This window comes from Agromyces sp. Y575, from assembly GCF_059445445.1.
This window is the reverse complement of sequence record NZ_JCAIUI010000002.1, coordinates 512,281-569,951: the sequence shown is the minus strand read 5'-3', so window position 1 is coordinate 569,951 and position 57,671 is coordinate 512,281. Positions and strand designations below refer to the sequence as shown.

38 protein-coding genes (1 of these 38 running past the window's edge) are annotated in these 57,671 nt (G+C 68.9%); 16 read left to right on the top strand and 22 right to left on the bottom strand.

The window, feature by feature from the left end:
- Positions 1-241: the 5' end (the start) of an NYN domain-containing protein gene (locus AC1C2U_RS08710; RefSeq protein WP_495361344.1), read on the bottom strand. It extends 893 nt beyond the left edge of the window; only the first 241 of its 1,134 coding nucleotides appear in the window; it begins with the start codon at positions 239-241; its stop codon lies beyond the left edge, outside the window.
- 174 nt (positions 242-415) lie between these two features.
- Here AC1C2U_RS08710 and AC1C2U_RS08705 point away from each other — a divergent pair, with 174 nt between their 5' ends.
- Complete coding sequence (locus tag AC1C2U_RS08705; RefSeq protein WP_495361343.1) at positions 416-901, top strand: DUF1707 SHOCT-like domain-containing protein; 486 nt, start codon at positions 416-418, stop codon at positions 899-901.
- A gap of 223 nt (positions 902-1,124) precedes the next feature.
- Here the strand turns inward: AC1C2U_RS08705 and AC1C2U_RS08700 are convergent, their stop codons facing one another.
- Positions 1,125-2,108 carry a serine hydrolase domain-containing protein gene (locus AC1C2U_RS08700; RefSeq protein WP_495361342.1) on the bottom strand — a complete coding sequence of 328 codons (984 nt, stop codon included), beginning with the start codon at positions 2,106-2,108 and terminating at the stop codon, positions 1,125-1,127.
- 140 nt (positions 2,109-2,248) lie between these two features.
- Entirely contained in the window at positions 2,249-3,175 is a 927-nt protein-coding gene (locus AC1C2U_RS08695) for a 2-hydroxyacid dehydrogenase (protein ID WP_495361341.1), read from the bottom strand.
- 124 nt (positions 3,176-3,299) lie between these two features.
- On the opposite strand from AC1C2U_RS08695, the gene AC1C2U_RS08690 reads away from it, so the two are divergent.
- Positions 3,300-3,875 carry a hypothetical protein gene (locus AC1C2U_RS08690; RefSeq protein ID WP_495361340.1) on the top strand — a complete coding sequence of 192 codons (576 nt, stop codon included), beginning with the start codon at positions 3,300-3,302 and terminating at the stop codon, positions 3,873-3,875.
- 161 nt (positions 3,876-4,036) lie between these two features.
- Positions 4,037-4,522, top strand: a complete 486-nt coding sequence (locus AC1C2U_RS08685; RefSeq protein ID WP_495361339.1) for a pyridoxamine 5'-phosphate oxidase family protein — start codon at positions 4,037-4,039, stop codon at positions 4,520-4,522.
- Positions 4,523-4,595: 73 nt separating this feature from the next.
- On the opposite strand, the gene AC1C2U_RS08680 is transcribed toward AC1C2U_RS08685, so the two are convergent.
- The 8 genes from AC1C2U_RS08680 to AC1C2U_RS08645 all read right to left on the bottom strand — a co-directional run bounded on the left by AC1C2U_RS08680 (position 4,596) and on the right by AC1C2U_RS08645 (position 14,882).
- Positions 4,596-6,068 (bottom strand): rhamnulokinase, encoded by a 1,473-nt coding sequence (locus AC1C2U_RS08680; RefSeq protein ID WP_495361338.1) that lies wholly within the window; start codon positions 6,066-6,068, stop codon positions 4,596-4,598.
- A gap of 130 nt (positions 6,069-6,198) precedes the next feature.
- A complete protein-coding gene (locus AC1C2U_RS08675; protein WP_495361337.1) occupies positions 6,199-8,253 on the bottom strand; it encodes a bifunctional aldolase/short-chain dehydrogenase in 2,055 nt (684 codons plus the stop codon).
- Positions 8,254-8,370: 117 nt separating this feature from the next.
- The gene (gene rhaI, locus AC1C2U_RS08670) at positions 8,371-9,537 is read right to left on the bottom strand and encodes an L-rhamnose isomerase (protein ID WP_495361336.1); all 1,167 of its coding nucleotides are present in this window, start codon (positions 9,535-9,537) and stop codon (positions 8,371-8,373) included.
- Positions 9,538-9,610: 73 nt separating this feature from the next.
- A complete protein-coding gene (locus AC1C2U_RS08665) occupies positions 9,611-9,976 on the bottom strand; it encodes an L-rhamnose mutarotase (protein ID WP_495361335.1) in 366 nt (121 codons plus the stop codon).
- Positions 9,977-10,161: 185 nt separating this feature from the next.
- Positions 10,162-11,199 (bottom strand): rhamnose ABC transporter substrate-binding protein, encoded by a 1,038-nt coding sequence (rhaS, locus tag AC1C2U_RS08660; RefSeq protein WP_495361334.1) that lies wholly within the window; start codon positions 11,197-11,199, stop codon positions 10,162-10,164.
- Positions 11,200-11,263: 64 nt separating this feature from the next.
- Positions 11,264-12,334: an ABC transporter permease gene (locus AC1C2U_RS08655; RefSeq protein WP_495361333.1), complete on the bottom strand. Its 1,071-nt coding sequence runs from the start codon at positions 12,332-12,334 to the stop codon at positions 11,264-11,266.
- Positions 12,334-13,359, bottom strand: coding sequence for an ABC transporter permease (locus AC1C2U_RS08650; protein ID WP_495361332.1), 1,026 nt, complete (start codon positions 13,357-13,359; stop codon positions 12,334-12,336). Before AC1C2U_RS08650 ends, AC1C2U_RS08655 begins: the two co-directional genes overlap by 1 nt.
- Entirely contained in the window at positions 13,356-14,882 is a 1,527-nt protein-coding gene (locus AC1C2U_RS08645; protein ID WP_495361331.1) for a sugar ABC transporter ATP-binding protein, read from the bottom strand. The genes AC1C2U_RS08650 and AC1C2U_RS08645 overlap by 4 nt, the downstream gene beginning before the upstream one ends.
- 338 nt (positions 14,883-15,220) lie before the next feature.
- On the opposite strand from AC1C2U_RS08645, the gene AC1C2U_RS08640 reads away from it, so the two are divergent.
- The 6 genes from AC1C2U_RS08640 to gdhA all read left to right on the top strand — a co-directional run bounded on the left by AC1C2U_RS08640 (position 15,221) and on the right by gdhA (position 38,693).
- Complete coding sequence (locus tag AC1C2U_RS08640) at positions 15,221-15,970, top strand: glycoside hydrolase family 78 protein (RefSeq protein ID WP_495361330.1); 750 nt, start codon at positions 15,221-15,223, stop codon at positions 15,968-15,970.
- A 72-nt stretch (positions 15,971-16,042) separates the two neighbouring features.
- Positions 16,043-22,129 (top strand): family 78 glycoside hydrolase catalytic domain, encoded by a 6,087-nt coding sequence (locus AC1C2U_RS08635; protein WP_495361329.1) that lies wholly within the window; start codon positions 16,043-16,045, stop codon positions 22,127-22,129.
- A 77-nt stretch (positions 22,130-22,206) separates the two neighbouring features.
- A complete protein-coding gene (locus AC1C2U_RS08630) occupies positions 22,207-28,824 on the top strand; it encodes a family 78 glycoside hydrolase catalytic domain (protein WP_495361328.1) in 6,618 nt (2,205 codons plus the stop codon).
- A gap of 32 nt (positions 28,825-28,856) precedes the next feature.
- Positions 28,857-36,065, top strand: coding sequence for a family 78 glycoside hydrolase catalytic domain (locus tag AC1C2U_RS08625; protein WP_495361327.1), 7,209 nt, complete (start codon positions 28,857-28,859; stop codon positions 36,063-36,065).
- 122 nt (positions 36,066-36,187) lie between these two features.
- Positions 36,188-37,198: a LacI family DNA-binding transcriptional regulator gene (locus AC1C2U_RS08620; protein WP_495361326.1), complete on the top strand. Its 1,011-nt coding sequence runs from the start codon at positions 36,188-36,190 to the stop codon at positions 37,196-37,198.
- Positions 37,199-37,334: 136 nt separating this feature from the next.
- Positions 37,335-38,693 carry an NADP-specific glutamate dehydrogenase gene (gene gdhA / locus AC1C2U_RS08615; protein WP_495361324.1) on the top strand — a complete coding sequence of 453 codons (1,359 nt, stop codon included), beginning with the start codon at positions 37,335-37,337 and terminating at the stop codon, positions 38,691-38,693.
- Positions 38,694-38,713: 20 nt separating this feature from the next.
- Here the strand turns inward: gdhA and AC1C2U_RS08610 are convergent, their stop codons facing one another.
- The 5 genes from AC1C2U_RS08610 to AC1C2U_RS08590 all read right to left on the bottom strand — a co-directional run bounded on the left by AC1C2U_RS08610 (position 38,714) and on the right by AC1C2U_RS08590 (position 45,166).
- Complete coding sequence (locus tag AC1C2U_RS08610; protein WP_495361323.1) at positions 38,714-39,490, bottom strand: hypothetical protein; 777 nt, start codon at positions 39,488-39,490, stop codon at positions 38,714-38,716.
- 103 nt (positions 39,491-39,593) lie between these two features.
- Positions 39,594-40,151: an RNA polymerase sigma factor gene (locus AC1C2U_RS08605; protein WP_495361322.1), complete on the bottom strand. Its 558-nt coding sequence runs from the start codon at positions 40,149-40,151 to the stop codon at positions 39,594-39,596.
- Positions 40,152-40,456: 305 nt separating this feature from the next.
- Positions 40,457-42,889 carry a M14 family metallopeptidase gene (locus AC1C2U_RS08600; RefSeq protein ID WP_495361321.1) on the bottom strand — a complete coding sequence of 811 codons (2,433 nt, stop codon included), beginning with the start codon at positions 42,887-42,889 and terminating at the stop codon, positions 40,457-40,459.
- A 295-nt stretch (positions 42,890-43,184) separates the two neighbouring features.
- Entirely contained in the window at positions 43,185-44,663 is a 1,479-nt protein-coding gene (locus tag AC1C2U_RS08595; protein ID WP_495361320.1) for an MFS transporter, read from the bottom strand.
- Positions 44,664-44,668: 5 nt separating this feature from the next.
- Positions 44,669-45,166, bottom strand: a complete 498-nt coding sequence (locus AC1C2U_RS08590; RefSeq protein ID WP_495351725.1) for a MarR family winged helix-turn-helix transcriptional regulator — start codon at positions 45,164-45,166, stop codon at positions 44,669-44,671.
- 274 nt (positions 45,167-45,440) lie between these two features.
- Here AC1C2U_RS08590 and AC1C2U_RS08585 point away from each other — a divergent pair, with 274 nt between their 5' ends.
- On the top strand, positions 45,441-46,289 hold the full coding sequence (locus AC1C2U_RS08585; protein WP_495361319.1) for an alpha/beta hydrolase: 849 nt from the start codon (positions 45,441-45,443) through the stop codon (positions 46,287-46,289).
- A 230-nt stretch (positions 46,290-46,519) separates the two neighbouring features.
- On the opposite strand, the gene AC1C2U_RS08580 is transcribed toward AC1C2U_RS08585, so the two are convergent.
- The gene (locus AC1C2U_RS08580) at positions 46,520-47,164 is read right to left on the bottom strand and encodes a histidine phosphatase family protein (RefSeq protein ID WP_495361318.1); all 645 of its coding nucleotides are present in this window, start codon (positions 47,162-47,164) and stop codon (positions 46,520-46,522) included.
- A 56-nt stretch (positions 47,165-47,220) separates the two neighbouring features.
- On the opposite strand from AC1C2U_RS08580, the gene AC1C2U_RS08575 reads away from it, so the two are divergent.
- The 4 genes from AC1C2U_RS08575 (at position 47,221) to AC1C2U_RS08560 (ending at position 50,147) form a co-directional block, all read left to right on the top strand.
- The gene (locus AC1C2U_RS08575) at positions 47,221-47,901 is read left to right on the top strand and encodes a TetR/AcrR family transcriptional regulator (protein WP_495361317.1); all 681 of its coding nucleotides are present in this window, start codon (positions 47,221-47,223) and stop codon (positions 47,899-47,901) included.
- Entirely contained in the window at positions 47,898-48,551 is a 654-nt protein-coding gene (locus AC1C2U_RS08570; protein ID WP_495361316.1) for a hypothetical protein, read from the top strand. The genes AC1C2U_RS08575 and AC1C2U_RS08570 overlap by 4 nt, the downstream gene beginning before the upstream one ends.
- A 10-nt stretch (positions 48,552-48,561) precedes the next feature.
- Positions 48,562-49,611 (top strand): lipoate-protein ligase LplAB, encoded by a 1,050-nt coding sequence (gene lplAB / locus AC1C2U_RS08565; RefSeq protein WP_495361315.1) that lies wholly within the window; start codon positions 48,562-48,564, stop codon positions 49,609-49,611.
- 206 nt (positions 49,612-49,817) lie between these two features.
- The gene (locus AC1C2U_RS08560) at positions 49,818-50,147 is read left to right on the top strand and encodes a hypothetical protein (protein WP_495361314.1); all 330 of its coding nucleotides are present in this window, start codon (positions 49,818-49,820) and stop codon (positions 50,145-50,147) included.
- Positions 50,148-50,329: 182 nt separating this feature from the next.
- Here the strand turns inward: AC1C2U_RS08560 and AC1C2U_RS08555 are convergent, their stop codons facing one another.
- Positions 50,330-51,517: an MFS transporter gene (locus tag AC1C2U_RS08555; RefSeq protein WP_495361313.1), complete on the bottom strand. Its 1,188-nt coding sequence runs from the start codon at positions 51,515-51,517 to the stop codon at positions 50,330-50,332.
- Between the two features lie 55 nt (positions 51,518-51,572).
- On the opposite strand from AC1C2U_RS08555, the gene AC1C2U_RS08550 reads away from it, so the two are divergent.
- Both AC1C2U_RS08550 and AC1C2U_RS08545 read left to right on the top strand, forming a co-directional pair.
- Positions 51,573-51,977: a MerR family DNA-binding transcriptional regulator gene (locus tag AC1C2U_RS08550; protein WP_495361312.1), complete on the top strand. Its 405-nt coding sequence runs from the start codon at positions 51,573-51,575 to the stop codon at positions 51,975-51,977.
- A gap of 56 nt (positions 51,978-52,033) precedes the next feature.
- A complete protein-coding gene (locus AC1C2U_RS08545; RefSeq protein ID WP_495361311.1) occupies positions 52,034-52,963 on the top strand; it encodes a DNA-methyltransferase in 930 nt (309 codons plus the stop codon).
- A gap of 202 nt (positions 52,964-53,165) precedes the next feature.
- On the opposite strand, the gene AC1C2U_RS08540 is transcribed toward AC1C2U_RS08545, so the two are convergent.
- Genes AC1C2U_RS08540 through AC1C2U_RS08525 form a run of 4 tightly spaced genes read right to left on the bottom strand, consistent with a single transcriptional unit; the run spans position 53,166 to position 57,474 of the window.
- On the bottom strand, positions 53,166-54,191 hold the full coding sequence (locus AC1C2U_RS08540) for a LacI family DNA-binding transcriptional regulator (protein WP_495361310.1): 1,026 nt from the start codon (positions 54,189-54,191) through the stop codon (positions 53,166-53,168).
- A 42-nt stretch (positions 54,192-54,233) separates the two neighbouring features.
- A complete protein-coding gene (locus tag AC1C2U_RS08535; protein ID WP_495361309.1) occupies positions 54,234-55,688 on the bottom strand; it encodes a GH1 family beta-glucosidase in 1,455 nt (484 codons plus the stop codon).
- A complete protein-coding gene (locus tag AC1C2U_RS08530) occupies positions 55,685-56,545 on the bottom strand; it encodes a carbohydrate ABC transporter permease (protein ID WP_495361308.1) in 861 nt (286 codons plus the stop codon). The genes AC1C2U_RS08535 and AC1C2U_RS08530 overlap by 4 nt, the downstream gene beginning before the upstream one ends.
- Positions 56,542-57,474: a carbohydrate ABC transporter permease gene (locus tag AC1C2U_RS08525; protein WP_495361965.1), complete on the bottom strand. Its 933-nt coding sequence runs from the start codon at positions 57,472-57,474 to the stop codon at positions 56,542-56,544. Before AC1C2U_RS08525 ends, AC1C2U_RS08530 begins: the two co-directional genes overlap by 4 nt.
- Between the last annotated feature and the right edge of the window lie 197 nt (positions 57,475-57,671).

Below are 57,671 nucleotides of genomic sequence, written 5' to 3'. Positions count from 1 at the left end.
AGTCGGCATAGGCGCGCGCGATGGCGATCGTGCCGAAGGTGGCGGCGAAGTCGAGCACGGCGTCGATGTCGACGGTGGCTTCGGCGAGCTTCTTGGCCGTTTGCGTTCCCGCGGCGGGCGCCTTGCCGCGAGAGGTGTCTTTGCGATACGCGCTGTCGCCGTGCAGCTGGTCGTAGCGCGAGATCACGATGTTGTCGAAGTCGAAGTACAGGGCTACGCGTGGTTCTGCCGAAGTGGCCATGCCTCGACCCTATGCCTCACACGTGTGCAGAGCCCGAGTACGTGGGTGGACGCCTGCGCGGTGGGAGAGCCTGAGTCCGTTCCCTCTCGCCGCACATGCTCGTTCCGACGGCGCCGAGGCAGACACCCGCGCCCGGGGTAGAGAGCGCGGTGCCGCATACGCCACAGTTGGGGGATGACCGACTACGCGCACCCCGACCGTCCCGATCTGCGGCTGAGCAACGCCGAGCGTGACGCCGCCGTGGCACGACTCGCCGAGGCGCACGCCGAGGGCCGCTTTTCGCCGGCAGAGTATGAGGAACGCTCCGCGGCCGCGCGCGCCGCAGTGACGCGTGGTGACCTCGCCGCGCTCTTCACCGACCTGCCGGCCGAATTGCGTGCCACGACGCCGCTCGCCCCGCCGCCCGCCGCTGACTTCACCACGCCCGTCACGGGGGCACCGGCCTTCACGCCCGAACCGCCCGAGCGCAAGGGGCCGCAACCGCTCGGTGGCGCGATCGGCGCGACCGTCATGGCGCTCGTTCCGTTCCTCGCGCTCGGCCTGTTCTTCCTCACCGGTCACTTCGGAAGCTACGCCTGGTCGTGGATCTGGTTCGCCCTGGTCCCGGTCGCCGGCATCGTCATCTACGGTCCGGGATCCGAGTACCGTCGGCGCAACTGACCCGGGGCTGCGGCACCGGGCTGCGGCACCGGGCTGCGGCACCGCAGTCTGCTGCGCCCGGCCGTCATCGCGCGCAACACCCGGGAATAGGGGCATCCGCTTCGGGTCGTCGGTGTCGAGAGTTCGGTTGTTGCCGTTTGGTGGGCGAGGACTGCACTCTCGGATGGGGGTGCGGGTGAGTACCGCACTCTTGTGAAGGTGACGAGCGATGGAGGGCGGCCGCTCAGGCTGCTGCCGCGACCGCGTTGTGCAGCTCGTCGCCGTCGAGGCCGAGCCGGCCGAACCCGCCGGCGATGTTCGTGAGCAGCACGAAGCACACGTCGCGCGAGGGGGTGATCCAGAACTCGCACCCGGCCCAGCCGCCGTGGCCGTAGCTGTCGCGCGCGAGCAGGCCGGGCGCGTTGTTGCGCAGGTTCCACGCGAAACCCCAGTCCTGGCCGCGCTCGGCCCGGTAGGGCTCGAGCTTCGTCATGCCCGTCGTCAGGGGCCGCAGCATCGCCTCGACGGTGACGGGTGCGACGAGCGCGCCGTCGTTGCGCAGCAGGGCGCTGCCGACGGCGAGCAGGTCGGCGGCACGCCCGAACAGTCCGGCTCCGGGGTGGTCGAGGCCGGCGAAGCGCTCGTAGTCGAGACCCTGAGCGGATGCCTCGATGATCTCGTGCTGCGACGAGCCGGCGTCGAGGGTGAAGCCGTCGGTGCCCGCCCGTGCCGCGACCGCGGTGACGGCGTCGAACCACGACGCGCCGCCCGCGTGCTCGATGAGGGCCGCGACCCCCTCGAAGCCGATGGTCGAATAGCGCGTGGCGGTGCCGGCGGTGAAGTCGCGCCCGGGCGTGAGCAGCAACGAGCGCAGGCCGGGCGTGTCCATCGGCGGTTCGACGATGCCCGAACTGTGGCTGACGAGGTGTCGAAGCCGCACGACGTCGTCGCGGTCGACCCCGAACTCGGGCACGGCGTTGCTGAGGGGAGTGTCGGGCGTGAGCCGCCCTTGCTCGATGAGCCGCAGGGCGGCGAGGCCGACGAGCGGCTTGGTCACCGAGAAGAGCGGGTAGTGGTCGTCGAAGGATGTCGCGCGCCCCCGTTCGGTGCCGAACGCGTCGATCGCGACGACGCCGGCGCTCGTGGCAATACCGAGCACCCCCGTCGGCAGTGCCCCGTCGGCGATGCCCCGTCGTACCCAGTCGAAGGCGTGGTCGAAGGTGGGCATGGGGTCCTCTCTCGGGGCGGGTGGTGTTGCTCCCTGAGCCTGTCGAAGGGGCGGGGCGGGTGGTGTGATGATCGCTTCGACGAGCGAAGGGAGCGGGGGCGTTGCTCCCTGAGCCTGTCGAAGGGGGCGGGGGCGGGCGGTCAGCTGCGATACACGACGTTCAGGGGAGCCTCGCCGCGAAGCATCCGCTCGATCTGCTCACGCAGGAGCCGAGCCATGCGCGGCAGCATCGCGGTCGACGCGCCGCCCACGTGCGGGCTGACGAGCACGTTCGGCAGCGCGAAGAGCGGATGCCCCGCCGGCAGCGGTTCGGGCTCGGTGACGTCGAGGGCGAAGCGGAGCCGGCCGCGTTCGGCCTCGGCGAGGATCGCCCCGGTGTCGGCGACCTTGCCGCGCGCGATGTTCACGACGAGCGCGCCGTCGGGCAGCGCCGCGAGGAAGGCTGCGTCGACGAGGCCGGTCGTGGAGTCTGTGAGGGGCACGCCGATGATGACGATCTCGGCGTTCGGCAGCAGGTTCGACAGCTCGTCGATGCCGTGGAGGAAGCCCTGCTCGTCGGAGCGGGCGCGACTCGCGACCCGCGTGATCGAGACCTCGAACGGTGCGAGCCGTGCCTCGATCGCGCGACCGACTCCGCCGTAGCCGATGAGCAGCACCCGGCGATCGGCGAGGCTCGCGTGACGAGCGGGCGCCCACCGCCCTTCGGCGGCAGCGCGCACGAAGTCGGGGATGCCGCGCTGCGACGCGAGCACGAGGGCGAGCGTCAGCTCGGCGGTCGAGGTCTCGTGCACGCTCGCGGCGTTCGCGAAGACGTGCCCGGGCGGCAGCGCTGCCGGCACATCGTCATAGCCGATCGACTGCGACTGCACGAGCCGGGTCGTGACGCCGTCGAGCGCGCCGAGGCGTGCGGCGGCACCCATGTACGGCGGTACGACGAGGTCGATGCGGTCAGCCGGTGCGGGCCCCGACATATCCCACAGCACGACCTCGGTGCCGACGGGCGGAGCGCCGAGGGCCTCGCGCAACGTGGAGCCGGGAACGGAGACGAGCAGCGGAGCGTCGGTCATGGATCAATCATTTCAGAGCGGAGCGCGTGCCGCTCGCGGCGTACGAGGCGTACGCGGCGTACGCGCGCACCATCGTGTCGATGCCGAAGTGCCGCCGGTGGGTCCGCCTGCTAGCTTTGCCCTCATGGTGAACGAAGAATCCTCGGGAACCGACGGCGAGCAGGGCGGACGATCGCGCACCGGCCGGGATCGTCACCGGGCATGGCGGCGGCGTCAGCCGCGCGAGATGCTCGCCGATGAACTGAAGGAGCGGGTCTACGCCACGTTCACCGGTCTCGCGATCGTCCTCGTGCTGCGCGGTCACGATCCGACGCCGCAGTCCGCGACGTTCTCCCTCGCCGTCGGCGTGCTCGGCATCACCGTCGCCGGCCTCGTCGCCGACATCATCGCGCACAGCGCGGCGCACGGGGTATTCCCGAACGGCGAGGAGCTCCGACGGATGTTCCGCGTCGCGGGTGGCGCCCTCGCCTCGGCCTTCGTGCCGATCGTCTTGCTGCTGCTCAGTTGGCCCGGATGGATACACCTCGAGGCGGCCTTGACGACATCGACGATCGTCTACCTCGGCACGCTGGCCCTCGTCGGCCTCGCCGCGGTGCACCGCACGATGCTTACGTGGTGGGCGCAGCTGCTGGCACTGATGGCGCTCGTGGCGCTGGGTGCGATCGTCGTCGGTCTGGAGCTCGTGGCGCACGAGGCGTGACACGGCGCGAGCTCGTACCGTCGCGGCGCGAACGCCTGCGCATGCGCGCGCAGCCCGTCGAGCGCTGCGAGACGCGCGGTCGAGCAGTGGTCACGTCGCGTGGCGTACGGTCGAACCGAACAAAGCTAGACCTAGACAATGCGAAGCGAGAGGAGACTGACATGGTCGACATCACGAACGCCGACGTCTGGAAGGCGATCGAGAGCGTGAACTTCATGGTCGTCGGCATGGTGTCGGCGAAGGGCGAGGCGCGCACCGCGGGCGTCATGCACGTCGTCGCTGACGGCGTGCTCTGGTTCACGACGAACGAGCGCGAGTTCAAGGCGCGCCACATCGCGGCCAACCCCGGTGTCTCGGTGACGGTGCCCATCCCGAAGCGCATCCCGTTCGTGCCGTGGGTGAAGATCCCGGCCGCTTCGATTACATTCGCGGGAGTCGCCGAGATCATCCCCGCCGACGAGATGCCGGGCGACGCGAAACAGGTGCTCCTCCACGGCCTCGATCTGAGCGACGGTGAACGCGGCGCAATCATCGCGATCGGTGTCCGCCCGATCGGCGACTTCGTCACCTACGGCGTGGGCGTCTCGCTGCAAGGCATGCGCGACACCGAGCTCGCACGCGGCCGAACAGCTTCGGCGCGAAGGTGAGCATCATCACGACGAGTCCGGCCGACAGCGCGAGCCACGACCAGATCCAGCCCACCGAGCGGCCCTTGGCGTTCTAGATCGAGGGTGTATAGCGTCGCGGCGCGAACGCCGCAGCGACGAGTGCACGGAGCGCTTCGAGATCGCCGCTCGCGAAGCCCTGCGCCCGCGCCTGCACGAGCACATTGCCGATCGCCGTCGCCTCGACGGGGCCGGCGAACACCGGCAGTCCGGCGCGGTCGGCGGTGCGCTGGCAGAGCAGCTCGTTGAGCGCCCCACCGCCCACCACGTGGATCGTCTCGACGTCGACGCCCGAAAGGATCGAGGCGTCGCGCACGGCCAGGGCGAACGCCTCGGCGAGGCTCTCGACGATCGAACGGGCGAACTCCGCTCGCGACGCCGGTGCGGCGACGCCCTGCTCGCCGCACCACTCGGCGATGCGGCCGGGCAGGTCGCCGGGTGCCAGGAATCGGGGGTCGTCGACGTCGAACACGGCAACGGGCGCGGTGACGGATGCCGCGGCCGCCAGTAGCTCGGGCAGGTCGATTCGTTCGCCGTCCCGCTCCCACCAACGCACCGACTCCGACAGCAGCCAGAGGCCCATGACGTTGTGCAGGAATCGCACCCGGCCGTCGACACCGCCCTCGTTCGTGAAGTTCGCGTCGCGCGCGGCATCCGTCAGCACCGGGCGTTCGACCTCGACGCCGACGAGCCCCCACGTGCCGCACGAGATGTACGCGGCCGACTCGGGCCGCATCGGCACGGCGACGACGGCCGAGGCCGTGTCGTGCGAACCGACGGCGATGACCTCGAGCGGATGCCGCGAGCCGATTCCGAGCTCGGCGGCGACGGAGGCGCGCAGCGGGCCGAAAGATTCGCCTGGGCTGATGAGGGGGGCGAAGACGGATGCCGGGAGCCCGAGCCGCTCGATGAGTTCGTCGTCCCACTCGCCCGATTCGACGCCGACGAGTCCCGTGGTCGAGGCGTTCGTTCGTTCGGACAGGCGCGCGCCGGTGAGCTGGAACCCGACCAGGTCGGGCACGAGGAGGAGTGAATCGGCGAAGCCGAGCCAGCTCTTGGAGGCACCGTCGTTGCTGTCGCGTTCTGCGAGCTGCTCGGCGGCGAGCTGGTACAGCGTGTTGAACGGCAGGAACTGCAGTCCGTTGCGACGGTAGAGCTCGTCGAACGGCGCGATGGCGTGTACCGCTTCGACCCCGGCGGCGGCGCGTTCGTCGCGGTAGTGGAACGGCTCGCCGAGCATGCGGTTGCCGCGCAGCAGCGCGTAGTCGACGGCCCACGAGTCGACGCCGATCGACGCGACCTCGGGCTCCTCGCGGAGCGCCTGCGCGAGTCCGGTGGTGATGCTGCGGTAGAGCCCCGCGAAATCCCAGTGCAGGCCGGAGGCGAGCCGCACGGGCTCGTTCGCGAATCGTGCGACCTGGCGGATCTCGAGTGACCCGGCGCCGCGCCCGTCGACGTGGCCGAGTACGACGCGCCCGCTCGTCGCCCCGAGGTCGACTGCCGCGACGGTGCCGTGGGCCCCGCTCACCTCGAGCTCCGTTCGCCGAGTAGAGCCCGACGACCCTTCGACCGGCTCAGGGAGCGGAGAGCGCGCATCGAGACGCCGTGCGAGATCTCGATGCGCTCGCCGGCGCTCGCTACTCGATCAGCGTGTGCGCTCACCGCAGGAACGCCGCCGCGACGCCCGCGTCGACGGGGATGTGCAGGCCTGTCGTGTGCGAGAGCTCGGGCCCGGTGAGCACGATGACCGCGTTGGCGACGTGCTCGGGGAGCACCTCGCGCTTGAGGATCGTGCGCTGGGCGTAGAACTTGCCGAGATCCTGCTCTTCGATGCCGTAGGTCTTGGCGCGGTTCGCGCCCCAACCCGAGGCGAAGATGCCCGAGCCGCGCACGACGCCGTCGGGGTTGATGCCGTTGACCTTGATGCCGTACTCGCCGAGCTCGACCGCGAGCAGGCGCACCTGGTGGGCCTGGTCGGCCTTCGTCGCCGAGTAGGCGATGTTGTTCGGCCCCGCGAAGACCGAGTTCTTCGACGAGATGTAGATGATGTCGCCGCCGAGGCCCTGGTCGATGAGCACGCGCGCGGCGGCCTTCGACACGAGGAACGAGCCCTTCGCCATGACGTCGTGCTGCAGGTCCCAGTCGGCTTCGGTGGTCTCGAGCAGGGGCTTCGAGAGCGACAGGCCGGCGTTGTTGACGATGAGGTCGAGGCCGCCGAAGGCGAGCAGGGCGTCGTCGATCGCGCGCTGCACGGCTTCGCCGTCGGTCACGTTCGCGGCGACGCCGATCGCGACATCCGTGGTGCCGAGTTCTGCGGCGGCGGCCTGCGCCTTGTCGAGGTCGAGGTCGGCGATGACGACGCAGGCACCCTCGGCAGCGAGGCGGGTGGCGATGGCCTTGCCGATGCCGGATGCCGCGCCGGTGACGAGCGCGATGCGGCCGGCGTGCGGCTTCGGCTTCGGCATGCGCTGGAGCTTGGCCTCTTCGAGCGCCCAGTACTCGATCGCGAACTTCTCGGCGTCGCTGATGGGGGAGTAGGTCGAGAGCGCCTCGGCGCCGCGCATGACGTTGATCGCGTTGACGTAGAACTCGCCGGCGACGCGGGCCGTCTGCTTGTTCGCGCCGTAGCTGAACATGCCGACGCCCGGGATCAGCACGATGAGCGGGTCGGCGCCGCGGATCGCGGGCGACGCCGGTTCGCTCGCTGAGCCCGTCGAAGCGTACGCGTCGTAGTACGCCTGGTAGTCGGCGCGATACTCCTCGTGCAGCTCCTGCAGGCGCGCGACGGATGCCTCGATACTCGCGTCTGCCGGCAGGTCGAGCACCATCGGCTTGACCTTGGTGCGCAGGAAGTGATCGGGGCAGCTCGTGCCGAGTGCGGCGAGCCGCGGGTGCTCGGCGCGCGCGAGGAAGTCGAGCACCTCGGGTGCGTCGGTGAAGTGGCCGACCATGGGCTTGTCGTGCGAGGCGAGGCCGCGGATCGTCGCCGCGAGGGCGGCGGCCTTCGCACGGCGTCCGGATGCCTCCAGCGGCGCGTAGCCCTCGAGCTCGGTGCCGAACGGGTCGGCCTTGCCGTGCTCGGCGATGTAGGCCGCGGCGGTGTCGATGATCCAGAGCGAGTTGCGCTCGGCTTCGTCGGAGGTGTCGCCCCACGCCGTGATGCCGTGGCCGCCGAGGATGCAGCCGATCGCCTGCGGGTTCGCGGCCTTGATCGCGGCGATGTCGAGGCCGAGCTGGAAGCCCGGGCGGCGCCACGGCACCCAGACGACCTTGTCGCCGAAGATCTTCTGCGTGAGCTCCTCGCCATCGGCGGCCGTCGCGATCGCGATGCCCGAGTCGGGGTGCAGATGGTCGACGTGCGCAGCATCGACGAGGCCGTGCATGGCCGTGTCGATCGACGGTGCAGCGCCGCCCTTGCCATGGAGCGTGTAGTCGAACGCGGCGACCATCTCGTCTTCGCGATCGACGCCGGGGTACACGTCGACGAGGGCGCGCAGGCGGTCGAGCCGCAGCACCGCGAGCCCCTGCTCGGTGAGCGTGCCGAGGTCGCCGCCCGAGCCCTTCACCCACATGAGCTCGACGGGCTCGCCCGTGACCGGGTCGGTCTCGGTGCCCTTGGCCGACGTGTTGCCGCCGGCGTAGTTCGTGTTCTTCGGATCGGCGCCGAGGCGGTTCGACCGTGCGATGAGGTCGGCTGCTGCCTGGTTCGTCATGAGGAGGTTCCTTCGGTGGTGCGGAGGGTGGCGGTGGTCTGGGTGCCGGATCGGAGTGGTCCGGTCGCGTCTGGAGTGAACCCGCGGGCGATCCAGCCCGCGTCTCGCGGGAGTCCCTCAGGCGCCCCAGCCGGCCTGCACGCCGCCGACGCGGTCGGCGGCGATCTTCGCAAGATAGCCGGATGCCGCGAACGCCGCCATCGGGTCGGCGGGCAGACCCCGCGACTCGCGCCACTCGGCCAGGGCCGGTCGTACGTCGGTGTAGAACGCGTCCATGAAGATGCGGTTGGCCTCGAGCACATCGCCCGACAGCTGCGCCGCCCGGAGTGCCTCGGTGTCGACGAGGAGGGCGCGGGCGGTCATCTCCTGCACGTTCAGCACGGAGCGGATCTGACCGGGCACCTTGTCTTCGATGTTGTGGCACTGGTCGAGCATGAACGCCACGTCGGGGTTGTTCAGGCCGCCGCCGCGGATGACCTCGAAGAGGATGCGGAACAGCTGGTACGGGTCGGCCGCGCCGACGATGAGGTCGTCGTCGGCGTAGAAGCGCGAGTTGAAGTCGAAGGAGCCGAGCTTGCCGAGGCGAAGCAGCTGCATGACGATGAACTCGATGTTGGTGCCCGGCGCGTGGTGTCCGGTGTCGAGGCAGACCATCGCCTTGTCGCCGAGTGCGGCGACCTGCACGTAGCTCGTGCCCCAGTCGGGAACGTCGGTGTGGTAGAACGCCGGCTCGAAGAACTTGTACTCGAGCACGAAGCGCTGCTCGTCGCCGAGGCGCGCGTAGATCTCGCTGAGCGACTCGTGCAGGCGGTCCTGACGGCCGCGCAGGTCGGCCTGGCCCGGGTAGTTCGAGCCCTCGGCGAGCCAGATCTTCAGGTCGCGCGAGCCCGTCGCGTGCATGATGTCGATGCACTCGAGGTGGTGGTCGATGGCCTTGCGGCGCACGGCGGCGTCTTCGTGGGTGAGCGCGCCGAACTTGTAGTCGTCGTCTTGGAAGGTGTTCGAGTTGACGGTGCCGAGGCTGACTCCGTGGTCTTCGGCGTACGTGCGCAGCACGCCGTAGTCGTCGACCTTGTCCCACGGGATGTGCAGCGCCACGGTCGGGGCGAGCGCGGTGAACTTGTGCACCTGCGCGGCATCCGCGATCTTCTCGAACGGGTCGCGAGGGGTGCCGGGCGTCGCGAACACCTTGAAGCGGGTGCCCGAGTTTCCGAACGCCCACGAGGGCAGCTCGATGGCCTGCCGGCCGAGCTGGCCGAGGATGTCGCTAGAGAGGATGCTCACGAGTGGCTCTTTCCGGTGTGTCTGTTGGTCGGTCTGGTGCGCGGGGCCGATGGCAGCGCGCTGGTGTGGTCGTTCACTGCTCGTCGCCGAGCGCGGCGAGTTGGTCTTCGAGGTGGAACACCTCGGGGAGTCTGGGGGCGGCCTGGTCGGGGCGTCCGCCGAGGGAGATGAAGAATTCGGCCATGTCGGCCTCCCAGGCCGCGGTGCGCGGGTCGAGTTCGAGGGACGCCTGCGATGCCGCGTCGTCGTCGGTCTCGTAATACCCGATGAGGAGGCCGTCGGGGCGGAGGAAGAGGGAGTAGTTGCGACGACCGGATGCCTCGATCGCGTGTAGCATCTCGGGCCAGACGGTCGCGTGGCGGGTGCGGTATTCGTCGAGGCGCGCGGGGTCGACCTGCAATTGGAAGCAGACCCGTTCGCTGGCGTGCGTCGCGCTCATCCTCGAGCTCCGTCCCGTTCCGAATATTTCTGAATCGTTTCAATACTACGGTCTGCGCGCCGAGTCCGCAACTGGACCGGCATCAGGAATGCGCTTTCTGCGTCGAGTTCACGTGTGCGGCCGTGCTGGCGAAAAGGGTGAGGCCCGGCCGAATGGATCCGGCCGGGCCCCGCCCCCGCGATCGACTAGAAGTCGAAGTCGCCGATGTTCTCCGCGTCGAACACGTACGGGTCACCGAGCAGCACGACGCCGTCAGCTCCGACCGTGTACTCGCCGAGCTTGCCGGCGTCGAAGGTGTCGCCCTCGGCTCCGGTGATGTCGCCCTCGATGAGCGCCTTCGCTGCGAACGCCGAGAGGTAGCCGAGGTCGGCCGGGTTCCACAGGGCGAACGCCGTGACGGTGCCGTCTTCGACGTACTCGCGCATCTGGTTCGGGGTGCCGAGGCCGGTCAGTGCGACCTTGCCCTTGTACTCCGAGGTCTGCAGGTAGCGCGCGGCCGCGGCGATTCCGACGGTCGTCGGCGAGACGATGCCCTTGAGGTTCGGGTGGGTCTGCAGCAGCGCCGCCGTCTTGTCGAACGAGGTCTGGTCGTCGTCGTCACCGTAGACGACCTCGACGACCGCGATGTCGGGGTGGCTCGCGGCGAGCTCTTCCTTCATGAGCTCGATCCAGGCGTTCTGGTTCGTGGCGTTGGCCGATGCCGACAGCACGGCGATCTCGCCCGCATCGCCGATCTGCTCGGCGATGAGGTCGACCTGCACCTTGGCGATGCCCTCGGAGTCGGCCTGGTTCACGAACAGGTCGCGGCAGTCGGCGTTGGTGTCGGAGTCGAACGTGACGACCTTGACACCGGCGTCACGCGCCTCGTTCAATGCGTCGCAGATCGCCTTCGGGTCGTTCGCCGAGACGGCGATCGCGCCGACGCCCTGCTGGGTGAGCGTGTTGATGTAGCTGACCTGGCCGTCGGGCGTCGCCTCGGCGGGTCCGACCTCGGCGAACGTGCCGCCGAACTCCTCGATCGCCTCTTCGCCACCGGCGTTCGAGGTGTCGAAGTACGGGTTGCCGAGGTTCTTCGGCAGGAACGTGATGGCCAGGTTGCCGCCGTCGCCCTCGCCTTCGCCGCCGGTGCCCGAGTCGCCGGCAGCACAGCCGGTCGCCACGAGCGCGATGCTCACCGCGAGTGCGGCGAGCGCCGCGACGCGGGTCTTCTTCTGAAACAACATCGTTGTTCGTCCCTTCATTGGATGGCGTCGATGTGCTGTTCGCATCGACGGTGGTGCGGTCTGGTTACCCTGCTGTGGAGACCTCGACGCGCGGTTTTCCCCCCGACGCCTGCCGCTGCGACTGTCGTCGCCCCTGCAGCCAGGCCAGGAAGCTCGAAGACACCACCGAGATCACGAGCAGCGCCCCGGTGATGATGTTGATGACGTCGGAGGTGACGTTCGCGAGCCGCAGTGCGCTCGCGAGCACGCCGATGAGCAGCACGCCGGCGACGACGCCGTGAAGCGCGCCGCGGCCGCCGAAGACGCTCACGCCGCCGAGCACGACCGCGGCGATGACCTGCAGTTCCATGCCGGTCGCGTTGTCGCCGCGGGCGCTGCCGAACCGCAGCGTGTAGTAGATGCCCGCGAGCGCCGAGACGAGGCCGGCGAACACGAAGAGGATGAACTTCGTACGTGCCACGTTCACACCCGAGAAGGCTGCGGCCTCCTTCGAGAGGCCGATCGCGTAGATGCCGCGGCCGAACGGCGTGAAGTGCAGGAGCACCGCGAACGCGACGAGCAGCACGAGGAACGGGATGATGACGAGCGGGATGCCGGTGGCGCCGAGCTTCGCCTTGGCGAGGTCGGTCCAGAACTCGGGGAAGTCGGTGACCGCGGTCGTGCCGAGCAGGCCGACGGCGAGCCCGCGGAAGAGTGCGAGCGTGCCGATCGTGACCGCCAGGGAGGGCAGGCCGACGACGGTGACGAGGAAGCCGTTGACCGCACCGCCGATGCCGCCGACGACGAGCGCGATCAGGGCCGCCACCTCGAAGGGCATGCCGCCCTGGGTGAGCACGCCGGTCACGACGCTCGAGAGTCCGACGACGCTCGCGACCGAGAGGTCGATCTCGCCCGTGATCATGATGAGGGTCATGGGCAGCGCGATGAGCAGAATCGGCGCGACGTCGAGGATGAGGTAGGTCGTCGTGATCGGCTGGGCGAACCCGCGCACGGTCAGCGATGCGACGACGACGACGATCACGAGCAGGGCGATGATCGCCATTTCGCGGGTCAGCAGCACCCGCTTCCAGAGCGGCCGGTCGTAATCCCGGTAGCGGCGCGTCGCCGTGCCGGTCGAGTGGATGAGGCTCGTCATCAGCTTTCGTCCCTTGCTTCGAGGAGCTTGCGTTTCTGGCGCACGGCGAGCACGCGGTCGAGCACGATCGCACCGATGATGAGCACACCGACGACGGCGCGTTGCCAGAAGTCGGGGATGCCGAGGATCGGCAGGGCCCGGTTGATCGTGAGCAGCAGCACCGCACCGATCGCCGCGCCCCAGACCGAGCCGACGCCGCCCACGATCGCGACGCCGCCGATGACGGCGGCACCGACCGCGTCGAGCTCCCAGCCCGAGCCAGCTTGCGAGTTGATCGTGCCGTAGCGGGCGGCGTAGAGCACCCCGCCGAGTCCGGCCAGCGCGCCCGAGAGCACGAACGCGGTCAGGAGGCGACGCGTGATGCGCAGGCCGTAGAGCTCTGCCGCCGCGGGGTCGGAGCCGATCGCGTAGAACTCGCGGCCGCCGCGGGTGTTCTTCATGTACCAGGCGGCGATCACGAGCACGACGAACGCGATGATCGTGAGGATCGGGATGGTGAAGATCTGCCCCGTGCCGAGTGCGAGGAAGTCCTTCGGCAGGTCGGAGGCGTTCACCCGATCGCTGCCGGTCCAGAGCACGTTGATGCCGCGGTAGGCGTAGAGGGTGCCGAGGGTGATGACCATCGCCGGCACCTTCGCGAACGCGACGAGCGCGCCGTTGATCAGGCCGAGGAGCCCGCCGAATGCCATCGCGATGACGAACACCACGATGATCGGGATGCCTGGGATGTCGATGAACAGTCGCCCGGTCAGGTAGGCGGTCAGGCCGAGCACCGAACCGACCGAGAGGTCGACGTTGCGGGTGATCAGCACGATCGCCTGCCCGATGGCCACGAGCACCAGGATCGACGGCGTCAGCAGCAGGTCGCGCCATCCGTCGGTGCTGAACAGGAAGTTCGGGTTCGCGGCGGTCGCCGCGATCACGACGATGACGAGGGCGAGCAGGATGCCGAGTTCACGGGCCTTGCCGATGGCGCCGAGGCGCTTCGTCACGTTGGAGGTCGGGGTGGTGGTCGCGGTGCTCACGAGTGCTGCTCCTCGGCGTGGGTCGCGGCGAACATGACGTTCTCGGATGTCGCGTCGGCGCGGTCGATCTCGGCGGTGATGCGCCCCTCGCGCATCACCAGCACCCGATCGGCCATGCCGAGCACCTCGGGCAGTTCGGAGGAGATCATGAGGATGCCCATGCCCTGGCCGGCGAGCTCGGAGAGCAGGCGATGCACTTCGGACTTCGTGCCGACGTCGATGCCGCGGGTCGGCTCGTCGATGATGAGCACTGTCGGCTCGGTGGCGAGCCACTTGCCGAGCACGACCTTCTGCTGGTTGCCGCCCGAGAGTGTGCCCGCGATGGTGCTGAGCGCACTGGCCTTCACCTCGAGCCGGCTCGCCCAGACCTGCGCCGCCCGGTTCTCGATGCTCGAGGTGATGAGTCCGAACCTGGCGAGCTGCTCGCGGATCGCGAGCGTGGTGTTGTGCGAGACGCTCGAGTCGAGCACGAGGCCCTGCTTGCGGCGATCCTCTGGCACGAGGGCGAGGCCCTGGCGCATCGCCGCGGTCGGGTTCTTCGCGGGCACCGGCTTGCCGCTGAGGCGCACGGTGCCTGCCTGGTAGGGGTCGACGCCGAAGATCGCGCGGGCGACCTCGCTGCGGCCCGCGCCGACGAGGCCGGCGAGGCCGACGATCTCACCTGCGCGAACAGTGAAGCTGATGTCGTGGAAGATGCCCGCGCTCGTGAGGCCGTCGACCTCGAGCAGCGGAGCACCGATCGTCGCGGGCTGCTTCGGGAAGAGGTCGGTGACCTCGCGCCCGACCATCTGCTTCACGATCTCGTCGACGCTCGTGTCGGCGATGCGGCTCGTGGAGATGTACGAGCCGTCGCGCATCACGGTGACGGTGTCGCAGAGGTCGAAGACCTCGTCGAACCGGTGCGAGATGAAGATGAGCGCACGCCCTTCGTCGCGCAGGCTCCGGGCGATCTGGAAGAGACGGTCGACCTCGACGCCCGAGAGGGCGGCGGTCGGCTCATCCATGATGAGCACCTTCGCGTCGAGTGAGATGGCCTTGGCGATCTCGATGACCTGCTGGTCGGCGATCGAGAGGCCCTCGGCCGGACGGTCGGGGTCGATGCGCACGCCGAGACGCTGGAACAGCCCGTCGACCTCGCTCCGCATCGCCTTGCGGTCGATGCGGCCGAAGCGGCCGGTGGGCTGGCGGCCCATGAAGACGTTCTCGGTGACCGAGAGGTCGGGGAAGAGCGTGGGCTCCTGATAGATGACCGCGATGCCCGCGGCCTTCGACTCGGCGGTCGAGGTGAAGTCGACGTCGTCGCCGCCGAAGCGGAAGACACCTGCGTCGCGGCGGTAGAGGCCGGCGACGATCTTCACGAGCGTCGACTTGCCGGCGCCGTTCTCGCCGACGAGGGCGTGGATGGAGCCCGCGTACACCTCGATCGTGGCCGAGCGGAGCGCCACAACGGACCCGAACGACTTCTCGACGTCGCGGAGTTCCAACGCCGGGGCGTGGCCGGGGTTCTCGGGGGGAATCGTCATTGATCTGGACCTCAACTGCGGCGAGCCACTGTGCGGATGGGAAGCGAATCGGGTTGAATCGTTTCACGGGAGTGCTTGAAATGTACGTCGAACGCGCCGGTGGTGTCAAGTCGCGACGGGCGGTTCTGCCGGTCGTGGGTGCAGTCGATCGGCAAGTCGTGCTCGGCGCCCGAATCCGCACCGACCGACCCTGCGTCGCCGCTCTGTGATAGGTTCGTCGAACCGACACTTTTTGAATCGTTTCAAGCGATTCGCACGCGTGCGGGACGACGAGCCGGCGAACAGCGGGTGGTTGCCGCGCGGCCTTCTCAATGACGAGACCGGAGACACCCACCTCGATGTCGATCATCACCAGAGCGCTCGTTCGCGCCGATCGCTCGCGCCGTGCACGCACCACCATCACGTCGCTCGCTGTACTCGCGCTCTCGGCTGCACTGCTCGCGCCGATGGTCGCTGCGGGCCCCGCCGACGCGGCGAACGGCGACATCGCCGCGGCAGGACTCACCACGAACGGTCGCGTCGAACCGCTCGGTGTCACGGCGGATGCGCCGATCTTCGCGTTCAAGAGCGCCTCCACCGGGCGCGGTGTGCTGCAGAGCGCCTACCGGATCCGGGTCGGGGCAGGCGAGGACGCAACCGGCTCGAACCGGGTCTGGGACTCGGGCAAGGTCGACTCCGACCAGCAGTTCGACATCGCCTACGCGGGGCCGGCCCTCGAGTCGCAGTCGCGATACAGCTGGCAGGTCAAGGTGTGGGACGACCGCGGCAACGAATCGGACTGGTCGGATGCCGCATCCTTCGAGACCGGGATCTTCGACGCCGCAGAGTGGAAGGCCGACTGGATCGGCGCACCCGACCCTGCTGCGCAGGTCGCCGAATGGACCGACTACACGGTCGACATCGACTTCACCCCGACGGCCGACAAGGCCTTCGGGCTCTATCTCCGCTCCTCGGCCGACTTCGCCGACACCTACATGTGGCAGCTCAACGATTCCGACTCCGAGCACCCCGTGCTGCTGCTGCTCGGTTCTGGCCTCCTGGTCTGGCGTCGACGGCGCGCGGCGAGCCCGCGCCAGGCGCGAAGCTGAGCGGCGCCCGACGTGCTCGGAATCAACACCAGGAGCCATCTGGCTCTCACCATCACCGACGAAGGGAAGCACATGCGCGGGACCATCCGCACCCCGGCCCGATTGGTCGCCTCGGGCGCACTGGCGTTCGCCCTCGTGGCCGGCTTCGTCGCGCTCGACGGCGCTCCGAGTCCCGCGCACGCTGCTGCGACGCTCGAGGTCACGACGCTGAAGACCGACAGTGCGGTGAATCCGCTCGGCATCACCTCCCTCGATCCGAGCTTCAGTTGGCAGCTCGCCTCCTCGGCGCGCGACGTCATGCAGGCGAGCTACGAGGTGCGCGTCGCCGCCACGGTCGACGGCCTCGGTTCGGACGACGTCTGGAACTCCGGGGTTGTGGACTCCGATCGCTCGATCGACGTCGCCTACGAGGGTGCCGCGCTCGAGCCTTCGACCCGCTACCACTGGCAGGTGCGCCTGAGCACCGACGACGGGGTATCCACCGGCTGGAGTGACGCAGCGTGGTTCGAGACCGCGCTCGCCTCGCCCGACGACTGGGAGGCAGACTGGATCGGAGTCGACGCGCCCGCCCCGTGGGGCGACTTCGAGGTCGAACTCGACTTCACGCTGAAGCCCGGCACAGCCTTCGGCGTCTACTTCCGCGGCGACGACGCGTTGCGCAACACGTACATGTGGCAACTCAACGACGAGACGGCCGGCACGCCGAGGCTCCGCCCGCACGAGAACACGAACGGCTCGTACGCCGTGCTCGACGAGGTCGCCCTGCCCGCCGAGCTCGGCGCCGACGTGCTGAAGCAGCGCGGGACACTGCGCATCGAGGCATCCGGTTCCCAGATCACGACCTTCGTCAACGACGTTCAGGTCGACCAGCGCAGCGACTCGAGCTTCGAGTCGGGCGCCTTCGGCATCCGCACGAACGGCGCTGAGCAGGTCACGATCCACCGCGTCACCGCAGCCTCGGGCGACGAGACCCTGCTCGACGCCGACCTCGCCACCGACGTGAACCCGTTCACGGCGGGCACGAGCGTCGCAGGGTCGGGAGTCGTCGTCGCAGGCGACACGAACGCCGTCATCCGCAGCGCCGCATCGTCGCCGATGATGCGCGACGAATTCACCGTGGACAAGCCGGTCGCGAGCGCCCGACTCTCGGCATCCGCTCAGGGCGTCTACGAGTTCAGCCTGAACGGCGAGCGCGTCGGCGACCACGAACTCGCGCCGGGCTTCACCGATTACAACCTCCGCACCCAGTACCAGACCTACGACGTCACCGCCCAGCTTCAGCAGGGTGAGAACGCGATCGGCGTGATGGCCGGACCCGGCTGGTACGCCGGCAGCCTCGGCTGGTTCGGACCGAATCAGTACGGCGCGCAGCCGAGCGTGACCGCGCAGCTCTCGGTCGACTACGAAGACGGCACGAGCGAGACGTTCACGACGAACGAGCGCTGGAAGAGCGCGCCGAGCCCGATCATCTCGAGCGACCTGCTCATGGGCGAGAGCTACGACGCCCGCCTCGAGCAGGACGGCTGGAACACGGCATCGTTCACCCCGAGCGGATGGAGCGCCGTCGCCGTCGCCGACGATGGAGGCACCGAGACCCTCGTGCCCCAGGTCGACCCGCCCGTGCGCGTGACGCAAGAGGTCGTGCCGCTGAGCGTGACCGAGCCGACGGCAGGGCGCTACGTGTTCGACCTCGGCCAGAACATGGTCGGCAGGGTGCGCCTGCAGATCAGCGGCGTCGCAGGCCAGACGGTGACGCTGCGGCACGCAGAGGTCGTGCACGCCGATGGCACGATCGCCCCCGAGAACCTGCGCTCGGCGAAGGCCACCGACACCTACACGTTCGCCGAAGACGGCACGATCAGCTATGAGCCGCGCTTCACCTTCCACGGGTTCCGCTACGTCGAGCTGAGCGGCGTCACTGCGCCGCCGACGGTCGCTGCGGTCACCGGCCTCGTGATGAACTCCGACGCCGAGTTCAGCAGCACCTTCGAGACCTCGGACGCCATGGTCAACCAGCTGCAGAGCAACATCGTCTGGGGTCAGCGCGGCAACTGGCTCTCGATCCCGACCGACACTCCGGCTCGCGACGAGCGACTCGGCTGGACGGGCGACATCAACGTCTTCGCGAGCACCGCGACCTTCAACATGGACTCGCAGACCTTCCTCACCAAGTGGATGCGCGACCTGCGCGACGCGCAGCTGCCGAATGGCGCCTACCCCGAGGTCGCACCGCAGTTCTGCAAGGATCCCGCCGTGCACTCCTCGTGCGGCGGCGGCTCCACCGGGTGGGCCGACGCCGGCATCACCGTGCCGTGGACCCTCTGGCAGAGCTACGGCGACACGGCCGTGATCAAGGAGAACTACGACTCCATGGCCGAGTACATCGGCTTCCTCGAGGGCATCGCACCCACCGGCATCCGCCCGAACTACGGAACCTGGGGCGACTGGCTGAACCTCGACGACCCGACCCCCGCCGACCTGCTCGGCACGGCGTTCTACGCCCAGAGCGTCAACCTGATGGCGCAGATGGCCGACGCGATCGACCGGCCCGCGGATGCCGCGCGCTACACCGCACTCTTCGAACGCATCGCCGCCGCCTACCAGGAGAAGTTCATCGCCGACGACGGCAGCATCGCCGGCAACAGCCAGACGGCGTACACCTCCAGCATCGCGTTCGGGCTCGTGCCCGACGACCTGGTCGATGAGGCAGGCGAGAAGCTCGCCGCCGCCGTCGCGGCGCGGGGCGGCCACCTCGCGACCGGGTTCCTCGGCACCTTCAACCTGCTTCCGGCGCTCAGCGCTGCCGGTCAGTCGGATGTCGCATACCAGTTGTTGCTCAACCGGAGCTACCCCTCGTGGGGCTTCCAGATCGATCGCGGCGCCACCACCATGTGGGAGCGCTGGGACTCGATCCGCGAAGACGGCAGCTTCGGCGACCTGGGCATGAACTCCTTCAACCACTTTGCCCCCGGCGCCGTCGGCAACTGGATGTACCGAACGATCGGCGGTATTCAGCAGCTCGAACCGGGCTACAAGAAGACCCTGATCGCGCCCACCCCCGGCGGCGGGCTGGCGTACGCGAAGGTCGGCTACGACTCGGTGTACGGGCCCATCACCTCCGATTGGAAGCTCACGGCCGACGGCCTCGCACTCACGGTCGACGTGCCGGCGAACACCACTGCCACGGTCGAGCTGCCGGCGGGCAACACGGTCGCCGTGCTCGAGTCGGGCATCGCCGCAGCGGATGCCGACGGCGTGCACTCGCTGAGCGTCGACGCGGGCACCGCCAGCGTCGAAGTCGGCTCGGGCCACTACGAATTCACGGTCGACGCCGACCGCGGCCGCTTCGGCGACCTGATCGCCGCGATCGACACGCTGCAGGACGTCGTCGACGACGTGGAGGGCGCGATCGGCGGCGATGCGGCCGGCGACCTCAAGGAAGCGCGCGAAGCGCTCAGCGCCCTCGCCGAGACCGGCCTCGAGCACTACACGGCGGGCGGGCTCGCGCAGAGCGCCTCCGCGGTTCACTCGGCGCTGGGAGAACTGACGGCGGCCGACGAGACCGCCGACGCGACGGATGAGCCGGCGCGCGGCGCACTGCAGGGCGCACTGACCGACATCCGTTCGGAGCTCGGTTCGCTCTCGGCCAGCCTTTTGGGAATCGCGGCCGAGCTCGAGACGCCGCTCGAGAGCGCGTTCCCGGGTGAGACCGCGGTGATTCCCGCACGGGTCACGAGCACGGGGGAGTTCGGGGTGGAAGCCGTGACGTTGACCCCGAGCGCGAAGGACGCCTGGGTGTTCGAGCCGGCTGCCGTCGAACTCGGAGCACTCGGCGCCGGGGCATCGCTCTCGGGCAGCTATACCGCCCTCGTTCCCGAGCAGCAGAAGAGCGGGGCCGTCACAGTGAAGGCCGTACTCGGCTACAGCTTCGAGGGCACGACGGCGAGCATTCCCGTGTCGGTGCCGCTGACGGTCGACTCGCCGCTCGTCGTGCAGAACCTGACGGCGACGCCAGCGACGGCGGCCCCCGAGGGCGTCGTTCGGCTGAGCGTCGAGGTCGTCAACGACTCGGGGCGCGACGTCACGGCCTCGGCCAGGGGCGGAATCGAGGGGGCGACCCTCGTGCTCGGCGAGCAGTCGGTCATCGCGGCCGGCAGCACCGCGGTGCTCGGCGTCGACGCGGTCGTGCCGCTCGCCGCCAGCGCCGGCGCGAACGAGGTGAACGTCTCGGTCGTCAGCGGCGACGTCGTCTACGGCAGCGCGAGCGGCATCGTCGCCGTCGAGCTCCCCGCGGTGGTCGGAGCGCTCGACCACGTCGACCTCGGTGACACCGCCTCCGAGACCGCGCACGCTCTGAGTGCCTCCGCGCGCTCGGGCACCAACACCGAGGCGGGGCTCACCCGCCGCTATGCGAACCGAGAAGACCCCGAGGGCTTCTTCGAGTTCGATCTCGCGGTCACGCCCGGCGAGCCGTTCCTGGTGCGCACGATCGAGACCTTCGACCGTGCGCAGACGAAGGAGTACGACGTCTTCGTCAACGGACAGCTCGTGCACCAGCGGCTCTACGCACACACCGGCGGACTCGGCACGGTCGCGTACCAGTTCGTCGTCGACGACGTCGCCCTCACCGAGACCGGCACCGTGCGCATCCGCTTCCAGAACAACGAGTTCGGTCGCAACTACGACGCCTCGCTCGCCGATGTCTGGGCCCTGCCGGTCTCGCCCGACCAGCTCGCTCCGAGCGTTGCGCTCGAGGCGCTCGCCCAGGGCACTCGTGGCCAGGGCGGATGGTTCATCGGTCCGGTCGACGTCTCGCTGACTGCGAGCGACGAACGGGCAGGCGCGGTGACGAGCGAGTACCGCATCGACGGTGGTGAATGGACGGGCTACGCCGCGCCCTTCACGATCAGTGAAGAAGGAGCCACGGTCATCGAGTACCGGGCGACGGATGCCGCGGGCAACGTGAGCGAGCCGAAGCAGAGCACGGTGAGCATCGATGTCACCGCTCCCGGTGTCATGCACAGCGTGAGCGCCGGTTCAGTCGGCGATTGGTTCGCCTCCGGCACCACGCTCACCATCGCAGCGACGGATGCGGGCAGCGGCGTCGCCGCGATCGAGTACCGTCTCGGCGCCGGCGCTTGGGTTCCATACACGAACGCCGTCGAGCTCCCGCTCGGCGAGACGGTGGTCGAGTACCGTGCTCGCGACATCGCCGGCACCGCCAGTGCGGTGTCGTCAGCCGCGTTCGCGGTCGACGGCGTCGCGCCGAGCGTGACTGCAGAGCGCAGCTCGGAACCCGCCGCCAGCGGGTGGCATCTCGTCTCGCCGACCGTCGAGCTCGCAGCATCCGACGCGGAAAGCGGCATGGGCGCGATCGAGTACGCGATCGGCGCCGGAGCCTGGACCGCCTACACCGCGGCGATCGGCATTCCCGAGGGCGTCACCGAGCTGCGGTATCGGGCGAGCGATGCGGTCGGCAACGTCGGCGAGACGATGATCGAGACGATCACGGTCGACAGTGTGCGACCGGAGGTCGCCGCCAGCCTGCAGGGCCGCGCGCTCAGCCTCACCGGCAACGACGAGGGTTCGGGTGTCGATCGCATCGAGCTCCGTCTCGACGGCGCGAGCGAGTGGACGCTCTACACCGGCGTGGTCGAGCTCGACAACCGCGCGCACGCCTTCGAGTTCCGCGCCTCCGATATCGCCGGCAACGTCGGCGCGATCGGAACGCGCACGGTCGTGGGCGGTTCGCTCTCACAGGCGGGCGCCAAGCCCGGCGACACCATCACGGTCAGCGGCGAGGGCTTCGCGCCGGGGGAGACGGTCACGATCGAGTTGCGCTCGGAGCCCGTTCGCCTCGGCGAGGCGGTGGCCGATGACGCGGGTGCCTTCAGCACTGCCGTGACCATCCCGAGCGACACCGCGACCGGCGAGCACCACATCGTGCTCACCGGGGAGAGCCCCGAGTCGACGATCTCCTTCGCGATCACGGTCGATCCCGACACGGTGATCCTGCCCGGCGGCATCGCCACGACCGGTGCGGTCGTGGCGCCCGTGCTGACGCTCGGTCTGCTGCTCGCGGGCGCGGGTGCCGCCCTCTTCCTCTGGCGGCGACGCAGGCCCCGCAGCGGCGTCGAGACCATGACGCCCACGGCGTGACCCACGGCTGCCGGCGCCCAGCGCGCCGGCAGCCTCACTCAGACCTCTCCTCTGCAACGGCGATTGGAACTCACCTCGTGCACACCCACACCACACTCGCGGTCGGGCGATCCGGCCGATCCGGCTTCGCGCGCTTCGGCGCGGTCGCGGCGGCCACGGCGCTCGCGCTCGCGCTCGTGCTCGTGCTCACCGATGGGGTCACCGCGACCGCGGTCACCGCAGCCGACGGCATCGCGGTCGGCACGCTCAAGACCGACAACCGTGCGACTCCGCTCGGCATCGGGGGCGAGACCCCCGGTCTCAGCTGGCAGCTCGATGCCGACGACGACGCTCGCGGGGTCGTGCAGAGCGCGTACCAGGTGCGGGCCGCCACGAGCATCGACGGGCTCGACGGCTCCACAGTATGGGACTCGGGCAAAGTGGACTCCGACCAGTCGGTCGAGGTGAGCTACGGCGGGCCCGCCCTCGAATCGCAGACCCGCTACCACTGGCAGGTCAAGGTGTGGGATGGTGCCGGCGACGAGTCGGAGTGGAGCTCCCCGAGCTGGTTCGAGACCGGCATCCTCGACAACAGCGAGTGGGCGGGCGACTGGATCGGTGGGCCGGACCCCGACGGCCAGCCGGCGGAATGGACCGACTACACGGTCACGGCCGACTTCACGCTCAAGCCCGGAACCGCCTTCGGCGTGTACTTCCGCGGCACCGGCGTGACCGGCGGCTCGAACGGCAACGCCTACATGTGGCAGCTGAACGACGAGACTGACGGCGTTCCGCGCTTGCGACCGCACGAGAAGACGAACGGCGGCTACAGCACGACGCCCGAGGTCGAGCTCACCGACCACGGTCTCGCGGCCGACGTGCTGAAGCAGCGTGCCACCGTCGCCATCACCGTCACCGGCTCGACGATCGAGACTCGCGTCAACGACCAGCTCGTCGACACCCGCTCGGACTCGAGCTTCGCGAAGGGCTACATCGGCTTCCGCACGAGCGCCAGCACCACCGCGCTCGAATCCGTCGTGATCCACTCGCTCTCGGTGACGACCCCCACGAAGACGCTGCTCGACACCGACTTCAGCAGCGGCAACCCCTTCGCCGGCGGCACCCTGGTCGACGACGGCCTCGAGGTCAGCGGCAACAACGACTTCCTCCTCGCCCAGAACACCGATCAGCCGCTGCTTCGCAAGGAGTTCAGGGTCGACCCGGACAAGACCGTCGAGCGAGCCCGCGTCTACGCCACCGCCCGCGGCATCTACGAGCTCAGCCTCAACGGCGCCAAGGTCGGCGATCTCGAACTCGCCCCCGGGTGGACCGACTACCACTCACGCATCGCCTTCCAGAGCTACGACGTCACCGAGCAGATCGCATCGGGCGAGAACACGATCGGTGCGATGCTCGCACCGGGCTGGTACTCGGGCCGGCTCGCCCACGTCGGCAACCACAACTACGGCGACCGCAACTCGCTGATCGCGCAGTTGCGCCTCGACTACAGCGACGGCAGCCACGACATCGTCGCCAGCGACGACAGCTGGAAGACGGCGACCGGGCCGTACGCCGCAGCCGACCTCATCGACGGTGAGACGTTCAATGCGCCCAACGAGCAGGCAGGCTGGAACGCCAACGGCTACGACGACAGTGAGTGGAGCGCTCCCTGGGTCGCCCCCTCCGAGACGGAGAAGCTCGAGCCTCAGACCGAAGAGCCCGTGCGCGCCACCGGCACGCGCCCCGCCCTCGAGCGCACCGAACCCACTCCGGGTGCCTACATCTACGACGTCGGCCAGAACATGGTGGGCGTCGCGAACATGAAGCTCACCGGCACCGCGGGCAGCACCGTGCGCATCCGCTACGCCGAAGAGCTCAACCCCGACGGCACCGCATACGTGGCCAACCTCCGCAGCGCGAAGGCCACCGACTACTACACCTTCGCCGCCGACGGCACGGCCCGGTACGAGCCGAAGTTCACCTTCCACGGCTTCCGCTACATCGAGATCACCGGGGTGACCGTCGCTCCCGAACTCGCCGACGTGACGGGTGTCGTCTGGGGTTCCGACCTCGGCTTCATCGGAGAGCTCTCGACCTCGAGCGCCATGCTCAACCAGTTGCAGAGCAACATCACGTGGGGCCAGCGCGGCAACTTCCTCTCCATCCCCACCGACACCCCCGCTCGTGACGAGCGCATGGGCTGGAGCGGCGACATCAACGTCTTCGCGCCCACCGCTTCGTTCAACATGGATTCGCTCAACTTCCTGTCGAAGTGGCTGGTCGACCTGCAAGACGGGCAGGCAGCCAACGGCGACTACCACGGCGTCGCCCCCTATACGGCGAACCTCGCCTGCTGCGGTGGCGGCACGGGCTGGTCTGATGCCGGCATCACGGTTCCGTGGGTCTTGTGGCAGAGCTACGGCAGCACGAAGCAGATCCGTGAGGGCTACGCCTCGATGACCGAGTACATGGACTACCTCGGCGCGACCTATCCGTCGATGGTGCGTGGTTCGAGCTACGCCGACTGGCTGAACCTCGACGACCCGACGCCCGGCGATGTGCTCGGCACGGCCTACTACGCCTACGTCGCGCAGCTCATGAGCGAGATGGCCGACGCGATCGGCGAGGATGCCGACGCCGAGCACTACGCCGAGCTCGCCACCCGCGGTGCCGAAGTCTTCGCCGAGCGCTTCATCGCAGCAGACGGCACGATCTCGGGCGACAGCCAGGCCGGCTACGCGATCGCCCTCGGCATGAAGCTGGTTCCGGCGGCGCAGCGCGACGCCGTCGCCGCACAATTCCTCGAGACTCTCGAGCGCCGCGACTTCCACCTCGCAACGGGGTTCCTCGGCACCCCGTGGCTGGTTCCCGCGCTCAGCGAGAGCGGCCACCTCGATGAGGCCTACCGACTGCTCATGAACGACACCTTCCCCTCGTGGGGCTATGAGGTCGCCATGGGGGCGACCACGATGTGGGAGCGCTGGGACTCGATCAAGCCCGACGGCAGCTTCGGCGACGTGAGCATGAACTCCTTCAATCACTACGCCTACGGCGCCATCGGCGATTGGATGTACCGCAACATCGGTGCCATCTCCAACGGCAGCCCGGGGTACAAGCACTCGGTCATCGCGCCGAAGCCCGGTGGTGGCCTGAGCTACGCCACCGGTTCCTACGAGTCGGTCTACGGCACGATCGCCACGGACTGGAAGCAGGACGGCAGGGACTTCACGCTCGACGTCACGATTCCGGAGAACACCACCGCGACCGTCGTGCTCCCGTCGGGAACGCCGTGGGCCATCACCGAGAGCGGCGCGGCGGTGACGGATGCCCCGGGCGTGACCCTCGGGGAGTCCGAGGCCGGCAGCACCTCGCTCGAGGTCGGCTCCGGCACCTACTCCTTCGCGGTCGACGGCGAGGTGCTCGAACTGGGCGCGATCCTCGACGAGCTGGAGGCGACGAGCGCGAAGGTCACCGAGCTGGTGGCGACCGGCGACCTGAAGAGAGAGCAGGCCGCCGAGATCCTCGACTCCGTCGACGAGCTCACGGCCATAGCGCTCGAGGCCATCGAGCAGTTGAACGCGGGAGGCATCGATGAGGCCGTCGCGAGCCTCGCCGCGTTGATCGACGGTGTCGACGAAATCGAGTCGACGATCGATGGTCAGGAGCACAGAGGTGCCACCGAGAAGGCGCTGCGCTCGCGCGTCGACGCGCTCCGTGCCGCGCTGAGCGATGCGGTCGCGTCGCTCGCCGGCGTGAGTACCGAGCTGCGCGTGATCTCCGAGCTCGCCACTCCGGGCAGCACCGTGGCCATCGAGCTCGATGTGCACAACGGGTCAACCGTGCCGCTGCACGACGCGGCGGCGTCGATCGTCGCAGCTGAGGGGTGGACCCTGACCCCGGAATCGGCTGCACTCGAAGCTGAGATCGCCCCCGGGGCGACAGGCACGCTCGCATTCGACGTGACCGTTCCCGACGACGCCGAGCCCACTGAGACGGGATCCCTGCGCGCCACCGCCACCTTCGTGCGAGGTGACGACGAACTGCTCAGCGTCGCGAAGGCCCGCTTCGCGCTCAGCTCGCCGCTGACCATCGGCACCGCCGTGGTCACCCCGACGCCGGTCTCCGCCGACGGCCTGGCCACGATCACGGTGCCGGTGACCAACGGGGGCACCTCCCCGGTGTTCACTGCCGTCGAGGCATCCGTTCCCGCAGGCTGGAACGGTGCCCCGCGTTCGGCGCAGCACGTGGTGCCGGCGGGCGAGACGGTCGACTTCGTGCTCGACGTCGCCGTGCCGCTCACCGTGAGCGCCTACCGTGTCGAACTGCCACTCACCGCGGTGCGCGGTGACGTCGCGATGGCGACGGGCTCGGCAACGCTCGTGCCGACGTTCGACGCGGCGCAGTACGACCACGTCGACCTCGGCGCCGCGGCATCCGAGACCGCCCATGACCTGACCGCCCACCCGAGTTCCGCCACGAGCACCGAAGCGGGCCTCAGCCGGCGCTACTCGCACGGCGGGGTACCCGGCTCGTGGTTCGAGTTCGACGTCGCGGTCGAGCCGGGCAAGCCGTTCGTCGTCGATGTCGTCGAGACCTACGGCTCGACGTCGACCAAGCAGTACTCCATCTCCGCCAACGGCGTGCCCGTGCACTCGCGGGAGCACACCAGCGACGCCGGCGTCGTCGGCTACTCGTTCACGGTCGACGACACTGAGATCAGCGCCTCGGGAACCGTTCGCCTGCGCTTCCAGCGTGGCGCCGACAACGCCATGGGCGATCCGTCGATCGCCGATGTGCACGTGCTGCCCGTCAGCGTGATCGACCACGTCGACCTCGGTCACTCCTTCTCCGAGGCGCAGCACGGAATCGCGGCGTCGTCGACCTCGGGCACCGCGCCGGACGAGGCAGGGCTGACCCGTCGCTACTCCGGCGTCACCACGCCGGGTTCGTACTTCGAGTTCGATGTCGCCATCGAGCAGGGGCAGCCGTTCCTCATCCGGGCACGCGAGACCTACGACAAGGCGCAGACGAAGGACTACATCATCACGGTCGACGGCGCCGTCGTCGACAATCGCACGATCGTGCGCACCGAGAACTCGGTCGGCACCATGGACTACCAGGTGCTCGTCGACGACCCGGCGCTGCTCGACGCGACGTCGGTGACCGTGCGCATGCAGAAGACGGACACGGGCCAAGAGCTCTACGACCCCTCGGTCGCCGATGTCTGGATCCTGCCCGTCGCACTCGACGTCCAGGCTCCCGTGGTCTCGGCTTCGGTCGCCACAGCGGTCGCCGGTGCAGAGGGCTGGGCGCGCGGTGCGGCCACGGTCGAACTGAGCGCACAGGACAACCGCTCGGGTGCCGTCCAGATCGAGTACTCGCTCGACGGCGCGGAGTTCCTCGCCTACGCCGAGCCGGTCGCGATCGGCGACGACGGCGAGCACGAGCTGCGCTTCCGGGCGACGGATGCCGCGGGCAACACGAGCGCAGAGGCATCCGTGCCGGTGCGAATCGACCAGGTCGCTCCGGTCGCCGCCATCTCGGTGACGCCGGCGGCGACACCCGATGGCTGGCTCCCGCTCGGCTCGACGGCCACGCTATCGGCGACGGATGCCACGAGTGGCGTCGCCACGATCGAGTACCGCATCGACGGCGCCGCGTGGCAGAACGCCGTGGCCCCGATCGACCTGCCGCACGGCGAGTACGCGCTCGAGTACCGGGCGAGGGATGCCGCGGGCAACGTCTCGGCGGTCGCGAGCGAGAGCCTGCGCGTCGACACGGCGGTTCCCGCGGTCGAGGCGAAGGTCTCCGGTACGCCAGGTGCGGGCGGATGGCTCGTCGACTACGCACGGGTCTCGCTGCTCGCCGCCGACGCCGACAGCGGTCTCGACGCCGTCGAGTACCGCCTGAACGGCGGCGACTGGCGGGCCTACACCGCGCCCGTTCCGGTCGAAGACGGCGTGACGCTGTTCGAGTACCGCGTGAGCGACAATGCCGGCAATCCGAGCGTGCAGGGCAATGTGACCGTGCGGGCCGACGGCGAGGCGCCGACGGTGTCTCCCGTGCAGCTCTCGGCAGAGCGCCTGCTCACGCTCGGCGGCAGCGACGCGGCATCCGGAATCGCCCTCATCGAGTACGCCGCCGATGGCGGTGACGAATGGACCGGCTACGCCGGCCCCGTCACGATCGGCACGCACTCGCAAGAGCTGCGGGTCCGGGTGACAGATGCCGCCGGGCACCGGAGCGACGAGCTCACGGAGATGCTCGTCGGTGGAACCATCTCGACCGATGCGGTCAAGCCGGGCGACACGGTCGACGTCACGGGCGCAGGGTTCACTCCGCGTGAGACGGTTCGCATCGAACTGCACTCCGACCCGGTGCTGCTCGACTCGGTGGTCGTCGACTACGCCGGAACGTTCGCGGCAACCGTGACGGTGCCGACGACCGCGGAGGTCGGTGCCCATGAGATCGTGCTGCTCGGCTCCGAGTCGGGCAGCGAGGTGCGGTTCGCCTTCGACGTGACGGCGGACGGCCTGCCGCCGGGTGGCGCGCCCGGCGGCAACGGTGCCGGCACCGACGGCCCGTCCGACATGGCGGCGACCGGGTTCGACGTCGCACCGATGCTGGTGCTCGGTGGGTTCGCGGTACTCGGCGGGCTCGTGCTGCTCATCGCACGCCGCCAACGAGGCGTCACCGTTCGGGGCGACCTCCGATGAGACGCGCCCGCCCGTCAGATTCTCTCCACAACATGATTGGACAACCGCCCGTGCCTCGTACGTCTCCTTTCCGTTCTCGTCTTCGCCGGCGCGGCACCGCGGCCATCGCTGCAGTGCTCGGCATCGGGCTCGCGGCGAGCGGTCTCAGTGCGACGCTCGCTCCGACGGATTCCGCGGCCGCGGCTCCGGCTGCTGCTGCCGTCGCCGCCGCGCCCACCCTGACCCTGTCAGCCCTCGAGGTCGAGAACCGCACGGAACCGCTCGGCATCGACGTCGAGAAACCGCGGTTCTCGTGGGTCGTCGAGAGCGACGAGCGCGATGTGCAGCAGGCCTCCTACCGGCTGAGAATCGCACCGGCGGGCGCCGACATCGACGACGCCGTCTGGGACAGCGGGGTCGTGGCATCTGCCGACTCGACCGCGGTCGAGTTCGGCGGCGAGCGTCTCGCGGCCGCGACCGACTATCGGTGGCAGGTCGACGTCGAGACCAATGCGGGGGAGGCGAATGCCGGGTCGACCTTCAGCACCGGGCTCTTCGCCGAAGACGACTGGGCGGGCAGCGCCTGGATCGGTCGCGACCGCCCCCAGAACACCACCGGCATGGAGCTCTCGCTCGCGGGCGCCAGCTGGATCCATCCGCCATACCCCGGCGGCAACACCCCGCCCGGGTACTTCCGGAAGACCTTCGACCTGCCGAGCGACAAGATCATCGACCGGGCGGAATTCGTCATGTCGGGCGACATGGGGTTCTCGGCGCACCTGAACGGCACGCAGATCGCCACCGGCGCTTCGGTCTCCGACGCGTGGAAGACCGCGACTCGCGTGCAGGCGTTCCCGCTCCTCGGCCAGAACGTGCTCGCAGTGAGGCTCGACAACGCCGCGAAGGCGTACGGCGCGGTCGTCGGCAAGCTCGTCGTGCGATTCACCGACGGCACCGTGCAGGAGATCGTGACCGACGCGAGCTGGCTCGCGAGCGAATCGGCGAAGACCGGCTGGCAGGCAAAGGGATACGACACCTCCGGCTGGGTGGCTGCGACCGCTCGTGCTCCCTACGGCGGCAGCCCATGGGGCGAGCAGGTGACCGTGCCGGTGCAGCCGACGGCTGACACCCGGAGCACCTTCGACACGGCATCCTGGATCATCCCGCCGATCGGCACTCCTTCCACCGACAACCCGATCCCGTCGACGCTCTTCCGCACGAAGATCACCGTCTCCGAGACGAAGGAGGTCGCCTGGGCGCAACTCGCCATGACCGGCGACCAGCAGGTCGACGCGTACTGGAACGGCGTGAAGGTCACCGCCAACACGGGCGGCAACAACGACTGGCAGACGGCTCGTGTCGTGAACCTCTCGACCGTAGCCGGCGAGAACGTGCTCGCATTCGGGCTCACCACGCCCGGCTCGAGCCAGAACGGCGGGGTGCTCGGCGCCCTCCGCATCGGCTACACCGACGGCACGAGCGAGCAGATCGTGACGAACAGCGGCTTCAGGTCGCTCATCTCGAGCGCGGCCGACGCCCCAGCAGGCTGGAACCTCGCCGCGTTCGACGACTCGGCGTGGGAGAACGCCCAGGCGAACTCCCTGTACCGCGGCGGTGTCTACGGCGGGCGGGTCACGATTCCCGAGCTCGACGCAGGCGGCGACGTGCTGACCTTCGACGCCGCGAACTGGATCTGGACCCCCGAGGTGGGCGCACCCGTGGCGCCGGCCGAGGACCGGGCATTCCGCACGACGCTCGAGACGCCGAGCGGCACGGAGGCCGTGAAGGCCGAGATCATCCTGACCGCCGACGACTCCTTCAAGCTGTGGGTCAACGGCGCGCTCATCGGCCAGACCGAGGGCGCGACGAATGAGTGGCAGAGCTCGAAGCGATTCCGCGTCGACCTCGACGACGGCGACAACGTCGTCGCGGTGCGCACGACGAACGGTCCGGGCTCGCCTGCCGGTCTCCTCGCCGTGATCCGCGTCGCGTACGCCGACGGGTCGGAGCAGATCTTCACGACGGATGCCGCGTGGAAGGCCTCGAAGGTCATCCCCGCCGGGTTCGAGGAGCCGGACTTCGACGACTCGGCGTGGGCTCCGGCTGCCGTGCAGGCGCTGTACGGCACAGGCCCATGGGGCGCCGGCGTGCGACTGCCCGTCGAGCCCGCCGCAGCGGCGCCGTTGCTCCGCAAGGAGTTCACGGTCGATCGCGCCGTCGCCACGGCGAAGATCTACGTCGCGGCTGGCGGTTACGCCAACCTCAGCCTGAACGGTGCGCCGATCAACGACGAGATCCTGTCGCCGGGGTTCACCGACTACGACGATCACGCCCAATACACCGTGACCGACCTCACCGAGCAGCTCGCACAGGGCGACAACGCGCTCGGCATGGAGCTCGGCCGCGGCTTCTACGGCATGACGAACCCCAACGTGTGGAACTGGGAGAAGCCGCCGTTCCACGATGAGCCCGTCGGCCGCGTGCTGCTGCGCATCGAGTACACCGACGGCACGAGCGAGGAGATCGTCTCCGACCGCACCTGGAGCCTCCACGACGGTCCGACCGTGCTCGACGACCTCTTCGGCGGCGAGACGTACGACGCGAACCGCGTGCAGACCGGCTTCGACACCGTCGGGTTCGACGACGGCGACTGGGCGGCCTCGAGTGAGGTCTCCGGCCCCGCCGGCACGCTGATCAACCAGCAGCAGCAGCCGATCCGCGTCACCGAGCGCCTCGAGGCCGAGTCGGTCGACGAGGTCGTCGACGGCGTCTACGTCGTGAAGTTCCCGAGGGTGATCGCCGGCACGGTCGAGTTCACCGCCGAGGGCGAACAGGGCACCACCATCCGCGCGCAGTACGGCGAGAAGCTCCGCGACGACGGCCGCCCCGACTTCTCGAACAACGGCGGTTTCGCGAACGGCTTCCAGACCGACCGGTTCATCCTCGCCGGCAGCGGCGAGCCCGAGACCTGGGCGGGCCGCTTCTCGTACAAGGGCTTCCAGTACATCGAGGTCTCGGGGTGGCCGGGCGACTCGGCGCCGCCGGCCGAGGCGTTCGTCGCCGAGGTGCTGCACACGGATGCCGCGGAGACCGGTTCGTTCGAGAGCGCGAACCCGATCATGAACCAGACCCACCGCGCGGTCGTCGACACGATGCTGAACAACCTCCACGGCATCCCGACCGACACCCCCATGTTCGAGAAGAACGGGTGGACCGGAGACGCGGCCGTCGGCGCCGAGATGTTCCTCATGAACCTCGACACGCGGAACCTGTTCGAGAAGTGGATCGGCGACATCAACGACAGCCGCGACGCCGACGGTGCGCCGCTCGTCATCGCGCCGAGCTCGGGTCAGTGGGGCCAGTGGGGTGTCGCGCCGCCGTGGCATTCCGCGTACATCCTCATCCCGTGGTGGCTGTACCAGTACGGCGGCGATGAGCGCGTGCTCGAGCAGTACTACGACGGCATGAAGACATACGTCGACCTCGAGTTCGACCGCTCGAACAACGGGCTCGTCCGTGAGTCCCGGCTCGGCGACTGGGTGAGTCCCGAGGCGAGTCCGGCAGGCGGCAACGCTCCCGAAGACGTGCGGGTGAGTGCGACGGCGTACCTCTACACGATGCTCATGTCGATGGAGAAGACCGCGACACTGCTCGGGCAGCCCGATGACGCAGCGCACTTCGCGAACCAGGCCGCGGTCGTGAAGGTCGCCTTCAACACGCAGTTCCTCGACGCAGACGCCGGGCTCTACCGCGGCTCCGGCGATCGTGGCTACCGCCAGACGCACAACGCCCTCGCCCTCGCGTTCGGGCTCGCGCCCGACGAGGCGACCGCCGAGCGGGTGGCGGCGAGCCTCGCTGCCGACGTCGTCGCGAAGGGCGACAAGCTCAACACCGGAACGCTCGGTTCGAAGTACCTGCTGCCGATGCTGACGAAGTACGGCTACGGAGACCTCGCCTACCGGGTGGCCGTGCAGACCGAGTACCCGAGCTGGGGCTTCATGATCGAGAACGGTGCGACCACGATGTGGGAGCACTGGGCGCTCGAGGCCCGCTCGCGCGGTCACTACTTCCTCGGCACGGTCGACGACTGGTTCTTCCACGATGTCGCGGGAATCCGGAGCTCGGAGCTCACCGGCTACCGTGACGTGTCGATCGCCCCCCAGGTCACCGACCAGCTCGAGTGGGCGAAGGCGACGACGCCCACGCCGTTCGGTCCGATCAGCGTCGACTGGAAGAAGGTGGGGGAGCGCCTCTCGCTCGAGACGCATGTTCCGGTCGGTTCGACCGCGACGGTCAGGCTGCCCGCGGCGAACACCTGGGCCGTGACCGAAGGCGGCGACCCGCTCGCCGACGTCGACGGGGTGCGCGCGGTCGAGCAGGTCGGTGACGAGGTCGTCGTCACGATCGGCTCCGGCGACTACGTTTTCGACGTCGACCCGGCTGCAGGTTCGGTCGGTGCGATCCTCGACGCGATCGACGCCTCGCACGCGCAAGCCGAGACCGAGCGCGACGCTGGTCACCTCGATGCCGGGCAGTTCGCCGAACTGGCCGGACTCATCGAGGCGACTCGCGACCGCGCAGTATCCGCCTACGCCTCGGCGAGCGACGGCAAGCCGGCGCAGACCGCGAAGCGCCTCGCCCGCGTGCTCGAAGAGCTCGAGGCCGTCGACGAGTGGATCGCCGCGCTCGCCGAGGCCGCTCCGGCACTCGGCGAACGCGCCGGCACGGTGCGGTCGGTGACGAACACGACCCTCACCGAGCTGCTCGGCATCACGGTCGCCGCCGCGAGCGACGCTGCGGGCTACAAGCCCGGCGAGCCGATCACGATCACCGGCACGGCCCAGAACGGCCCGGTCGCCGCGATCGAAGCGGTCACCGCACAGGTCACGGGCCTTGCGGATGCCTGGGCGGCGAAGCCCGACGCGACGGAACTCGCCGAACGCCTGAAGCCCGACGAGGCCGGCTCGGTCGACCTCTCGCTCCAGGTGCCGGCCGACCAGGTGCCGGGTTCGGTGCCCGCTGCCATCCAGTTCGGGTACACCTTCGAGAAGCAGCGCGTCGAGACATCCGCAGCGCTGTCGATCGTCGTCGACTCGCCGGTCACGATGACGGTCGAGGCGGTTCCCCCGAGCGTCGCCCCCGGCGACACTGCTGTGCTTCGCGCGACCGTCGTCAATGCGGGTGAGCAGCCCGCCGTCGGCCGGATCGAGGCGACCGTTCCCGATGGCTGGGTCGTCCCGCTGCCCGGCGAGACGGTGATCGTGGAGCCGGGCGAATCCGCGCAGCACGAGGTGCCGGTGTTCGTGCCGCTCGGCACCGACCAGACGCCGAAGGGTGTCGAACTCTCGGCGGTGTTCGCCCACGACGGGGTGACGTTCGCGCAGGCCTCGACCGTGCTCACGATCGAGCTCGCGCCGATCACGAGCCCGCCGGCGGGCTACGACCACGTCGACCTCGGCGATTCGGCGTCGGAGACGGCGCACGCCCTCACAGCGTCGGCTTCGTCGGGTACGAACACCGAGGCAGGGCTCACCCGTCGCTACGCGGGTCACCTGACCGACTTCTCGTACTTCGAGTTCGACGCGGCCGTCGTCGAGGGTGAGTCGTTCGTGCTTCGCGTGACCGAGACGTACGACCGGCCCCAGACGAAGAAGTACAAGGTCTACGTCGATGGGGTCGAAGTGGCCGAGCGGCTCTTCAGCCACACAGGCGGTGTCGGCACCGAGACCTACGAAGTCGTCGTCGACGCCGAGCATGCGGCCGACGGGCCGGTGCGAGTGAAGTTCGAGAACCTCGACGATCACGGCTTCTACGACCCCTCGATCGCCGACGTCTGGACCCTTCCGGTCACGGCCGACGGCACCGCACCGCAGGTCACGGCGACCCTCGACCCGGCTGCTCCCGACCGCACGACGGGCTGGTACCGCACGTCGCCGGTCGAGGCGGTCATCGAGGCTCGCGACGACCGGGCCGGCGAGCTCATCGTCGAAGCGGCCTTCGGCGAGGAAGACTTCTCCGAGGTCGACGGACCGTTGTCATTCGACGCGGAGGGCAGCACTTCGCTGCGGTATCGGGCGACGGATGCCTCGGGCAACCGCAGCGACGAGCGGGAGCTGGCCGTGAAGATCGACACGGTCGCTCCGTCGACCGAGGCGGCCTTCGGCGCTGGATTCGAGGGCGACACCGCGATCGGATCCGGCACGATCGACTTCGACGCCGATGATGCGACCTCGGGCGTCGCGGTGACGAAGTACCGCGTCGGCGACGGGCTGTGGCAGACGGGTGAGTCCGTCGTGATCGAACGCGGCGGCGCGTTCACGGTCGAGTACGCCTCGACCGACGCAGCCGGCAACGTCGAGTCCGTGAAGTCGATCACGGGCACGATCGTCATCCCCGACACGACGGCGCCAACGGTGAGCGTCGAGACGACGAACGCCGGCGAGAACGGCTGGCTCCGCGCCGAGGCGACCGCGAAGCTCACGGCCGTCGACGAGGAGAGCGGGGTCGACGCGATCGAGTTCCGCATCGCCGACGGTGACTGGCAGCGCTACGTCGATCCCGTGCGCCTGCCAGAGGGCACGGCTGTGCTCGAATACCGGGCGAACGACCTCGCGGGCAACGTCAGCCGGGCCGATCGTCTCGAGACTCGCGTCGACGGCACCGCGCCGACGGCGTGGGCGGGGCTGACCGAGTCGGGGCGAGTCACGGCTGTGGGAGCGGATTCGGGCTCAGGCGTCGAGCGCATCGAGTACTCGCTCGACGGAAGCGCGTGGCATCCGAGCCTCACCGCCTTCATCGCGGCAGAGGCGACTCCGACGAGGTTGTCGGTGCGCGCGGTCGATGGTGCCGGCAATGTCGGCCCGGTCGTCGAGGTGGACCGTGGCGAGACCAGCGGCACGCTCGAGGTCGCGCCTGGGGCACGCATGCTCGTCGAGGCGAGCGGCTTCACACCGGGTACCGTCGTGCGGGTCGAACTGCACTCGGATCCGATCGTGCTCGGAACGGCGACCGCCGACGAACGCGGCGTGATCTCGCTGCACGCCGTCGTGCCGGCTGATGTGCCGGCGGGTGCCCACTCGATCGTGATCGTTCCGGCGGGCGGCGGCGACCCCGTCACCGTGCCGACCGACGTGCTCGCCGAGACGGGCTTCGACGGTGCGCCATGGTTGGCCGTGGCCGGCGTGCTCATGCTGCTCGGCGCAGCATGGGTGATCACTGCGCGGCGCCGTCGAGTGGTGGACGTGGCTCCGCCGTCGCAGTGATGCGGCGCGACGGCCAGGCCGACTCGACACCGGCCTGGCCGTCGCCACCCCCACCCTGTGGGATGATTCGTTTCAATTCATGCCTGATCAGACATAATTGACTCAACTCGAGGAGAGAACCGATGGCAGTGAGTGTGCGGGATGTCGCGGCTGTGGCATCCGTATCGGTGGGCACCGTCTCGAACGTGCTGAACCGCCCCGACAAGGTCGCCCCCGCCACCGTCGCGCGCGTCACCGCCGCCATCGAGGAGCTCGGCTTCGTGCGCAACGACGCCGCCCGTCAGTTGCGCGCCGGCCGCAGCCGCTCGATCGGTCTCGTCGTGCTCGACGTGCGCAACCCGTTCTTCACGGATGTCGCCCGCGGCGCTGAGGATCGCGCGGCCGAAGAGGGCATGACGATCCTGCTCGGCAACAGCGACGAGAATGCCGACCGCGAGAGCGCGTACCTCGACCTGTTCGAAGAGCAGCGGGTCGCCGGCGTGCTGATCTCACCGCTGGCCGATGACCTGCCCCGACTCCAGCAGCTCAGGGATCGCGGCACGACCGTCGTGCTCGTCGACCGCGAGGTCGCGGACCAGAGCTTCTCATCGGTCGCCGTCGACGACGTCGTCGGCGGTCGTCTGGCGGTGCGCCACCTCATCGACACCGGTCGTCGTCGCATCGCGTTCGTGGGCGGCCCGAAGGGCATCCGCCAGGTCGTCGACCGGCTCGAGGGAGCCGGTATCGCCGTCGCCGAGGTCGAGGGCGTCACGCTCGAGATCATCGAGACGGAGTCGCTCTCGGTGCTCGCGGGGCGGGCCGCCGGTGAGGGCATTCGCGAGCGCGCGGCATCCGATCGCCCTGACGCGATCTTCGCCGCCAACGACCTGCTCGCGATGGGCGTGCTGCAGGCGCTCATGATGCAGGGCGGCATCGACGTGCCCGGCGAGATCGCGCTCATCGGGTACGACGACATCGACTTCGCGTCGGCGGCCGTCGTGCCGCTCTCGTCGATCCGGCAGCCGGCGGCCATGATCGGGTACACCGCGGTCGACCTCATGCTGAAAGAGGCGGCCGGCGGCGAATTCAGTCACGAACGCATCGTGTTCCAGCCCGAGCTCGTCGTGCGCGAGTCCACCGGCACCGTCGGCTGAGCCGGCGACCATCCTGCGCGGGCCCTGACGCGGTCCGCTTACGTCACACGGTCGGAGGCTTCCTCAGCACTGGGTAGTGTGGAGAAGCCGCGCGCAACATGCACCACGTGGCATCCGTTCGACAGAAGGGCGCGCGTTGCAGAGCCGCACCACCATCGAAGACGTCTACGCCGCAACGCTGACCCGGAATCCCGGCGAGGTGGAGTTCCACCAGGCCGTGCGCGAGGTGTTCGACTCGCTCGGGCGAGTGCTCGACAAGAACCCGCAGTACGTGCAGGCGTCGATCCTCGAGCGAATCTGCGAACCTGAACGGCAGATCATCTTCCGGGTGCCGTGGGCCGACGACGGCGGGCGCGTGCGCATCAACCGCGGATTCCGGGTGCAGTTCAACTCGGCGCTGGGGCCCTACAAGGGCGGACTGCGCTTCCATCCGAGCGTGCTGCTCGGCACTGTCAAGTTCCTCGGGTTCGAGCAGGTCTTCAAGAACGCGCTCACCGGCATGCCCATCGGCGGCGGCAAGGGCGGCAGCGACTTCGACCCCAAGGGCCGCTCCGACGGCGAGATCATGCGGTTCTGCCAGTCGTTCATGACCGAGGCGTACCGGCACATCGGCGAGTACACGGATGTCCCGGCCGGCGACATCGGCGTCGGTGCGCGTGAGATCGGTTACCTCTTCGGCCAGTACAAGCGCATCACCAACCGCTACGAGTCGGGCGTGCTCACCGGCAAAGGCGTCACGTGGGGCGGCTCGCTCGTGCGCACCGAGGCGACCGGCTACGGTGCCGTCTACTTCACCGAGCACATGCTCGCGACCCGCCGCCGCTCCTTCGACGGCGCGCGGGTGCTCGTCTCGGGCTCCGGCAACGTCGCCGTCTACGCGATCGAGAAGGTGCACGCCCTCGGCGGCCGCGTCGTCGGCGCCTCCGACTCGTCGGGCGCGATCCACGACCCCGACGGCATCGACCTCGCGCTGCTGCGCGACGTCAAAGAGCAGCGCCGCGAGCGCATCTCGGTGTACGCCGAAGAGCGCGGCGGGCGAGCGAAGTTCCTGCCAGGGGCGTCCGTGTGGGATATCGACAGTGCCGAGCGCATCGACGTCGCCCTGCCGTGTGCGACGCAGAACGAGCTCTCAGAAGCGCAGGCCGTGAAGCTCGTCGCCGCTGGTGTCGTGGCGGTCGCCGAGGGTGCGAACATGCCCACGACGCCGGGCGCGATCCGGGTGCTGCGCGAGGCCGGTGTGCTCTTCGGGCCCGGCAAAGCCGCCAACGCGGGCGGCGTGGCGACCTCGGCGCTCGAGATGCAGCAGAACGCGTCGCGCGATTCGTGGGGCTTCGAGCACACCGAGGAGCGGCTCTCCGAGATCATGGCGGGCATCCACGAGCGCACCGCGGCGACGGCCGACGAGTACGGCGTGCCGGGCGATTACGTGGTCGGCGCCAACATCGCCGGGTTCACGCGCGTCGCCGACGCGATGCTCGCGCTCGGCGTCATCTGACCGGCGCTCGCCCATGCGCCTCATACCCCCCAGTTCGGGCTGGGGGCTCCGAAGCGTTCGATGAGTCCGGTGTCGGAATAGCTCGCGACGTTGACGCCGAAGTTGTACGGGCCACCAAGCATGCCCTCCCCAGGTGGCAGCGGGTCGGTGATTCCGATGCGCGTCCAGCGCACGAGTCTTCCAGTCGCGTACTCTTCGTGCTCCAAGCCGTCTTCGACACCGATGCTGAGCTCGGTTGCCGGGTCTCCGATCGAGATCCCGTCGCTCGAACCGATGCCGGGTGCGGTGCGAATGGACAGGCCTGCCACTGTGGCGCGTTGCACGGACACGCTGAGATTGGGATCGAGCGGTGCCGTTCCGGGCCAGGCGTCGTCCTGAACGCTGATCCCGTCCCAGTCGTAGCGGGTGCCGGTGAAGCCGTCGCCCCGTGATTCGTGTTCAGTCACGACCGGTTGGCCGAGGAGCGAGGCCAGGGTATCGACCACCTCATCCGCCGGCTGGAAGTAGTCGAACACGGCGAGCTCTGCGCCATCCTCCGTGAGCACGGCGAGCGCGGTTGCGGAGATCGTGATCGACGCCGCAATTGGCGCCGGGGCGGGTTCGACGATGTACTCGCTCGCGGGCTGGGCCGGCGTCGGCATGATCGACGGCCTCGGGGCCGCGGTCGCGGTCGCGGTCGCTGGCGCGGGCTGCGTGCTGCTGGGGCCGGGCACGAGTCCGAGCGCGAATGCCGCGCCTGCACCGATACCGAGCAGGAGGCCCACTCCGAGGAGCAGGCCGAGAAGGCGGTCGGTCAACTTTGAGCGCGTTGTCCGCGCCGGGCGCTCGGTGGCGGTCTGTTCGAGCACGTTCTGCTTCATCGATGCCAGCAGACGTACCAGGTCATCACCGGTCGGGGGTTCAGTTCTCATCGGCCGTCACCGCCTTCCTCAGCTTCACTCGGCTACGCAGGACTCGTTGCTTGACCGCTCCGACGGTGAGACCCAGGTGTCGCGCGGCGTCGGCGTAGGGAAGACCATCGAGAAGGCAGAGCTCGCAAACGCGACGGTCGATGGGTTCGAGGCGGCCGATCTCGTCGAGGACCCAGCGCAACTGCTCCCGCGCACTCTCTGCGTCCTGTCGCGCGTGCGACGCATGATCGATTGAGGCCTCGTCGGGCAGTTCGTCTGCGAGGTTCCGGAATCGCTTGCGAGCAAGGTTCGCAGCGATATTGCGGCAGGTTACGAGTAGCCACGGCAGCACGGAGGCCTCTGGGACCGTGATCGCATCTGCTTTGCGCCAGAGGGTCGTGAACGTATCCTGAACGATCTCCTCAGCATCCTGACGATTCGACGCCAGCGCCCAGGCATATCTCGTCACCGCAGTCGCGTGCCTGTCGAACAAGATCGACAGCGGTTGTTGATCACCACGCACCACGCCCTGAAGCAGCTCGGTGTCGGTGCCATCGGTCTGATCCACGTGCACCTCCTTACCTTAGAGATGTCGGGAAATGCGTGAAGGTCACAACTCGGCGTGTGCAATCACCGAGCGCGTCGAAAAGGGAACTCTGAGGCGCGGTGCCGGGCGATTACGTGGTCGGCGCCAACATCGCCGGGTTCACGCGCGTCGCCGACGCGATGCTCGCGCTCGGCGTCATCTGACCGGCGCCGCGCACTCCGACCTCCTCGGGAGGACGCGAGCCGGTGGGAGCGCCGGCCGTGCTCACGAACGACCGCGGCCGCGGCATCCGAGGATGCCGCGGCCGCAGCCGTTCCAGGACGGACCTATTTCACGGTCGCCTTGTTGAAGTTCGAACCGTTGTTGCCGTCGGGCCGGTAGTTCTTCTCGACGTTGCCGGACGAGTCGACCGAGAACCAGTGGACCTTCGTGCCGGCCGGCACGGTCAGCGTCTCAGCGCCCTCGCGGACGCCTGCGCTGGCGTACATCGTCGACTCGAAGGTCGGCTTCGAGCCGTCGAGGGTGTAGAACACCGATGCGGTCTCGGACGTCTCGAACGTGACGTCGACCATGCCGGCCTCAGCGCTCGGCACGGCCTTGACCGTGCTCACCGGGCGCTGGTGATCCTTCTCGTGGTCGACCGCGACCTCGAGGAGCTCGATCAGCCCGTTCGAGAACTCCTGCGACTCGGCATGCGCCGATCCGCCGGTGGGGTCCTCGTTCTCGAACGGTGGCTGGAACGACGTGCCGACCTCGAAGTCCCACGCGTTGATCCCGTACTTGTACCAGAGCATGTCGCCCGAGTTGCCGGCGGCCGAGTACAGGACGTCTGCGACGGGGCCCGTGCGGGCCGGGGTCACCGACATGCCGCGGTACTCCTTGATCGCGGTCAGGATCCGCGACGAGGCGCCCCAGAAGAACGACTCCTCCTCGAGCGTCGGACGCGGCGCCGTGAGGCGGTCGCTCGACCGGTACGCGCCCGGCGACCACATGAAGTAGTTGCCCGAGCTGTGCAGGTTCATCGAGAACGTGATGTTCGGGTTGTTCGCGGCGATCCAGTCGATGTTCTTGCTCTCCGACTCGCTCAACTCGCTCGGCCCGGAGTAGGTCCCACCGGTGCACGAGGTGCCGCCGCCGCTGAATCCGTCGAACAGGCTGTATTCGTCGTAGTTGCGGTTGACGTCGACGCCCCAGGAGTTGCGGCCGTTGAAGTCGGCGTTGCCGGCGATCGGGCAGTAGTTCACCATGTTCTTCCGCTGCGAGGCGAAGTCGTAGAACGAGTACGTGCCACCGTCGGGGTTCGTCGTCGGTACGATCCAGATCTCCAGGTTGTTCACGAGTTTCTTCGTCTCGGCGTCCGACGCGTAGTTGCGGAGCAGGCGCTCCGCGGTCTCGATCGTGACCAGCGGCGGAACCCACTCGCGTGCGTGCTCCTGGGCGTAGAAGAGCACGCCCGGCTTCGAGCCGTCGCGGTCCTTGCCGATCTGGAGCGCGTACACCGACTGGGGTCCGCGCGCCACGCTCTCGGGCGCGTTGAGCCCGTCGTCGAGCGTCGCGGTCGCCGGTGCCACCACACCCGCGCCCGCGTCGCCGCGGTAGGTGTAGGCGAAGACGAGGGCGGATGCCTCGGGCGAGGCGTTGATCGCGGAGGCGACCTGGGCCGCGGTGCTGGTGACGGCGCCGTTCGCGTCCGTCGACAGGCCGACGGTGATCGCCGAGCCGGCGACAGAGACCGACAACGGCGCGTTCGCGGCACCGGTCGAGGTCAGCGCGACGGTGACGTCGTTGCCGCCCTCATGGCCCCATGCCTTCGAGTCGATCCCCACGCGGTTCTGGTTCGCGTTTCCGAGGACGGCTTGCGCATGACGCTGGTAGCCCGCGGTCTGGTTCGGCATCTCGACGATCTCGGCGAGGGAGGGGAACTCGGCGGCCAGCGACTGGATCCGAGCGGTGAGCTCCTGCGGCGTGAGGTACGACGTGATGAAGTCGCGCTGGTAGCTCGGGTCCGAGCTCCCCTCGCCGTCGAGGGGCAGCCAGTCGGTGACCTTCGCGGTGGCGACGTCGCCCGTCGGGCTCGTGATCTGGATCGTGTCCGGCCGGACGGCGACCTGCGCGGCACCGCGGTGGTAGAGGTACACGTTGGCGTCGACGAAGCGGGTGATGTTCTGCGTGCCCCCCGACCCGAGCTCGGTTCCGGGGCCGCTGTCGCGCACGACCGTCAGGGGAGCGGTGCTGGTCTGGCCGTCTGCGAACTTCGCCTCGACCGAGAGGTATCCGACCCCGAACGAGGTGTAGTAGTCGGCGCGGGTGATCTTCACGTCGGCAGCATCTGCGGCGGCCGCTGCGGCGAACGTCGCGTTCGCCTGCTCCGCGGCCCCGATGGTCGCGGTGCGGTCGTCCATCACGGCAGCACTGTCGTTCTCGTCGTACAGGGTCTCGCCGACCGTGAATCCGCGGGCCCGCAGCCCGTCGGCTTCGCCGTCGCTGATGATCGCCTGCGCGGTCAGCGTGCCGTCCTCGTTCTGGCGAACGCCGTGATCGAGGTCGACGCCGGTGTCGACGAGTCGATCGAGTTCGGTGTGATCGTCGACGGTCACCTCGACGACGGCGACCGCTTCATCGGCGTCGTGGGTGAGATCGGGCAGCGTCTCCGTGCCGGCCGCCGGACTGAACGGTGCCAGCGTGGTGAGTGCCAATCCGGCGAGTGCGGCGAAGAACGCCGACCCGCCGACCACCCGAGTACGTTTCGATGTTGCCATCAGTGGTTCCCTCCTCGTTGAGTTGCATGGGTCGTGCTATCGAGCCGGAGCTGTGCGAGGGGGGTGGAGCTGGTACTTGGGGACTTCACTCCGACGGCACCGACACGGCGGGGGTGCCGGGTCGGTGCTTCGCTCTGTCTAGCGGTTGGCGAGACCGCAAGTCAATACGTATGCAACTTTCTTGTCAGAATGCGCAGTGTGACACTTCACTGTGTGCAAGAAGCATGCATTTGTGGGCGTTCGCCCTCCTGGAGCGGCACGGAGTCGCCCGGTTCGCCCGGTTCACCCTGAGGAACTAGGCGCGCGGCTTCGGCAGGCGGATCGGCGAGGTGAGCGCCACCTCTTCGGAGAAGTCGGCGGGCACGAGGCGGTCGTTCGGCACGGTCGGCACGAGCTCGCGCTCGGAGCTCCGCTCGCGCTCGTCGGCGCGATCCCGGCCGAACTCCCGCTCGATCTCGCGCTCGAGCTGGTCGACCCGCAGCGTCGGCACCGCCTGCGTGGTCACGGCGGCGATCGCCGCGGTCGGGGCATCCGCGAATCTGACCACCGGTCGCCAGGCGAACTCCGGATGCCTCGCGAGGCGCATCCCCCGTGAGAACACGAGCCAGCCGAGGCCGATGAGCGCGGCGACGGTCGCAGCGACGGCGGCGAGCCCGAGCGCCCAGCGCGGACCCATGTTGTCGGCGACTGCACCCACGATCGGGGCGCCGATGGGCGTGCCGCCCGACAGGATCGCCATGTACAGCGCCAGCACCCGACCGCGGAGTGCGGGTTCGGTCGTCGTCTGCACGTAACCGTTGGCCGTGGTGAGGATCGTCACGGCGCCGAGTCCGATGAGGATCGTCGAGGCGGCGAAGGTCCAGTAGGTGGGCATGAGTGCGGCGGCGAGGGTGGCGAAGCCGAGGAAGGCGCACGCCAGGATGATCACCCTGATGCGAGCGCGATCGCGTCGAGCAGCGAGCAGGGCGCCGGTCAGCGAACCGATCGCGAGGATCGACGACAGCAGGCCGTACTCTCCGGCGCCGCGGCCGAACTCGACCGCCATCGTCGAGGAGAAGATCGGGAAGTTCATGCCGAACGCGCCGATGAGGAAGACCATGACGAAGACGACGACGAGGTCTGGCCGCCCCGCCACGTAGCGGAAGCCCGCGACGAATTGGCCGCGGGCGTGTGGCGCTCGAGGCAGCCGCTTCAATTGCTTTCCGCGAAGCATCGCGAGCGCGCCGAGCACCGCCAGGAAGGTGAAGGCGTTGATGACGAAGACCCAGCCCGAGCCGACGAGCACGATGAGGAAGCCCGCGACGGCCGGACCGATCATGCGTGCGGTGTTGAACGACGCCGAGTTCAGCGCGACGGCGTTGGACATGTCGGAGCTGCCGACGAGGTCGGAGACGAAGGTCTGCCGCGCGGGGTTGTCGACGGCGTTCACGACGCCGAGGGCGAGTGCGAAGAGGTAGAGGTGCCAGAGCTCGGCCTGGCCGAAGATGAGCAGGAGGCCGAGGGCGAGGCCGAGCAGCATGAGCGCGGTCTGCGTGATCATGAGGATCTTGCGGCGGTCGAAGCGGTCGGCGATGAGGCCCGTGATCGGCACGAGCAGCAGCTGAGGCGCGAACTGCAGCGCCATCGTGATTCCGACGGCGAAGGCATCGTTGTCGGTGAGTTCGGTGAGCACCACCCAGTTCTGGGCGGTGGCCTGCATCCAGGCGCCGACGTTCGAGACGAGGGCGCCGATGAACCAGATTCGATAGTTGCGGTGGACGAGGGATCGGAACATGGCACTCACTGGGTGATGAGCCTCCTGAGGATGGTCGTGGCGTCAGCGAGCGTCTCGCGTTCTGCAGGGGTGAGGGTGACGAAGCGCTTGGCGAGCCACGCGTCGCGGCGGCGGCGCGTCTCGCGCACGATCGTCTCGCCGCTCTCGGTCGTCGAGACGAGCACTTTGCGGCGGTCGTCGGGCGACGCAGCGCGCACGACGTAGCCGGCGTCGACGAGGCGGTTCACGGTGCGGTTCATCGAGGGGGCCGTGACCCGCTCGAGTCCGGCCAACCGGCCGATGGTGAGCGGTCCCTCGGCCGAGATCCAGCCGAGGGTCGAGAACTGCGAGCCGCTGAGCTCGGTCTCGGTGCGCTCCTGCCGGAGGCGCCGCGCGAGGCGCATGATCGCGATGCGCAGTTCGGTGCTCTGTTCGGCGAGCGTGGGTCGGCGGGGCGTCGACGTGCGAGCGGATGCAAGGAGGGCAGGCCGTTCGGCCGTGGGGGTGTGTAATGCATCCGTCATGTCCTTAGTCTAACAAATTAGTGTGACTAAGCATTCCGGATGTCTCCCGGTCGCCGTCGTTCGCGGCCGCCCGGCGGGTCGGAACTGCCCACTCCACCTGTAGCAATTCCCTGCCCCACCGCACCTGCAGCAATTCAGGTGCGGAGGTGTGTCGCGCGGCGTTCGGGGCCTGATTCCGGGGCGACACGCACTCCCGACCTGAATTGCTGCAGAGGGCGGATGCCGCGGCGGCCCCGTTCGCTCGTCACAGCTCGCGTGCTGCAACAATGTCGGCATGCCGATGTTCACCGATGCGCACGGAGTCCACATCCACTACGAATCGTGGCGGGTGCCCGACGCGCACGCGGTCGTGCAGCTCGCGCACGGCGTCGGCGAGCACATCGGCCGCTACGGCGAGCTCGTCGAGGCGCTGAACGCGGCCGGCTACTCGGTGTGGGCCGACGACCACCGGGGCCACGGGCAGACCGGGTTCGAACAGCACGGCGGCGACCTCACGCGCATGGGTCGCCTCGGCCCCGGCGGGCTCAGGGCGACGATCGACGCCGTGGAGCAGTTCAGCAGCGTCATCCGCGACGCCGAAGGGCCTGAGCTGCCCCTCGTGCTCCTCGGCAACTCGTGGGGTTCGCTCATGGCGCAGATCATCGTCAATCGCAGCGCCGAGAAGTACGACGGCGTCGTGCTCATCGGCACGGCCTACCGCACGCTGTTCGACATGAACGGCGGCGACCTGAATGTGCGCTACCGCCATCTCGGGCCGACCCCGGTCGAGTGGCTGAGCCGCGACCCCGATGTCGCTGCCGCGTTCATGGCCGACCCGTACACGACCGAGGTCCAGCTTCGAAAGCTGTTCGGTCTCCGCGATGCGTTGCGCCTGCTCGGACGACCCGCGCGCGGCCTGCCGCCGGAACTGCCGCTGCTCATCATGGTCGGATCAGACGACTCGGTCGGTGGCGAGAAGAGCGCCGTGAAGCTCGCGAAGGCGTACGTCACGCGGTCGGGCCTCGTCGACGTCGAGCTCATCGTCTACGAGGGCGCCAGGCACGATATCTTCAACGAGACGAACCGCGAAGAGGTTCGGGCCGACCTCATCCACTGGCTCGACGAGCGATTCGCCGTCGACTGATCGGATGCCGCATTCGCGCATTCGCGCATTCGTTGATCGAGTAGCGACGCAGGAGCGTATCGAGATCTGGTGAAGGGTCTCGATACGCGTCCTCCTTCGTCGGGCGCTACTCGACCAGCGGGGAGGGTGTCGTCAGGCGCTACTCGACCAGCGGGGAGGGTGCCGTCGGGCGCTACTCGACCAGCGGGGAGGGTGTCGTCGGGCGCTACTTCTCCCGGCGGGACGCCGCGTCAGATCGCGGCACGCCCGGGCGGCACGTCGAATCCGAGCAGTCGGATGCGCGGATGGCTCGTCAGCTCCGATTCCGTCGCCCACGGGTAGACGATCGTGGTGATGCTGCAGTTGCCGAGCACCGGCAGGAGGTCGCGGTAACCGTCGGGGTCCATGCCCGCGAGCTCGCAGAACAGGAGTCGGATGAGCGTCGCATGCGCGACGATGAGCACCCGGCCCTCGGGAAACTCGGCGACCAGTTCGTCGAACGCAGGGAGCGCGCGTGCGATGCCATCGCGGCCGCGCTCGCCGCCGGGCAGCGGGTTGCTCGCCGGCGCGCGGCAGAAGGCCGCCCATTCCGCCGGGAACTGTTCAGCGAGCTCGTCGGGCGTGAGCCCCTCGGCGTCGCCGAAGTCGATCTCGACGAGACGCTCGTCGATGCGCAACGCCAGGCCGGTCGTCTCGACGGATGGCGCGGCCGAACGCCGTGCGCGGCTGAGCGGGGATGCCACGATCGCGTCGAGGCTCGCGTCGACCGCCCAGGCGCCGAGTGCGGCGGCCTGCCCGAGTCCGTGCCGAGTGAGCGGGACATCCGAGTTGCCCGCGTATCGGTGGTCGGCGTGCCAAGTCGTCTCGCCATGCCGTGCCAGGTAGAACGTCGTCACGGATCCAGCGTATGCCCGGGCTGGACGATCCGGGTGATTGAGCGTAGCTTTTGAACATGTTCGAAAATGAAGCCGCCAAACCGACACCGAAGGCGGAACGCACCCGGGCGCTCATCCGGGACACCGCGCTCGCCTCGTTCCGCGAGCGCGGATACGACGACACGACCCTGCGGCTCATCGCGGACGAGGCCGGGATCTCGCTCGGCAACGCGTACTACTACTTCCCGACCAAGAACCACCTCGTGCAAGAGCTCTACGTCGACGTGCAGCGCGAGCACCGCGCCATCGTCGCACCGCTGCTCGAGACATCCGACGACCTCATCGAGCGGCTCGGCATCGTCTACCGTTCGGGCCTCGCGACGCTCGAGCCGTTCCACGCCTTCGCTCCTGGCTTCCTTTCGGCCGCGGTGTCGCCGCGTTCGCCCATCAACCCTCTCGGCGACGACTCGATCGAGGCCCGCGAACTGGCGGTCGGCCTCTTCCGCGACGCGGTCGGCGGGGCGCGGCACTCGCTGCCCGACGACTTCGCGCGCTCGCTGCCCGAGGTGTTCTGGCTCGGCTACCTGCTGCTCGCCCTGTTCTGGGTCTACGACTCCTCACCCGGGCGCGAGCGCACGCTGCGGCTGCTCGATCGCGGCCTCAAGCTGTTGGGTCTGGCCCTGCCGCTCGCCAAGCTGCCCCTGCTGCGCAAGCCGCTGCGCGAACTCGTCGAGCTGATCGGCGAGGTGCGGGCATGAGCGAGGCGGGCGAGGCAGCCAGCGCGGCCGGGCCGGCCGAGGCAGCTGGCGCACCCGACCGTGCCGATGGCCCCGATCCGCGCGATCTCCGCTTCGCCTCGCGCTACGGCATGCTGCAGCGCACGCCCGAGTTGCCGATGGCATTCAGTTTCAGCGAGTTCGCCCGCGGCGCGGGTCTCGCGTGGATCGGCTTTCAAGTGCTCTTCTCGTTGGGTTATGCCTCGACGGGCGTGGCGATGGCCTTCGCCTCTCTCGCCCAGCCCGATCAGTTCTCGTCGTTCGGGTCGGCGATCGGCTATGTGCCGGTCATGCTCGTCTTCTCCTTCGGCTACACACTGCCGTGGTCGATCGGAGCCCTCGTGCTCGGCGGCGGCCCCGCGGCATGGCTGCTCGGCCGTTCGCTGCGCCGGGTGCGTGCACTGCGATGGCATCTCGTCGCCTTCGCCGTGCTCGGGCTCGTCATCGGTCTCGCAACGAGCGTGATCGCCACCGCGACGATGCAACTCGCCGACTCACAGGGCTCATTCTTCGTGCTCATTGCGACGCCGGCCACTGCGGTCGCCGTCGCGTACTGCTGGTGGCGCACCGCGTCGTGGGCGCTGCGCGACGATGTCGGCTTCCGGGCGGCGACCGCGCCGAGGCATCCGTAGGCTGTACCGCATGCACGGTGAATACAAGGTGCCCGGTGGCAAGCTCGTGGTCGTCGATTTCGATGTCAATGACGGGGTGATCGTGAACCCGCGCGTCGCGGGCGACTTCTTCCTCGAGCCCGACGAAGCGCTGGGCGACATCGACGCCGCGCTCGACGGGCTGTCCGCAGCATCCGACGCCAAGCAGATCGCCGCGGCGATCGCTGCCGGCCTTCGGCACGACGCAGTGATGCTCGGCTTCTCGGCCGAGGCGATCGCGGTGGCCGTGCGACGGGCGATGACGGATGCCACGAGCTGGGGTGACTACGAATGGGAGATCGTGCACGACGCGGCCGTGCCGCCACGCACGCATCTCGCACTCGACGAGGTGCTCGCGACCCGGGTTGGGGAGGGTCGCCGCAAGCCCACCCTGCGCTTCTGGGAGTGGGACGAGTCGGCCGTGGTCATCGGCAGTTTCCAGTCGGTGAAGAACGAGGTCGACCCCGAGGGTGCCGAGAAGTACGGCTTCGACATCGTGCGACGCATCTCGGGCGGCGGCGCGATGATGATGGAGCGCGGCAACGTCGTGACGTACTCGCTCTACGTGCCGGGCGAACTCGTGCAGGGCATGAGCTTCGCCGATTCCTACGCCTACCTCGACGACTGGGTGCTGCAGGGGCTGCGCGCGATCGGCATCGAGGCGACGTACCAGCCGCTCAACGACATCGCGAGCCCGCTCGGCAAGATCGGCGGCGCCGCCCAGAAGCGCCTCGGCTCGGGCGGCGTGCTGCACCACGTCACGATGTCGTACGACATCGACAACGAGAAGATGCTCGAGGTGCTGCGCATCGGGCGCGAGAAGATCAGCGACAAGGGCATCGCGAGCGCTGCGAAACGCGTCGATCCGCTGCGCTCGCAGACCGGCCTCAGCCGCGCGGCCATCATCGAGAGCCTGAAGCAGACGTTCGCGACGCTCTACGGCGCGACGCCCGGCACAGTGTCGGCCGAGGAGCTCGCCGAGGCCGAAGCGCTCGTCGAGTCGAAGTTCTCGACGCGGGAGTGGCTCTACCGCGTGCCCTGAGCGAGCGGCGACGGATGCCTCGGGCCGCGGTCGGGCATCCGTGCCCGTTGTCCGGCTTCGCATTCACGAGTTGCACGACGTTTCGCGCGACACGTCGGGGCGAGGCGGCGCGTCGCGCGAAACGTCGTGCAACTCGGCGGGCCTCTGAGCGAGCGAGCGGGCGGCGGGCGCGCGGAAGGCCCAGCGTCGCCCGTTAGAATCTCGGGGTGGACTGGTGGATCTGGCTCGGCATCGCCGCGCTCGTCGTCGCCTTCGGGGCGGTCGCGGTGCGACGTGGCTGGATCGACCTCTCCGACAAGACCAAGCGCGGTGGCGGTGGCGGCGGTGTCATGATGATCGGCGACGAGGTGTTCGCGCCGCGCAAGCACGAGGCGCAGGCCGAGCTCGACAGGCAGAGCCGCTTGCCCGCACCGGCGCCCGCGCCGGGTGACGGCGACAAAGGGATCGCCTTCGCCGACGACGGTACGGATGCCTCGCGGCCGGCGCCCGCGCGAGCCGACCGCTTCCGCGGCACCATCAGACTCGACGTCGAATAGCCCCTTGGTCGGATAGCCCCTCACGCTCTATCCACGTTGGTCGAGTGGGCCCGCCAGGGCCGTATCGAGACTTCGCAGCTACGCGCAGCTACGCGCAGCTACTCGCAGCTACTGGCAGCTACTGCAGCCCGGGCAGCCCGGGCAGCCCGAGCGGCACCCCGCTCGAGCGGCCGCCGCCACGCTCACCGGCCGGCGAGCACGCGGGAGGACACGACCGCGCCGAGGGCGAGTACGCCGAGCCCGGCGGCCGCGAACGCCGCAATGACGAGGCTCGCGCCGTCCTCGAACACCCCGCCGAGCGTGGCGCCGAGGGCGATGCCGCCGTTGAAGAACACGACCATGAGTGCGCTCGCCGTGGCGCGCAGCGCGGGAGAGGCGACCCCGAGCATCCGTGCCTGGAGCATGGCGGGCAGCCCGCCGATCGCGAGGCCCCACGCGAGCACGGCGATCACCACGACCGGCGTGCTCTGCGGCGCGAACCCGAGCGCGGCGAGGGCGGCGGCGAACAACGCCGTCATCGCGATGAGGGATACCACCGGCCACCGGTCGGCGGTGAACGCCGCGATGACGAGGCCGATGATCCCCGCGGCGCCGAAGCCCAGGAGCAGCGGGCTGATCGAGACGGCCGGCAGCCCCGCGACATCCGTCAGATAGGGCGAAATGTAGGTGAAGAGCGTGAAGCTCGCCGCCGCGGTGAGGGTGCACGCGATAGCCGCCGCGAGCACCGCACGGAACGAACGGTCGAGTCTGCGCCCGTCGGTCGCGGGCGTGCTGCCCGGTGACGAAGGGAGCCGGCGCTGGATGACGACGGCGACGACTGCGAGCGCCACGGCGAGGCCGACGAAGACGAACCGCCAGTCCGCCACCTGGCCGATGACGGTGCCGAGCGGGATTCCGACGACCGTCGCTCCCGATGCGCCCCCGCTGACGATCGCGACCGTGCGCCCTGACGCGCTCGCGTCGACGAGCGAGGTCGCGTAGACCATCACGACCGACCAGAACGCACCGTGGGCTACCGCGGCGATGATGCGAGAGCCGAGTGCGAACTCGAAGCTCGGTGCGAGGGCGGTCGCGAGGTTGGCGATCGCCATCACGGCCAGCGCGACGACGATGAGGGTTCGGCGGTCGACTCGAGCGGTCAGACGCACGACCGGGAGGCTCGCGACGATGATCGTGACCGCCCACAATGAGACGAGCAGTCCGATCGCCGACGCCGAGACGCCGAAATCCGCGCTCATCGCCGGCAGCAGCCCGGCGGGGATCATCTCGACGGTGACCGTGGCGAAGACGGCGAACGCGAGCGTGAGAAGCGCGAACCAGGGCGTTCGCTCGACCGTTTCGACCGAACGGAAGGTGGTTGTCTCTGACATGCTTCGAGGCTAAACTTTGACATCAATGTGAAGGTCAAGCTTTTCGGAGGATCCCGTGAAGATAGGTGAACTCTCGCAGCGCACAGGCGTTCCGACGCGCATGCTGCGGTACTACGAGGAGCAGGGACTGCTCTCGTCCGAGCGGCGCCTCAACGGCTATCGCGACTATCCCGAGGTCGCGGTCGAGCAGGTCGAGCAGGTGCGCGGCCTCATCTCCTCGGGGCTGCCCACGAGGCTCATCGGCATCATGCTCGGCATGGATGGCGTCGAGGGCGAAGAACTCGCGCGCACGTGTTCGAAGAACCTCGCCGAGAGCCTGGCCGACGAACTCGCGACCCTCGACTCGAAGATCGCGTGCCTCACCCGAAGCCGCGAAACGGTACGCAGTTTCCTGGCGCGCACCCGGCACGCAGAGGTGCTCGGCGACGCCCGCGTGGTGCTCGGTCAGCCCACGTCGTAGTCGCGCCCGAGCGCGCAGCGGAAATCCTCGGCTCGCGCCGCTGGCAGAATGGGGCGATGCCGACCGACGAGCCGAACCGCATCATCCATGCGGACAACCTCGCGGTGCTCCCCACGCTGCCAGACGGGCGCTTCACCCTCGTCTACCTCGATCCGCCGTTCAACACGGGCCGGGCGCAGACTCGCCAGTCGACGAGGCACGTGCGGCTTCCCGATGCGGCGAAGGGCGACGAACCCCCAGCGGATGTCTCGCGGCCCGGGCACCCTTCGACAAGCTCAGGGCGGACCGCGATCACCGGGTTCGCAGGCAAGCGCTACGAGCGCATCCGCGGCGATCTGCTGCGCTACGATGACCGGTTCGACGACTATTGGGGATTCCTCGAGCCGCGACTCGTCGAGGCGTGGCGGCTGCTCGCCGACGACGGCACCCTCTACCTGCACCTCGACTATCGCGAGGCGCACTACGCGAAGGTGCTGCTCGATGCGCTCTTCGGCCGAGAGTGCTTTCTCAACGAGCTGATCTGGGCCTACGACTACGGCGCCAAGGCGAAGCGCAAGTGGCCGACGAAGCACGACACGATCCTCGTCTACGTGAAGAACCCGACGGGCTACTGGTTCGACTCGACCGCCGTCGACCGAGAGCCGTACATGGCGCCGGGGCTCGTGACGCCCGAGAAGGCCGAGCTCGGCAAGTTGCCGACCGACGTGTGGTGGCACACGATCGTCTCACCGACGGGGCGCGAGAAGACGGGGTACCCGACGCAGAAGCCCGAGGGCATCCTTCGGCGCATCGTGCAGGCCTCGACCCGCGAGGGCGATTGGGTGCTCGACTTCTTCGCGGGCTCGGGTACGACCGGGGCGGTCGCCGCGACGCTCGGCCGGCGCTTCGTGCTCGTCGACGAGAACCCCGAGGCGATCGCCGTCATGAAGGGCCGATTCACGGATGTCGCGGGCGTCGTGTTCGAGCAGGGCGCCACGTCGCCCTGAACCTGCTCTCGCGCCGCTCCGCTCACGCCGGAGGACGACTTGCGCGTGAGAGGACGCCCCCAGGTCGTCCTCCGGTGCGCAAGTCGTCCTCCGGCGTGGCGTCGAGCTTCAGCCGACCTTGGTCCACGGTCCGCATCGCTGCGACGGGAAGTCCTGGCCGGCGCCGACGGTGACGGAGAGGGTGCCGTCGACATGGATCGAGCTACGCAGACGCTCGCCGCACAAGGTGCGTCGGCATGATGTTGCGGCGCGGAACCTCGGGGTCTCCCGCCAGGTGCCGCAGCAGGAGATCCGCCATTTCGAAGCCCATCTGCTCGGAGGGCTGGTGCACGGTGGTCAGCGGAATCGCCGTCGCCATCGCCGCGGGACTGTCATCGAAGCCGACCACGGCGATGTCGCGCGGCACCGAGCGCCCGCGTTCGCGGAGCACCGCGAGCGCGCCGGTCGCCATGAGGTCGCTCGCGACGAAGAGTCCGTCGAGGTCGGGAACGCGGTCGAGGAGGCGACGCGTCGCCGTCACAGCGCCGGACGCAGTGAAGTCGGCGGTCTCGATGGCGTCGATCGGCATGCCCGCGGTCTCCATGGCGCGGCGAAAACCGGCGAGCCGGTCGATTCCCGCGGGCATGTCGAGCGGGCCCGTGACCGTGCCGATTCGGCGGCGGCCGACGTCGATGAGGTGCTGCGTGCCGATCTGGCCGCCGTCAACGTTGTCGACGTCGACGAAGATGTGGTCGTCGAATTCCGACGACGGGCGGCCGCCGAAGACGAGCGGGAGTGTCGTACTGGCATCGTGCTGCAGCTCGTCGCCCTCGTGGTGCGAGACGACGAGGGCGCCGTCGACGACTCCTGATCGCAGGTAGCGCATGGTCTTGTGCCCGGGGTCCGTCGAGGCGACGAGGAGGTTGAGCAGGTACTCGCTCTCGTCGAGGCGCCGGGTGATGCCCTGCACGATGGCCGCGAAGTACGGGTCGCCGAAGAAACGCGTGGTGTCTTCGGGCACGATCAGTGCGATCGCCCCCGCGGTGCGACTCGCGAGCGAGCGGGCGGCACGATTGGGCACGTAGTTGAGCTTCGCGATGGCCGCTTTCACGGCCACGACGACGTCGGGGCTCACCTTCGGCGATCCGTTGACGACTCGGCTCACGGTCGCCCGTGAGACGTTCGCCTCTCGGGCGACCGCTTCGAGCGTCGGTGCCGCAGAGCGCATCCGTTCACCACCCCCTTGCATTCGGCCAGTCTATTTCCGTGCGAGGTTGTCGGGGACCGAGGCTCAGCGAGCGGGCAGTGCGCGGTCGCGGATGATCGCCGCATAGGCGAGTCCGCTCTGCTTCACGGTGCGAACCTGTGTGTCGTAGTCGACGCGCACCAGGCCGAACCGCTTGTCGTAGCCCCATGCCCACTCGAAGTTGTCCATGAGTGACCAGTAGAAGTACCCGTGCACCGGCACGCCCTCATCGATCGCGTCGAGGATCGCACCGAGGTGGGCCTCGAGGAACTCCGCGCGCTCGACGTCGTGCACCGCGTCGTCGTCGTCCACGACATCGTCGTACGCTGCGCCGTTCTCGGTGACGTAGAGGCGCACACCGGCGGATGCGGTGTAACCCTCGTGCACGCGGACGAGGAGCTCGCGCAGGCCATCGGGCTGCACCTCCCACTCCATCGCCGTGACGGGCAGGCCCTGGGGGTGGTTGAAGACCCCGTCGGCCGCGGGGAACGGCGAGCGCACGGCGCGATCGGTCGGGGCCTCTGAGAGCAGCGGATGCTTCGCGGGACGGTCGCTCACGTATTCGCCGTGGTAGTAGTTCACGCCGAGTGTGTCGATCGGAGTCGAGATCACCGCGAGGTCGCCGTCATGCACCACCGCGTCGAGGCCGAGGTGGCCGACGTCGGCGAGCAGGTCGTCGGCGTACTCGCCCCGGAAGATCGGGTCGAGGAAGAAGCGGTTGAACTGCCCGTCGATACGGCGGGCTGCATCGAGGTCGCCGGGGCTCATCGGGTCGACGGGTTTTGCGACCGTGAGGTTCAGCGTGATGCCGAGGTCCAGTTCCGGCGCACGTTCACGCAGCGCTTGCACGGCGAGACCGTGCGCGAGCAGCAGGTGGTGGCCGGCGGCGAGGCCCGCCGCGACATCCTGTCGGCCGGGGGCGTGCGCCCCACCCGTGTAACTCAGGAACGACGAGCACCACGGCTCGTTGAGCGTCGTCCAGACGTCGACCCGGTCACCGAGCGCGTCATGCACGTTGAGGGCGTAGTCGCGGAAGAGGAACGCGGTGTCGCGGTTCGCCCACCCGCCCCGTTCCTCGAGGGTCTGGGGGAGATCCCAGTGGTAGAGCGTGAGCCACGGCTTGATGCCGGCCTCGAGGAGTTCGTCGACGAGTCGCGAATAGAAGTCGATGCCACGGGCGTTGACGGGACCGCCGTCGGGCTGCACCCGCGACCACGAGGTGGAGAAGCGGTACGCTTCCAGGCCGAGCTGCTGCATGAGCGCGACATCCTGGGGCATGCGGTGGTAGTGGTCGCACGCAACGTCCCCGTTGTCGGCGTTGATGACCGCGCCCGGCACCCGGCTGAAGGCGTCCCAGATCGAGGCGGTGCGACCCTCCTCGAAGGCGGCTCCCTCGATCTGGAAGGCCGCGGTCGCAGCGCCGAGCAGGAAGTCGGATGGGAACGGTCGGGTGGTGACGTCGGTCACAGTGGCGAGGTCCTCTCGGAGGTCGATGGTCATCCCTTCACGGCTCCCGCCATGATGCCGCTCACGAGCTGCTTGCCCGCAAAGGCGAACAGGATGAGCAGGGGGATCGTCGACAGCAGCACGCCCGCGAGCACGATCGAGTAGTCGACGAAGTAGTTGGACTGCAGTAGCGACAGGGCCACCGGCAGCGTCGGGTCATTGCGGTCGAGCACGATGAACGGCCAGAAGAAATTGTTCCAGGCCGAGACGAAGGTGAACAGGCCGAGCATCGCAGCGGCAGGCCGCGCGGCCGGCAGCCCGACGGTGAGGAAGGTGCGGAACGAGCTCGCCCCGTCGACGCGCGCCGCTTCGATGAGTTCGTCGGGCACCGCCTGCTGCAGGTACTGCGTCATCCAGAACACGCCGAAGGCGCTCGTCAGCGCGGGGATGATGATCGCGCCGATGTTGCCGGTCCAGCCGAGATCGGCGAACAGGATGTAGAGCGGCACAACGCCGAGTTGAGTGGGTACCGCCATCGTCGCGACGACGAAGACGAGCAGCCACTTGCCGCCTCGGAAGCGGAGCTTGGCGAAGGCCCAGCCGGCGAGGGTCGAGAAGAAGACGACGGATGCCGCGATGAGCGCCGAGCTGTAGATCGAGTTCCACAGGGCGCGCCAGAAGTTGACCGCCGGATCGTTGATCACGGCGAAGGCGTTGTCGAGGAAGTTGCCGCCCGGCCACCACGACATGTTCGGGTCGCGGATCGTGGAGGCATCGCCCGAGCCGATGAGGAACGACCAGTAGAAGGGGAAGATCGCCGAGCCGAGCACGATGGCCAGGGCCGAGTAGACGAACCATCCAGGGCGGGAACCGCGGATGACCCGGGTCTTGCGTCGCGTCGTGACGGTCATCGCGTCGACTCCTTCTTGTCACGGCGACCTTCATCGCGCACGAGCCTCCGGGTGACGAGGAGGTTGATCACGCCGATGGCGAGGATGATGAGGAAGAGGATCCAGGCAAGGGCGGCGGCCCGGCCGAAGTTCCACTGGCCCCAGCCGATGTCGTAGAGGTAGAGGGTGATCGTCAGCCACTGCGAGTCGGCGCCGCCGGTGCCGAACTGGTCGTACATGCGCGGCTCGTCGAAGATCTGCAGGCCACCGATCGTCGAGGTGATGATGACGAAGATGAGGGTCGGGCGCAGGCTCGGAAGAGTGATCGCGAGGAACTGGCGGAACTTGTTCGCGCCGTCGATCGCGGCAGCCTCGTAGTAGTCGCGCGGGATCGCCTGCATCGCTGCGAGGAGGATGAGCGTGTTGTAGCCGGTCCAGCGGAAGTTGACCATCGTGGCGATCGCGATGTGGCTTGCGAATGCGTCGCTGTGCCAGGGCACCGCCGGGATGCCGATGTCGGTCAGGAAGGTGTTCACGAGGCCGTACTTGTCGCCGAACATATTGCTGAAGATGAGGGCGACGGCGACGGGAGCCATGACGTACGGGAGCAGCACGCCCATGCGCCAGAACGTCTTGGCGCGGATGTTCTGGTCGAGCATCGCGGCGATGAAGATCGCGAGGATCAGCTGGGGCACGCTCGAGAGCAGGAAGATGCTGAAGGTGTTGCGCAGCGCGATCCAGAACTTCGGCTGGGTCAGCACGTAGATGTACTGGTCGAACCCGATGAATTCTCCGGTGCCTCGCACGAGGTCCCAGTCCATGAAGGAGATGACTGCGGTGTAGGCGATCGGGAAGAGTCCCGTGACGATGAAGAGGATGAAGAACGGGGAGATGTAGAGGTAGGGCGACAGCTTCAGGTCCCACTTGGCGAGGCGGTGCCCGAACGCGATCCGCTTCGGCTGCCGTGGAGACGGGCGGTTGCTTGGCCGATGCGCTCGGCTCTCGGATGACGGCGGGGCCGTCGCGGTCGATGTCACGGTCGTTCCTTACGTTCCAGGTTGATGCGCGTTCGCAATTCAGGTGCGGAGGCGTGGGGGGGGGGGGGGGGGGGGGGGAAGAAAAAAAAAAAAAGTAGAAGGGGGAGGCC

Excerpts from the sequence above, each read along its gene's own strand:
- AC1C2U_RS08635 (WP_495361329.1), top strand. The coding sequence starts at position 16,043 with ATGCGCGGGACCATCCGCACCCCGGCCCGATTGGTCGCCTCGGGCGCA.
- AC1C2U_RS08545 (WP_495361311.1), top strand. The coding sequence starts at position 52,034 with ATGCCGACCGACGAGCCGAACCGCATCATCCATGCGGACAACCTCGCG.
- AC1C2U_RS08540 (WP_495361310.1), bottom strand. The coding sequence starts at position 54,191 with ATGCAAGGGGGTGGTGAACGGATGCGCTCTGCGGCACCGACGCTCGAA.
- AC1C2U_RS08570 (WP_495361316.1), top strand. The coding sequence starts at position 47,898 with ATGAGCGAGGCGGGCGAGGCAGCCAGCGCGGCCGGGCCGGCCGAGGCA.
- AC1C2U_RS08535 (WP_495361309.1), bottom strand. The coding sequence starts at position 55,688 with ATGACCATCGACCTCCGAGAGGACCTCGCCACTGTGACCGACGTCACC.
- AC1C2U_RS08675 (WP_495361337.1), bottom strand. The coding sequence starts at position 8,253 with ATGACGAACCAGGCAGCAGCCGACCTCATCGCACGGTCGAACCGCCTC.
- AC1C2U_RS08645 (WP_495361331.1), bottom strand. The coding sequence starts at position 14,882 with ATGACGATTCCCCCCGAGAACCCCGGCCACGCCCCGGCGTTGGAACTC.
- AC1C2U_RS08695 (WP_495361341.1), bottom strand. The coding sequence starts at position 3,175 with ATGACCGACGCTCCGCTGCTCGTCTCCGTTCCCGGCTCCACGTTGCGC.
- AC1C2U_RS08700 (WP_495361342.1), bottom strand. The coding sequence starts at position 2,108 with ATGCCCACCTTCGACCACGCCTTCGACTGGGTACGACGGGGCATCGCC.
- AC1C2U_RS08665 (WP_495361335.1), bottom strand. The coding sequence starts at position 9,976 with ATGAGCGCGACGCACGCCAGCGAACGGGTCTGCTTCCAATTGCAGGTC.
- AC1C2U_RS08690 (WP_495361340.1), top strand. The coding sequence starts at position 3,300 with ATGGTGAACGAAGAATCCTCGGGAACCGACGGCGAGCAGGGCGGACGA.
- rhaS (WP_495361334.1), bottom strand. The coding sequence starts at position 11,199 with ATGTTGTTTCAGAAGAAGACCCGCGTCGCGGCGCTCGCCGCACTCGCG.
- AC1C2U_RS08640 (WP_495361330.1), top strand. The coding sequence starts at position 15,221 with ATGTCGATCATCACCAGAGCGCTCGTTCGCGCCGATCGCTCGCGCCGT.
- AC1C2U_RS08685 (WP_495361339.1), top strand. The coding sequence starts at position 4,037 with ATGGTCGACATCACGAACGCCGACGTCTGGAAGGCGATCGAGAGCGTG.
- AC1C2U_RS08600 (WP_495361321.1), bottom strand. The coding sequence starts at position 42,889 with ATGGCAACATCGAAACGTACTCGGGTGGTCGGCGGGTCGGCGTTCTTC.
- AC1C2U_RS08705 (WP_495361343.1), top strand. The coding sequence starts at position 416 with ATGACCGACTACGCGCACCCCGACCGTCCCGATCTGCGGCTGAGCAAC.
- AC1C2U_RS08585 (WP_495361319.1), top strand. The coding sequence starts at position 45,441 with ATGCCGATGTTCACCGATGCGCACGGAGTCCACATCCACTACGAATCG.
- AC1C2U_RS08595 (WP_495361320.1), bottom strand. The coding sequence starts at position 44,663 with ATGTTCCGATCCCTCGTCCACCGCAACTATCGAATCTGGTTCATCGGC.
- AC1C2U_RS08590 (WP_495351725.1), bottom strand. The coding sequence starts at position 45,166 with ATGACGGATGCATTACACACCCCCACGGCCGAACGGCCTGCCCTCCTT.
- AC1C2U_RS08625 (WP_495361327.1), top strand. The coding sequence starts at position 28,857 with ATGATTGGACAACCGCCCGTGCCTCGTACGTCTCCTTTCCGTTCTCGT.
- AC1C2U_RS08555 (WP_495361313.1), bottom strand. The coding sequence starts at position 51,517 with ATGTCAGAGACAACCACCTTCCGTTCGGTCGAAACGGTCGAGCGAACG.
- AC1C2U_RS08530 (WP_495361308.1), bottom strand. The coding sequence starts at position 56,545 with ATGACCGTCACGACGCGACGCAAGACCCGGGTCATCCGCGGTTCCCGC.
- lplAB (WP_495361315.1), top strand. The coding sequence starts at position 48,562 with ATGCACGGTGAATACAAGGTGCCCGGTGGCAAGCTCGTGGTCGTCGAT.
- AC1C2U_RS08575 (WP_495361317.1), top strand. The coding sequence starts at position 47,221 with ATGTTCGAAAATGAAGCCGCCAAACCGACACCGAAGGCGGAACGCACC.
- AC1C2U_RS08620 (WP_495361326.1), top strand. The coding sequence starts at position 36,188 with ATGGCAGTGAGTGTGCGGGATGTCGCGGCTGTGGCATCCGTATCGGTG.
- AC1C2U_RS08655 (WP_495361333.1), bottom strand. The coding sequence starts at position 12,334 with ATGACGAGCCTCATCCACTCGACCGGCACGGCGACGCGCCGCTACCGG.